This is a genomic window from Aliiroseovarius sp. PrR006, assembly GCF_010500215.1.
GTDB lineage: Bacteria > Pseudomonadota > Alphaproteobacteria > Rhodobacterales > Rhodobacteraceae > Aliiroseovarius.
Window position 1 is genome coordinate 165,061 of sequence record NZ_JAAGOY010000004.1, and the last position, 56,155, is coordinate 221,215.

General features: G+C 60.3%; 56 protein-coding genes (2 of these 56 running past the window's edge). 30 read left to right on the forward strand and 26 right to left on the reverse strand.

Annotation, left to right across the window (positions count from 1 at the left end):
* The 17 genes from mltG to G0Q00_RS00980 form a co-directional block, all read left to right on the forward strand.
* Positions 1-824, forward strand: the 3' portion of a protein-coding gene (gene mltG, locus G0Q00_RS00900; RefSeq protein WP_163035524.1) for an endolytic transglycosylase MltG. 337 nt of this gene lie to the left of the window's left edge; the window shows 824 of its 1,161 coding nt (coding positions 338-1,161); the start codon falls outside the window, past its left edge; the stop codon is at positions 822-824.
* Between the two features lie 542 nt (positions 825-1,366).
* Positions 1,367-2,632: a DNA-packaging protein gene (locus tag G0Q00_RS00905; RefSeq protein ID WP_239058354.1), complete on the forward strand. Its 1,266-nt coding sequence runs from the start codon at positions 1,367-1,369 to the stop codon at positions 2,630-2,632.
* A gap of 195 nt (positions 2,633-2,827) precedes the next feature.
* Entirely contained in the window at positions 2,828-4,018 is a 1,191-nt protein-coding gene (locus G0Q00_RS00910; RefSeq protein ID WP_163035526.1) for a phage portal protein, read from the forward strand.
* Between the two features lie 15 nt (positions 4,019-4,033).
* Positions 4,034-4,606 (forward strand): HK97 family phage prohead protease, encoded by a 573-nt coding sequence (locus G0Q00_RS00915; RefSeq protein ID WP_163035527.1) that lies wholly within the window; start codon positions 4,034-4,036, stop codon positions 4,604-4,606.
* Positions 4,607-4,640: 34 nt separating this feature from the next.
* Positions 4,641-5,858, forward strand: coding sequence for a phage major capsid protein (locus G0Q00_RS00920; RefSeq protein WP_163035528.1), 1,218 nt, complete (start codon positions 4,641-4,643; stop codon positions 5,856-5,858).
* Between the two features lie 163 nt (positions 5,859-6,021).
* On the forward strand, positions 6,022-6,627 hold the full coding sequence (locus tag G0Q00_RS00925; protein WP_163035529.1) for a head-tail connector protein: 606 nt from the start codon (positions 6,022-6,024) through the stop codon (positions 6,625-6,627).
* The gene (locus tag G0Q00_RS00930; protein WP_163035530.1) at positions 6,624-6,962 is read left to right on the forward strand and encodes a phage head closure protein; all 339 of its coding nucleotides are present in this window, start codon (positions 6,624-6,626) and stop codon (positions 6,960-6,962) included. The genes G0Q00_RS00925 and G0Q00_RS00930 overlap by 4 nt, the downstream gene beginning before the upstream one ends.
* Positions 6,959-7,369, forward strand: coding sequence for a DUF3168 domain-containing protein (locus G0Q00_RS00935; protein WP_133486520.1), 411 nt, complete (start codon positions 6,959-6,961; stop codon positions 7,367-7,369). The genes G0Q00_RS00930 and G0Q00_RS00935 overlap by 4 nt, the downstream gene beginning before the upstream one ends.
* A 23-nt stretch (positions 7,370-7,392) precedes the next feature.
* Positions 7,393-7,806, forward strand: a complete 414-nt coding sequence (locus tag G0Q00_RS00940; RefSeq protein WP_163035531.1) for a phage major tail protein, TP901-1 family — start codon at positions 7,393-7,395, stop codon at positions 7,804-7,806.
* 2 nt (positions 7,807-7,808) lie between these two features.
* Entirely contained in the window at positions 7,809-8,141 is a 333-nt protein-coding gene (locus tag G0Q00_RS00945; protein ID WP_163035532.1) for a gene transfer agent family protein, read from the forward strand.
* Positions 8,134-8,352 carry a rcc01693 family protein gene (locus G0Q00_RS00950; RefSeq protein ID WP_163035533.1) on the forward strand — a complete coding sequence of 73 codons (219 nt, stop codon included), beginning with the start codon at positions 8,134-8,136 and terminating at the stop codon, positions 8,350-8,352. Before G0Q00_RS00945 ends, G0Q00_RS00950 begins: the two co-directional genes overlap by 8 nt.
* Positions 8,352-9,014: a phage tail tape measure protein gene (locus G0Q00_RS00955; protein WP_163035534.1), complete on the forward strand. Its 663-nt coding sequence runs from the start codon at positions 8,352-8,354 to the stop codon at positions 9,012-9,014. Before G0Q00_RS00950 ends, G0Q00_RS00955 begins: the two co-directional genes overlap by 1 nt.
* 33 nt (positions 9,015-9,047) lie before the next feature.
* Positions 9,048-9,680, forward strand: coding sequence for a DUF2460 domain-containing protein (locus G0Q00_RS00960; protein ID WP_163035535.1), 633 nt, complete (start codon positions 9,048-9,050; stop codon positions 9,678-9,680).
* The gene (locus G0Q00_RS00965; protein ID WP_163035536.1) at positions 9,680-10,633 is read left to right on the forward strand and encodes a DUF2163 domain-containing protein; all 954 of its coding nucleotides are present in this window, start codon (positions 9,680-9,682) and stop codon (positions 10,631-10,633) included. Before G0Q00_RS00960 ends, G0Q00_RS00965 begins: the two co-directional genes overlap by 1 nt.
* Position 10,634: 1 nt before the next feature.
* The gene (locus G0Q00_RS00970) at positions 10,635-11,081 is read left to right on the forward strand and encodes an NlpC/P60 family protein (protein WP_163035537.1); all 447 of its coding nucleotides are present in this window, start codon (positions 10,635-10,637) and stop codon (positions 11,079-11,081) included.
* On the forward strand, positions 11,081-15,001 hold the full coding sequence (locus tag G0Q00_RS00975; RefSeq protein ID WP_163035538.1) for a glycoside hydrolase/phage tail family protein: 3,921 nt from the start codon (positions 11,081-11,083) through the stop codon (positions 14,999-15,001). Before G0Q00_RS00970 ends, G0Q00_RS00975 begins: the two co-directional genes overlap by 1 nt.
* A gap of 27 nt (positions 15,002-15,028) precedes the next feature.
* Positions 15,029-15,304, forward strand: coding sequence for a hypothetical protein (locus tag G0Q00_RS00980; protein WP_239058288.1), 276 nt, complete (start codon positions 15,029-15,031; stop codon positions 15,302-15,304).
* Here the strand turns inward: G0Q00_RS00980 and G0Q00_RS00985 are convergent.
* Positions 15,285-15,623: a TraR/DksA family transcriptional regulator gene (locus tag G0Q00_RS00985; protein WP_370458512.1), complete on the reverse strand. Its 339-nt coding sequence runs from the start codon at positions 15,621-15,623 to the stop codon at positions 15,285-15,287. The genes G0Q00_RS00980 and G0Q00_RS00985 overlap by 20 nt on opposite strands.
* A gap of 84 nt (positions 15,624-15,707) precedes the next feature.
* Here G0Q00_RS00985 and cysE point away from each other — a divergent pair, with 84 nt between their 5' ends.
* Positions 15,708-16,511, forward strand: coding sequence for a serine O-acetyltransferase (cysE, locus tag G0Q00_RS00990; protein ID WP_163035540.1), 804 nt, complete (start codon positions 15,708-15,710; stop codon positions 16,509-16,511).
* A gap of 330 nt (positions 16,512-16,841) precedes the next feature.
* Here the strand turns inward: cysE and G0Q00_RS00995 are convergent, their stop codons facing one another.
* The 9 genes from G0Q00_RS00995 to pgk form a co-directional block, all read right to left on the reverse strand.
* Positions 16,842-17,177 carry a carboxymuconolactone decarboxylase family protein gene (locus tag G0Q00_RS00995; RefSeq protein WP_163035541.1) on the reverse strand — a complete coding sequence of 112 codons (336 nt, stop codon included), beginning with the start codon at positions 17,175-17,177 and terminating at the stop codon, positions 16,842-16,844.
* A 95-nt stretch (positions 17,178-17,272) separates the two neighbouring features.
* Entirely contained in the window at positions 17,273-18,574 is a 1,302-nt protein-coding gene (locus G0Q00_RS01000) for a pyruvate dehydrogenase complex dihydrolipoamide acetyltransferase (RefSeq protein ID WP_163035543.1), read from the reverse strand.
* A gap of 12 nt (positions 18,575-18,586) precedes the next feature.
* On the reverse strand, positions 18,587-19,951 hold the full coding sequence (locus G0Q00_RS01005) for a pyruvate dehydrogenase complex E1 component subunit beta (RefSeq protein ID WP_163035545.1): 1,365 nt from the start codon (positions 19,949-19,951) through the stop codon (positions 18,587-18,589).
* Between the two features lie 21 nt (positions 19,952-19,972).
* Positions 19,973-20,974, reverse strand: coding sequence for a pyruvate dehydrogenase (acetyl-transferring) E1 component subunit alpha (pdhA, locus tag G0Q00_RS01010; RefSeq protein WP_163035547.1), 1,002 nt, complete (start codon positions 20,972-20,974; stop codon positions 19,973-19,975).
* A gap of 178 nt (positions 20,975-21,152) precedes the next feature.
* A complete protein-coding gene (locus G0Q00_RS01015; protein WP_163035549.1) occupies positions 21,153-21,455 on the reverse strand; it encodes a septum formation initiator family protein in 303 nt (100 codons plus the stop codon).
* A gap of 183 nt (positions 21,456-21,638) precedes the next feature.
* Positions 21,639-22,514, reverse strand: a complete 876-nt coding sequence (locus G0Q00_RS01020; protein WP_239058289.1) for a fructose bisphosphate aldolase — start codon at positions 22,512-22,514, stop codon at positions 21,639-21,641.
* A 240-nt stretch (positions 22,515-22,754) separates the two neighbouring features.
* Positions 22,755-22,925, reverse strand: a complete 171-nt coding sequence (gene hemP / locus G0Q00_RS01025) for a hemin uptake protein HemP (protein WP_163035553.1) — start codon at positions 22,923-22,925, stop codon at positions 22,755-22,757.
* Positions 22,922-23,047, reverse strand: a complete 126-nt coding sequence (locus G0Q00_RS15940) for a hypothetical protein (protein ID WP_255464703.1) — start codon at positions 23,045-23,047, stop codon at positions 22,922-22,924. The genes hemP and G0Q00_RS15940 overlap by 4 nt, the downstream gene beginning before the upstream one ends.
* 189 nt (positions 23,048-23,236) lie before the next feature.
* Positions 23,237-24,424 carry a phosphoglycerate kinase gene (pgk, locus tag G0Q00_RS01030; RefSeq protein WP_163035554.1) on the reverse strand — a complete coding sequence of 396 codons (1,188 nt, stop codon included), beginning with the start codon at positions 24,422-24,424 and terminating at the stop codon, positions 23,237-23,239.
* 151 nt (positions 24,425-24,575) lie between these two features.
* Between pgk and G0Q00_RS01035 the strand changes: the two genes are divergently transcribed.
* The 3 genes from G0Q00_RS01035 to G0Q00_RS01045 all read left to right on the forward strand — a co-directional run bounded on the left by G0Q00_RS01035 (position 24,576) and on the right by G0Q00_RS01045 (position 26,779).
* Complete coding sequence (locus tag G0Q00_RS01035; RefSeq protein WP_163035556.1) at positions 24,576-25,076, forward strand: peptidylprolyl isomerase; 501 nt, start codon at positions 24,576-24,578, stop codon at positions 25,074-25,076.
* Positions 25,069-25,710, forward strand: a complete 642-nt coding sequence (locus tag G0Q00_RS01040) for a peptidylprolyl isomerase (protein ID WP_163035558.1) — start codon at positions 25,069-25,071, stop codon at positions 25,708-25,710. The genes G0Q00_RS01035 and G0Q00_RS01040 overlap by 8 nt, the downstream gene beginning before the upstream one ends.
* 94 nt (positions 25,711-25,804) lie before the next feature.
* Positions 25,805-26,779, forward strand: coding sequence for a DUF3179 domain-containing protein (locus G0Q00_RS01045; RefSeq protein WP_163035560.1), 975 nt, complete (start codon positions 25,805-25,807; stop codon positions 26,777-26,779).
* Here the strand turns inward: G0Q00_RS01045 and G0Q00_RS01050 are convergent.
* From G0Q00_RS01050 to tyrS, 5 genes are all read right to left on the reverse strand, one after another.
* On the reverse strand, positions 26,776-27,570 hold the full coding sequence (locus tag G0Q00_RS01050; RefSeq protein ID WP_163035562.1) for a pyrroline-5-carboxylate reductase: 795 nt from the start codon (positions 27,568-27,570) through the stop codon (positions 26,776-26,778). The genes G0Q00_RS01045 and G0Q00_RS01050 overlap by 4 nt on opposite strands.
* A gap of 73 nt (positions 27,571-27,643) precedes the next feature.
* Complete coding sequence (gene trpE, locus G0Q00_RS01055; protein WP_163035564.1) at positions 27,644-29,155, reverse strand: anthranilate synthase component I; 1,512 nt, start codon at positions 29,153-29,155, stop codon at positions 27,644-27,646.
* Positions 29,156-29,176: 21 nt separating this feature from the next.
* Positions 29,177-31,018, reverse strand: coding sequence for a peptidyl-prolyl cis-trans isomerase (locus G0Q00_RS01060; RefSeq protein WP_163035566.1), 1,842 nt, complete (start codon positions 31,016-31,018; stop codon positions 29,177-29,179).
* A gap of 80 nt (positions 31,019-31,098) precedes the next feature.
* Positions 31,099-32,277 (reverse strand): aminotransferase, encoded by a 1,179-nt coding sequence (locus G0Q00_RS01065; RefSeq protein ID WP_163035568.1) that lies wholly within the window; start codon positions 32,275-32,277, stop codon positions 31,099-31,101.
* Between the two features lie 174 nt (positions 32,278-32,451).
* Positions 32,452-33,705, reverse strand: coding sequence for a tyrosine--tRNA ligase (tyrS, locus tag G0Q00_RS01070; RefSeq protein ID WP_163038210.1), 1,254 nt, complete (start codon positions 33,703-33,705; stop codon positions 32,452-32,454).
* A 77-nt stretch (positions 33,706-33,782) separates the two neighbouring features.
* On the opposite strand from tyrS, the gene G0Q00_RS01075 reads away from it, so the two are divergent.
* Entirely contained in the window at positions 33,783-34,910 is a 1,128-nt protein-coding gene (locus G0Q00_RS01075) for an anhydro-N-acetylmuramic acid kinase (RefSeq protein ID WP_163035570.1), read from the forward strand.
* Between the two features lie 9 nt (positions 34,911-34,919).
* On the opposite strand, the gene G0Q00_RS01080 is transcribed toward G0Q00_RS01075, so the two are convergent.
* The 5 genes from G0Q00_RS01080 to G0Q00_RS01100 all read right to left on the reverse strand — a co-directional run bounded on the left by G0Q00_RS01080 (position 34,920) and on the right by G0Q00_RS01100 (position 41,108).
* Entirely contained in the window at positions 34,920-35,261 is a 342-nt protein-coding gene (locus G0Q00_RS01080; RefSeq protein ID WP_163035571.1) for a DUF427 domain-containing protein, read from the reverse strand.
* A 61-nt stretch (positions 35,262-35,322) separates the two neighbouring features.
* A complete protein-coding gene (locus G0Q00_RS01085) occupies positions 35,323-37,119 on the reverse strand; it encodes an aminopeptidase P family protein (RefSeq protein ID WP_163035573.1) in 1,797 nt (598 codons plus the stop codon).
* A gap of 100 nt (positions 37,120-37,219) precedes the next feature.
* On the reverse strand, positions 37,220-39,094 hold the full coding sequence (gene cobT / locus G0Q00_RS01090; protein WP_163035575.1) for a cobaltochelatase subunit CobT: 1,875 nt from the start codon (positions 39,092-39,094) through the stop codon (positions 37,220-37,222).
* Between the two features lie 153 nt (positions 39,095-39,247).
* The gene (cobS, locus tag G0Q00_RS01095) at positions 39,248-40,234 is read right to left on the reverse strand and encodes a cobaltochelatase subunit CobS (RefSeq protein WP_163035577.1); all 987 of its coding nucleotides are present in this window, start codon (positions 40,232-40,234) and stop codon (positions 39,248-39,250) included.
* A gap of 247 nt (positions 40,235-40,481) precedes the next feature.
* On the reverse strand, positions 40,482-41,108 hold the full coding sequence (locus G0Q00_RS01100) for a DnaJ domain-containing protein (RefSeq protein ID WP_163035579.1): 627 nt from the start codon (positions 41,106-41,108) through the stop codon (positions 40,482-40,484).
* A 76-nt stretch (positions 41,109-41,184) separates the two neighbouring features.
* Here G0Q00_RS01100 and G0Q00_RS01105 point away from each other — a divergent pair, with 76 nt between their 5' ends.
* Complete coding sequence (locus tag G0Q00_RS01105) at positions 41,185-41,442, forward strand: BolA family transcriptional regulator (protein ID WP_163035581.1); 258 nt, start codon at positions 41,185-41,187, stop codon at positions 41,440-41,442.
* A 10-nt stretch (positions 41,443-41,452) separates the two neighbouring features.
* Here the strand turns inward: G0Q00_RS01105 and G0Q00_RS01110 are convergent, their stop codons facing one another.
* The 3 genes from G0Q00_RS01110 to gatB form a co-directional block, all read right to left on the reverse strand.
* Positions 41,453-41,851, reverse strand: coding sequence for a DUF4177 domain-containing protein (locus G0Q00_RS01110; protein WP_163035583.1), 399 nt, complete (start codon positions 41,849-41,851; stop codon positions 41,453-41,455).
* Positions 41,852-41,951: 100 nt separating this feature from the next.
* On the reverse strand, positions 41,952-43,631 hold the full coding sequence (locus G0Q00_RS01115) for a U32 family peptidase C-terminal domain-containing protein (protein ID WP_163035585.1): 1,680 nt from the start codon (positions 43,629-43,631) through the stop codon (positions 41,952-41,954).
* A gap of 88 nt (positions 43,632-43,719) precedes the next feature.
* Positions 43,720-45,234 (reverse strand): Asp-tRNA(Asn)/Glu-tRNA(Gln) amidotransferase subunit GatB, encoded by a 1,515-nt coding sequence (gene gatB, locus G0Q00_RS01120; RefSeq protein WP_163035587.1) that lies wholly within the window; start codon positions 45,232-45,234, stop codon positions 43,720-43,722.
* Between the two features lie 327 nt (positions 45,235-45,561).
* On the opposite strand from gatB, the gene G0Q00_RS01125 reads away from it, so the two are divergent.
* Positions 45,562-46,158: a transglycosylase SLT domain-containing protein gene (locus tag G0Q00_RS01125; RefSeq protein WP_239058290.1), complete on the forward strand. Its 597-nt coding sequence runs from the start codon at positions 45,562-45,564 to the stop codon at positions 46,156-46,158.
* 83 nt (positions 46,159-46,241) lie between these two features.
* Here G0Q00_RS01125 and pepN read toward each other — a convergent pair whose 3' ends face one another.
* Complete coding sequence (gene pepN, locus G0Q00_RS01130) at positions 46,242-48,794, reverse strand: aminopeptidase N (RefSeq protein ID WP_163035592.1); 2,553 nt, start codon at positions 48,792-48,794, stop codon at positions 46,242-46,244.
* 194 nt (positions 48,795-48,988) lie between these two features.
* Between pepN and G0Q00_RS01135 the strand changes: the two genes are divergently transcribed.
* Together G0Q00_RS01135 and G0Q00_RS01140 are read left to right on the forward strand one after the other, a co-directional pair.
* The gene (locus G0Q00_RS01135; protein ID WP_163035594.1) at positions 48,989-51,091 is read left to right on the forward strand and encodes a malate synthase G; all 2,103 of its coding nucleotides are present in this window, start codon (positions 48,989-48,991) and stop codon (positions 51,089-51,091) included.
* Positions 51,092-51,099: 8 nt separating this feature from the next.
* The gene (locus G0Q00_RS01140) at positions 51,100-51,528 is read left to right on the forward strand and encodes a heme-binding protein (protein ID WP_163035596.1); all 429 of its coding nucleotides are present in this window, start codon (positions 51,100-51,102) and stop codon (positions 51,526-51,528) included.
* 32 nt (positions 51,529-51,560) lie between these two features.
* Here the strand turns inward: G0Q00_RS01140 and G0Q00_RS01145 are convergent, their stop codons facing one another.
* Entirely contained in the window at positions 51,561-52,070 is a 510-nt protein-coding gene (locus G0Q00_RS01145) for a fasciclin domain-containing protein (protein ID WP_203564874.1), read from the reverse strand.
* 168 nt (positions 52,071-52,238) lie between these two features.
* Here G0Q00_RS01145 and G0Q00_RS01150 point away from each other — a divergent pair, with 168 nt between their 5' ends.
* The 3 genes from G0Q00_RS01150 to G0Q00_RS01160 all read left to right on the forward strand — a co-directional run bounded on the left by G0Q00_RS01150 (position 52,239) and on the right by G0Q00_RS01160 (position 54,210).
* Positions 52,239-52,841, forward strand: a complete 603-nt coding sequence (locus G0Q00_RS01150; RefSeq protein ID WP_203564875.1) for a helix-turn-helix domain-containing protein — start codon at positions 52,239-52,241, stop codon at positions 52,839-52,841.
* A gap of 53 nt (positions 52,842-52,894) precedes the next feature.
* Entirely contained in the window at positions 52,895-53,650 is a 756-nt protein-coding gene (locus tag G0Q00_RS01155; RefSeq protein ID WP_163035598.1) for a gamma-glutamyl-gamma-aminobutyrate hydrolase family protein, read from the forward strand.
* Positions 53,651-53,757: 107 nt separating this feature from the next.
* Positions 53,758-54,210, forward strand: coding sequence for a cytochrome c (locus tag G0Q00_RS01160; RefSeq protein ID WP_163035599.1), 453 nt, complete (start codon positions 53,758-53,760; stop codon positions 54,208-54,210).
* Between the two features lie 110 nt (positions 54,211-54,320).
* On the opposite strand, the gene G0Q00_RS01165 is transcribed toward G0Q00_RS01160, so the two are convergent.
* On the reverse strand, positions 54,321-55,460 hold the full coding sequence (locus G0Q00_RS01165) for a pyridoxal phosphate-dependent aminotransferase (RefSeq protein ID WP_163035601.1): 1,140 nt from the start codon (positions 55,458-55,460) through the stop codon (positions 54,321-54,323).
* A 297-nt stretch (positions 55,461-55,757) separates the two neighbouring features.
* Between G0Q00_RS01165 and G0Q00_RS01170 the strand changes: the two genes are divergently transcribed.
* A protein-coding gene (locus G0Q00_RS01170; protein WP_239058291.1) for a DsbA family protein crosses the window boundary here: on the forward strand, positions 55,758-56,155 show its 5' portion. Its footprint extends 325 nt past the window's final position; only the first 398 of its 723 coding nucleotides appear in the window; its start codon is at positions 55,758-55,760; its stop codon lies off the right edge, out of view.

The window sequence follows — 56,155 nt, forward strand, 5'->3', positions numbered from 1 at the left end:
CCGAGATCCTGTATCGTGTTGGCGTTCTGTCGGCTGTGATGCAGGTGCGTGAACTTGATCCGGCCTCGCAAGAATACCAGATCACGGCTGAGTTCAAGCCAGCCGAGCTGGAGGGGGATGCCCCCGCGTCCTATCTGGAAAAGCGCGATGAAAGCGATACCCGGTTCCGGATCGCCGTAGCTGAAGGTGTGACCAGCTGGCAGGTTGTGGATAGCCTTAATCGTGCCGACTTCATGACGGGCGAGGTTGCCAGCCTTCCTGCGGAAGGCAGCTTGGCCCCGGACAGCTACGAGGTGAAAGCGGGCGCGGATCGCGCGGCGCTGATCGCCTCGATGCAGGATGCGCAGGTCGAGATCTTGGCCGAGGCGTGGAACAACCGCGCGGCGGATCTTCCTTATGCGAATGCGGATGAAGCACTGGTGATGGCGTCCATCGTCGAGAAGGAAACCGGTCTGGCCGAGGAACGACGTCAGGTCGCCAGTGTCTTTGTGAACCGACTGAACCAAGGGATGCGTCTGCAGACGGACCCGACGGTCATCTATGGCATCACCAAGGGGCAGGGCAGCCTTGGACGCGGTCTGCGCCAAAGCGAGCTGCGCCGGCAAACGCCCTACAACACATATGTGATTGATGCGCTGCCACCGACCCCCATTGCCAACCCAGGACGTGCTGCCATTGAGGCGGCTTTGAACCCGGACAGCACACCCTATATCTTCTTTGTGGCAGATGGTACGGGCGGTCACGCGTTTGCGGAAACCTTGGCCGAACACAACGCCAACGTGGCGGAATGGCGCAAGATCGAAGCCGAGCGCGCCAACCAGTAGGTTTCCAGATCCTTACCGTAGCGCGCGGCATTCGCGCGTTGCATTTTGACCGAACGTACGGTCCCGTGTAGTCTCTGACATACGCTAGAAGACGTGAAAGTAACGGCCTTGGGCATCTGCCCCAGGGCCGTTTTTTCATGTCGCTTGTGCGGACAAGAGCATGAGAGGCAACAAAACAAGAATGACAATGATTACGCCTTTAGGGAAAGACGCAGCATCCGAAGATTACATGAAGATCGCGGACGCGTTTTTTCTACGTGTTTTGAAAGAGTTGGATCGCCAGTTGTCTACGGCGGAAACAGGTGGGTGCGAAACCACGCCGGAGCTGGCGAAAGCCGTAACCGATGTGCGTCGCGCGATGCAAACGGTATTTGAGGAAAGGAAACGTCTTGAACAAAGTGGTAAAGCCGGATTTGGCGGCGGACGAGCGGCAGAGCTGGACCTTGCTCAGGCCCGAGACGAAATCGGGCGCAGACTGGCTTGCCTGCGCGACGCAAGACGAACGCGAGAGCTTTCTGAACGATCTGAGTGACGGGGCGCTGATGGCGCTGCCCTATCTGTTCGGATTCTGGGCCCTGGATCACCAACTGCCGCCCGAGGGGGATTGGCGGACATGGGTGATCATGGGCGGGCGTGGCGCGGGGAAAACTCGCGCCGGGTCCGAATGGGTACGGGCCGAGGTCGAAGGGGCAGGGCCGCTGGATCCCGGCCGCTCGCGTCGTGTGGCGTTAGTGGGCGAGACCATCGATCAGGTGCGCGAGGTGATGGTGTTTGGCGAAAGCGGCATTCTCGCCTGCTCGCCCCCGGATCGGCGTCCAGTGTGGGAGGCCGGGCGGCGTAGGCTGGTTTGGCCCAATGGAGCGATTGCACAGGTATTCTCGGCGCATGAACCGGAAAGCTTGCGTGGCCCGCAGTTCGACGCGGCATGGGTAGATGAGCTGGCCAAGTGGAAAAAGGCCGAGGATACGTGGGACATGTTGCAGTTTGGGCTGCGCCTTGGGACGCATCCCCGGCAATGCGTCACCACCACACCGCGCAATGTGGGGGTGCTGAAGCAGATCTTGAAGAACCCCTCGACCGTGACGACGCACGCGCCGACCGAGGCTAACCGCGCCTATCTGGCGAAGAGTTTTCTGGATGAAGTGCGGACGCGCTACGCGGATACGCGGCTGGGGCGGCAGGAATTGGATGGCGTGCTTTTGGAAGACACCGAGGGCGCGTTGTGGACGATGGCGATGCTGGACAAGCATCGATTGGGGCCAGACACGCCTGTACTGGATCGGATCGTGATTGCGGTGGACCCACCAGTCACGGGCCACAAAGGATCCGACGAATGCGGGATCGTGGTGGCAGGCGTCTTTGCGAAGGGGCCTCCGGGTGAGTGGAAAGCTGTGGTGCTGGAAGATGCCAGCGTGACGGCGGCCAGTCCTTCGGAATGGGCCGAGGCGGCGCTGAACGCGATGGAGCGGCATCAGGCGGACCGGTTGGTCGCCGAGGTTAACCAAGGTGGCGACCTTGTGGAAAGCGTGATCCGTCAGATTGACGCCACCGTGCCCTATAAGGCTGTGCGCGCGACGCGGGGCAAGGTGACGCGGGCCGAGCCCGTGGCCGCTTTGTACGAACAGGGTCGAGTTTCTCATATGGGCAACATGGCCGCGCTCGAAGATCAGATGTGCCGTATGACCAGCCAAGGCTATGAGGGCAAAGGTAGCCCCGACCGTGTGGACGCGCTGGTCTGGGCCCTGCATGAATTGATCATTGAGCCTGTTGCGTCCTACCGCAGACCGCAGGTGCGCACGCTGGGTTAAAGAGTTTTTTAACCCTCACTGGCAAAGTGCCAAACATCGAAAGGCGGGGCGAATAGCCCGATGGGTCTGAAGCCCCGCCTGATCACGAAATGACAAAATATCCGCTGGGTGGCGCGACCGCGTTTTGCCCGGACAGGACAGGTTTGCCCGGGGGATGCCGGGGGACTGGAAACCGAAACCAAGGAGCCAAGGCGCATGGTATTTGATTTTCTCAAGCGAGGCACAGAGGGCGCGAAGGCCGAGATGCCGGGCGAGGCAAAGGCGTCGGCCACCGGGCCAGTCATCGCTTATGGAAATGCAGGCCGGGTGGCCTGGAGCCCACGCGACACGGTCAGCCTGACCCGTTCTGGTTTTTCGGCCAATCCGGTCGGATTTCGCTCGGTCAAGTTGATTGCGGAAGCGGCCAGTGCGTTGCCTTTGGTGCTGCAGGACGATCAGCAACGCTATGATGTTCATCCGGTGCTAGATCTTCTGGCGCGTCCCAACGCGGCGCAGGGTCGGGCCGAACTGTTTGAGGCGTTTTTTGGTCAGATGTTGCTGACCGGTAATGGCTATCTGGAAGCGGTTCTGGACGACGAGGGCCAACCGCGCGAGTTGCATGTGCTGCGCTCGGACCGGATGGCGCTGGTGCCCGGCGCGGATGGTTGGCCGGTGGCCTATGACTATACGGTCGGGGCGCGCAAACACCGCTTCCACGTGTCCGAGGGGGCCTCGCCCATCTGCCATGTGAAGGCCTTCCACCCACAGGACGACCACTACGGGCTGTCTCCGCTTCAGGCAGCGGCCACGGCGATCGACGTGCACAATGCGGCAAGCCGCTGGTCGAAAGCGCTTCTGGACAATGCAGCACGACCCTCGGGAGCCATTGTTTACAAGGGCGGCGAAGGTCAGGCGCAGTTGAGCGCGGATCAGTATGATCGGCTACTTTCTGAAATGGAAAGCCATCACGTGGGCGCGCGTAATGCCGGACGGCCGATGCTGCTGGAAGGTGGGCTGGACTGGAAGCCGATGGGGTTCAGCCCCTCGGACATGGAATTCCAAAAAACCAAAGAAGCCGCCGCACGCGAGATCGCGCAGGCCTTCGGGGTGCCGCCGATGCTGATCGGCATTCCGGGCGACGCGACATACGCCAATTACCAAGAGGCCAGTCGTGCCTTCTATCGCCTGACCGTGGTGCCCTTGGTGTCCCGCGTGGCGGCCAGCGTCGGCCATTGGCTGGCGGGATTCACAGGCGAAGGCGTGAAGCTGAAGCCGGATCTGGATCAGGTGCCCGCATTGGCCGCTGAACGTGACCAGCAGTGGAAGCGCGTGGCCGAGGCCGACTTCCTGACAGAATCCGAAAAACGCAGCCTGCTGGGCCTGCCGCCTCTGGCACAAGACCACTAAGAAAGGGCGCATTCCATGAGTGATTACCACACCGATTTCGGGCTTGAGCACAAGTTCGTCAAGCTGGGCGAAACCGTCCAGACCGCCGAGGGCATTCAGATCGACGGTTATGCCAGCTTCTTCGATGAAGTCGACAATGGCGGCGATGTCGTTGCCCGCGGGGCCTATGCCAAATCGCTGGACGAGCTGACGGCCAAGGGGCGCGGCGTGAAGATGCTGTGGCAGCACGACCCGGCCCAGCCCATCGGGATCTGGGATGAGGTGCGCGAGGATGCCAAGGGTCTCTATGTCAAAGGCCGCATCCTGAGTGATGTCGAGAAAGGCCGCGAGGCCGCCGCCTTGATCGAGGCCGGCGCCATTGACGGGCTGTCCATCGGCTATCGCACCAAAAAGTCGACCAAGACCCAGACGGGCGGACGTCGCCTGACGGAATTGGAGCTGTGGGAGGTGTCGCTTGTGACCTTCCCGATGCTTCCGACGGCGCGGGTGGGAGCAAAGGGCGATGCGCCTGATGCCGATGACACCACCTTGCGTGAACTGGCCGCGACCCTTGAGGACGCACGCCTGATGCTGGCCCGCAACGCCTGAGCCAGCGATCTGAACCCCTGAAAAGGACCCAAAGATGAGCAACAAAGAGACGAAGGCTCTGGGCCAGTCGGCTGTGCCTGCTGGCCAGGTTTCGGGCCCCACTCCGGCTGCCGAGGTGAAGACCGCGCTGGCTGGTTTCGTGAGCGATATCAATCAGTTTCACGAAGACATTTCCACTAAACTTCAACAACAGGAAGAGCGACTGACCATGCTGGATCGCAAATCTAACACCATCGCGGGCCGCCCGCATCTTGCCGCCGCCGCCGATCTGGAAGCGCCGCATCAGAAAGCCTTCGAGGCCTATGTCCGATCGGGCGACGATGACGCGCTGCGTGGCATCGATCTGGAGGGCAAAGCCATGTCCTCGGCCGTGGCGGCTGATGGCGGCTATCTGGTTGATCCGGTGACCGCGGACACCATCAAGGGCGTTCTGAACAACGCCGCATCGCTGCGTTCGGTCGCCAATGTGGTGAACGTGGAAGGCACCGCCTATGACGTGCTGATCGACCAGGGTGATCTGATCACCGGCTGGGCATCGGAAACTGGTTCTTCGACAGAAACCGGCACCCCGCAGATCGACCGCATCTCGATCCCGCTGCACGAGCTGTCGGCCCTGCCGAAAGTCTCGCAGCGCCTGCTGGATGACAGCGCGTTTGACATCGAAAACTGGCTGGCGGGTCGTATTGCGGACAAGTTCTCGCGTGCGGAAAGCGGTGCGTTCATCAACGGTGACGGTGTCGAAAAGCCCGTGGGCATCCTGAACCACACTGCAGTGGACAATGACAGCTGGAGCTGGGGCAATCTGGGTTACGTCGCCACCGGGGAAGCCGGCGATTTCAATGTCGCCAATCCGGGCGATGCGATCTTTGATCTGATCTATGCGCTGGGTGCAGATTATCGTGCGAATGCGGTCTTCGTGATGAATTCGAAAACCGTGGGTGCTGTGCGCAAGCTGAAAGACGCTGATGGCCGCTTCCTGTGGTCGGACGCGACTGTGGCTGGCGAACCGGCCCGTCTGATCGGCTATCCGGTTCTGATCGTCGAGGACATGCCCGACATTGGTGCCGATAGCCACGCGATCGCCTTTGGTGATTTTGGGGCCGGTTATACCATCGCCGAACGTCCTGACACGCGCATTCTGCGTGATCCGTTCTCGGCCAAGCCGCACGTCCTGTTCTATGCCACCAAGCGCGTAGGCGGTGATGTCAGCGACTTTGCTGCGATCAAGCTTCTGAAGTTCTCGCTCACCTAAGAGCCGGACCTGATCCCGTGATGGCTTTCGGGCTGTCACGGGGCAGGGCGCGCGCCGACCTCCCCCGTGTTGTCTAGCTGCTCCCCTCCGTCCGAGCAATACGGACGGTGCGCGCCCACCCTTTCCCACAAGACGTGAGGGGCCCGAATTTCGGAGATGATCCATGATGTTAGTCGAGCAGACCACAGTGCCGGGCACGGCCCTTCCGGTCGCCCAATTCAAGGACCACCTGCGGCTGGGGACCGGGTTTGCCGATGATGGGGTGCAGGATCAGGTGCTGGAAACCTACCTTCGGGCCGCCATGGCCGCGATCGAGGCCCGCACCGGCAAGATCCTTCTGTCGCGCGAATTTACCTGGACCCTGACCGCTTGGCGCGATCTGGCGTCGCAAGCCCTGCCGGTGGCACCCGTCATGCAGGTTCTGAGCCTTGAGATCCATGACCGTCTGGGCGGGACCGAGGTGATCGACCCCACCCGCTATGGGCTGGAGCCGGATATGCACCGCCCCCGCCTTGTGTCGACCGGGCTGTGCTTGCCTGCCATTCCCGTGGGCGGCCAAGCCGTGATTGGGTTCGAGGCTGGCTTTGGTGCCACCTGGGGCGATCTGCCAGCTGATCTGGCGCAGGCGGTGATGATGCTGGCCGCGAGTTATTACGAGAATCGTGCGGATGGTTCTATGACCGGGCAGGGTGAACTGCCCGCTGCGATTGCGGCGCTTTTGCAACGCTATCGCACCGTGCGACTGTTTGGCGGTGGAGGGGCGGTATGAAGCGCCCTGTCCTGAACCGCAAATTGTCGCTGGAAGAGCCAGTGCGCGCGCCGGATGGCGCGGGGGGCTTCACCCAAAGCTGGCAAGAGCTGGGCACCCTCTGGGCGGAGGTCAAACATGGCTCAGGGCGCGAGCGTGCCGCCGGTATGGCCACCGTGTCGTCGATCGCCTTTCGCATCACAGTGCGCGCAGCCCCCGACGGTGCGCCATCGCGCCCGAAGCCTGACCAGCGTTTTCGTGACGGATCCCGGATCTTCCGCATCCTCGCGGTGACCGAGGCTGATGCAGGCGCGCATTACCTGACCTGCTTTGCACAAGAGGAGGTTTCGGCATGAGTTATGGCGTTTCAGCGGCCTTGCAACAGGCCATATACCAGCGCCTTGCGGCGGACAGCACGCTGTCCACGTTGGTGCCCGGCGCGATCTATGACGCGGTGCCTGCGGGTATCATCACCGGCACCTATGTCAGCCTTGGGCCTGAAGATGTGCGCGAACGCTCGGACATGACCGGGCAGGGTGCGTTGCACGAGGTCACGATCAGCGTGGTCACGGATGCGGCGGGCTTTCAAGCCGCCAAAGAAGTTGCCGCAGCGGTCAGTGACACGCTGGTGGATGCCAGCCTGATCCTGGCACGTGGCCGGCTTGTGTATCTGAACTTTCATCGTGCGCGGGCGCGGCGGGTTGAAGACGCGGATGTACGTCGCATCGATCTGATCTTCCGCGCACGTGTCGAAGACAACTAAACCTTTCAAAACGGAGTGATCCTATGGCTGCGCAAAACGGCAAAGACCTTCTGATCAAGCTCGACATGACCGATACCGGCGTGTTCGAGACCATTGCAGGCCTTCGGGCCACGCGCCTGAGCTTCAACGCGGAAAGCGTGGATGTGACCAGCTTGGAAAGCACGGGCGGCTGGCGCGAGCTGCTGGGCGGCGCTGGCGTGAAATCGGCGTCGATCTCGGGCTCGGGTGTGTTCAAGGACGCCTCGACCGACGAGCGTGCCCGCCAGATCTTTTTCGACAATGAAGTGCCGAATTTTCAGGTGATTGTGCCCGATTTCGGCGTGGTCGAAGGCCCGTACATGATCACCTCGATCGAATATGCGGGTTCGCATAACGGCGAGGCGACCTATGAGCTGTCGATGGCCTCGGCTGGCGAACTGACCTTTACGGCGCTGTGATCATGACCAACCGGTGGACGGGCGAAGTGGCGCTGGTGATCGATGGCACATCCCATGTGCTGAAACTGACATTGGGGGCGTTGGCCGAGCTGGAAGAGCAGCTGGGCGAAGCATCCATCGTGTCCTTGGTCGAGCGGTTTGAACACGGGCAGTTCTCAAGCCGTGATGTGCTGGCGCTGATCGTGGCCGGGCTGCGCGGTGGAGGCTGGCAAGGCACGGCAACGGACCTGTTGGCTGCTGAAATCCAAGGTGGCCCGGTCGCGGCGGCGAAGGCTGCCGGTCAGCTTTTGACCCGTGCTTTTGCACTGACCCCGAACGAGGCCGCCGATGGCTGAGCCTGCCGGCTTCGACTGGCCGGGGTTGATGCGCCTTGGCCTTGGAAAACTGGGGTTGCGCCCGGATCAATTCTGGGCGCTGACCCCCATCGAATTGGCTGTGATGGCCGGGCTGGAAGGGCAACCTGCCACCTGCCTGCGATCCCGGCTGGAAGAGCTTGCACGCGCGTTCCCCGATGAGCCGCGTGAACCTACTGGAAAGGGCATGTGATGGCTGGATTGGACAGTATCGACAGCTTTGACGATCAGATCGACGCGCTGGAAGCCGCGCTTGGCGGCGCACAACAGATGACGACCGGGTTCATTTTTGAACTGAAGGGGATGCATTCGACGATCTCGGATCTGAGCACGGATGTGAGCAAGCTGTCGTCGGGCATCTCGTCCGGATTGCGGCGTGCGTTCGAGGGGTTGGCCTTCGATGGCATGAAGCTGTCGGATGCGTTGAAAACTGTCGCAAAGTCGATGACTGATGCGGCGTTCAACGCGGCGATCACCCCTGTCACCAACCATTTTGGCAGTATCCTTGGGCAAGGGGTTGGGGCGCTCACCAACGCCTTTCTGCCTTTTGCCGATGGTGGTGCGTTCACCCAAGGGCGTGTGATGCCCTTTGCCAAGGGTGGCGTCGTTTCGCAGGCGACAGCATTTCCGATGCGCGGTGGGACGGGCCTGATGGGTGAGGCGGGGCCAGAGGCCATTATGCCCTTAAGTCGCGGGGCGGATGGCCGTCTGGGTGTGCGCGCGGCGGGCGGTGGAGCGCCGATCAACATCACCATGAATATCTCGACCCCGGATGTGGAAAGCTTCCGCCGGTCGCAAAGCCAGATCGCGGCGAATGTCCAGCGCGCGCTTGCGCGTGGACAACGTCACCGCTGATCCCCTGATTTTACGACCTGAGGAGGGTTCGCCATGTCATTTCACGAAATTCGCTTCCCGGCCAATCTGAGCTTCGGCTCGGTTGGTGGACCTGAACGGCGCACTGAAGTGGTGACGCTGGCCAACGGGTTTGAAGAACGCAACACCCCGTGGGAGCATTCCCGCAGACGCTATGATGCCGGGATCGGCATGCGGTCGCTGGACGATGTCGAGACTCTGATCGCCTTCTTTGAAGCGCGGCGCGGGCAGTTGCACGCGTTTCGCTGGAAGGATTGGTCGGACCACAAAAGCGGGCTGCCTTCGGCGGATCCGGCGTTCACCGATCAGATCCTGGGTTGGGGCGATGGCGTGCGGACCGTGTTTCAGCTGATCAAGACCTATCGGTCGGGTGTGGATACCTACGAGCGCCCGATCCAGAAGCCTGTCGAGGGCACCGTGAGGCTGGGGCTGAAGGGTGATCCTCAAATTGAAGGCACGCAGTACAGCGTGGATCTGACGACGGGGAAGGTTACGTTCGCGACGGCGCCGGAGGAGGGTGAAGAGGTCACAGCAGGGTTCGAGTTTGATGTGCCGGTCCGGTTTGACACCGATCGGATACACACCTCGGTTGCGTCCTTTCAGGCAGGCGATGCCCCCAATGTGCCCGTCGTCGAGGTGCGTGTCTAATGGCGATTTCAACGGAATTTCAAACCCATCTGGACGAAGGGGTTACAACCGTTGCACGGCTGTGGAAGGTCACGCGACGCGATGGTGTGGTGTACGGCTTCACCGACCATGATCTGGACGTGCAGATGGATGGCATCACCTACAAGGCCGATACCGGCATGACGGCGCATGCGCTAAGCCAGACCACTGGCCTGTCGGTCGACAACACCGAGGCGTTGGGCGTCCTGTCCACGGACGCGATCAGTGAAAAGGACATTCGGGCTGGCCGCTATGATGGGGCCGAGGTCGAAGCTTGGTTGGTCAACTGGCGCGATGTCTCGCAACGCTACCTGCGCTTTCGCGGAACGGTCGGAGAGCTTGCCCGCGAGGCAGGTGGCTTCCGCGCCGAGCTGAACGGGTTGAGCGAGGCGATGAACCAGCCACAGGGGCGGGCATATCAGTCTCCGTGCTCGGCGGTGCTGGGTGATGGAAACTGCCGGTTCGATCTGGAGCAGACCGGATACTCGATCGAGCTGGACCTAGTCAGCAATGATCAGGAGACCACGTTCCAATTCGTAGACATGTCGCTTTACCCGGAAGACTGGTTCGTGCGTGGGCGCTTCACGGTGCTTAGCGGCGACGCGGAGGGACTAAGCGGGATCATCAAGAACGACGCAAAGGGCGACGACGGCGCGCGGTCCATCGAGCTGTGGGAAGCGCTGCGTGCCGAGATGCGGCCGGGGGATCGGGTGCGACTTGAGGCGGGCTGTGACAAGCTGCCCAGAACCTGCCGCAAGAAGTTCAACAACTTCCTGAACTTTCGTGGGTTTCCTGACATTCCAGGAGAGGATTGGCTGATGTCCTATCCGATCCCGTCTGGCTTGAATGACGGCGGCGACGGGCGCGAGACGTTGGACCTTGATGGTCTGATGTCGGGCGACGTCAGCCTGTTCTCGCCGATCTCCGGGGGCTGAAATGGGACAGAGACAGGCAGAGATCCTGCAGGAGTTGCAGGAATGGTTGGGGACGCCCTATGTGCATCAAGCCTCGCAAAAAGGGGCAGGGTGCGACTGTCTTGGGTTGGTGCGCGGCGTCTGGCGGGCCGTGTTGGGTCAGGAACCTGTGACGGTGCCGCCTTATACCGCGGACTGGTCCGAGACCGACCGGCAAGAAACCCTGTGGCAGGCAGCGCAGGCGCATCTGGTGCCAAAACCATGTGAAGACCGGCAACCGGGTGACATCCTATTGTTCCGTATGCGCTCGGACGCGGTGGCGAAGCATCTTGGCTTTGTCAGCCACATCGGGCCGGCCCCGTCATTTATCCACGCCTATTCCGGGCATGGGGTCGTCGAAAGTCCGCTTTCGACCCCTTGGGCGCGCCGCATCGTGGCGTGTTTTGAATTTCCTGAAAGGACAAGCTGATGGCGACGATACTTCTTTCTGCCGTAGGTGCTGCGGCTGGTGCCTCGATTGGTGGGGGCATTCTGGGACTGTCTTCGGTGGTCATCGGCAAGGCCATCGGGGCCACGATCGGCCAGACCATCGACAATCGTATTCTAGGCGCGGGGTCCGACCCGATCGAGACGGGGCGCGTGGACCGGTTGCGTATGAGCGGTGCTTCAGAAGGTACCCCAATCCCGATGATCTACGGGCGCGCGCGTCTGGGTGGGCAAGTGATCTGGTCGACCCGCTTCAAGGAAAACACCACCACAACCGGGGGCGGCAAGGGGCTGGTTAAACCGCCAGAGCCCGAGGTCACGACCTATAGCTATTCGATCAGCTTAGCCGTTGCGCTGTGCGAGGGTGAAATCACGCGCGTTGGCCGAATTTGGGCCGATGGCAACGAGATCGAGAAAAGTGATCTGACCATCCGTGTCTACAAAGGCACCGAGGACCAACTGCCCGATCCCAAGATCGAAGCCGTCAAAGGGGCGGGGAAGGCGCCGGCCTATCGCGGGGTCGCCTATGTAGTGATCGAGGACCTGGATGTCACCCCGTTTGGCAACCGTGTGCCGCAGTTCAGTTTCGAGGTCTTCCGCCCCGAGCAGCCCGCTCAGGACCAAGAGGTCGCGCGCGGCACGCAGGCGGTGGCGTTAATCCCGGGGACGGGGGAATACGCGATGGCGACCACGAAAGTGCAATACGATGCAGGCCCGGGCGTTAGCGGAGGGTCGAACCTGAACAACCCGTCTGGCAAAACGGATTTCGTGACCTCGTTTGAGCAACTGCAAGATGAGATGCCGAACTGTAAGAACACGGCGCTTGTGGTGTCGTGGTTTGGCAATGATCTGCGCTGTGGATCGTGCCAGATCCAGCCGCGGGTTGAGCAACACGAGATGGATGGAAAATCTATGCCGTGGACCGTCAGCGGTCTGGGGCGTGCTGAAGCGGGACTGGTGCCACGGGACGAGGATGACCGTCCGGTCTATGGGGGAACGCCCTCGGATCAAGCCGTGAAAGAGGCCATTGCTTACGCATCGCAAAACGATCGCAAGACCACCTTCTATCCCTTCATCCTGATGGAGCAGATGGAGGGCAACACTCTGTTCGACCCCTGGACGGCCCAGATCGGTCAGCCCGCCCTGCCGTGGCGCGGGCGGATCACCACCGTGCTTGCGCCGCATCACCCCGGGTCGCCGGATGGCTCATCGGGGGCTGTGTCTCAGGTGGATACGTTCTTTGGCACCGCGCAGCCCAGTGATTTCACCGTGACCGACACGGGCGTGGACTATTCCGGTCCGAACGAGTTTTCGTATCGCCGTTTCATCCTGCACTATGCGCACCTCTGTGCCGCTGCTGGGGGCGTAGACGCGTTCCTGATCGGGTCCGAGCTGCGCAGCCTGACCCAGATCCGGGGTCCGGGGAACAGCTTCCCCGTGGTCGAGCAGCTGATGCAACTGGCCCAAGACGTGCGCGGTATTCTTGGGGCTGAGACAAAGATATCGTATGCCGCCGATTGGTCGGAATACTTCGGCTATCAGCCGCAGGATGGGACGGGGGACGTGTTCTTCCACCTCGATCCCCTGTGGAGCCATGGTGAGATCGACTTTATCGGCATCGACAACTATATGCCCCTGTCCGATTGGCGCGACGGGGTGGACCACGCGGATGCCGCGTATGAGGCAATCTACAACCTCGACTACCTCAAGGCCAATATCGAAGGCGGTGAGGGGTTTGATTGGTATTATAAAACCCCCGAAGCGCGCGACTTGCAGATCCGGACGCCCATCACCGATGGCGCCCATGGCGAGGACTGGGTCTATCGCTACAAGGACCTGCGCGGCTGGTGGGAACACTCGCACCGCAACCGCGTCGATGGCGTGCGCGATGTGACGCCAACCGATTGGCTGCCCGGGTCAAAGCCGTTCTGGTTCACGGAAATCGGATGTGCGGCGATCGACAAGGGCACCAATCAGCCCAACAAGTTTCTGGACCCCAAAAGTTCGGAAAGCTCTCTGCCGCGCTATTCCAGCGGTCGGCGCGATGACCTGATGCAGGCGCAATACCTGCGGGCCATGTATGACTATTGGGGGGACAGCGCCAACAACCCGCATCACAGCGCCACGGGTGTGCAGATGCTGGATATGAGCCGCGCCCATGTCTGGGCCTGGGATACGCGCCCCTTCCCGCAATTCCCCAACCGCAAAGGGTTGTGGAGCGACGGGGCGAACTATGAGCGTGGCCATTGGCTCAACGGGCGTGCTTCGGCGCGGTCGTTGGCGTCTGTGGTTAGCGAGGTCTGCGAGCGTTCTGGCGTGACGCGATATGACGTGTCCAAGCTATATGGTCTGGTGCGTGGCTACGTGGTGGATCAGATAAGCGGGGCACGGGCCGCCCTACAACCGCTGATGCTGGCCTACGGGTTCGAGGTGTCGGAACGCGAAGGCGTTCTGATCTTTGCCTCGCGCACGGGACGGCCCGATCACATTCTGAACCCCGAGAAGATGGCGCTGTCGCCCGAACGCGATACGACGCTTGAACGCATTCGCGCGCCCGAGGCTGAGATCGCTGGACGTGTCCGGTTGAACTATATCGAAAGCGGCGGAGACTATGACATCCGTGCGGTCGAGGCGATTTTCCCGGATGAAACTAGCTATACAGTTTCGACATCGGAAATCCCGCTGATCCTGACGCGCGCCGAAGCCCGCGCGATCACCGAACGCTGGCTATCTGAGGCCCGCGTGGCGCGGGACAGTGCAAGCTTCGCCCTGCCGCCGTCCGAGCTGTCCAAGGGGGCAGGGGATGTGCTGATGCTTGAAACCGACGCCGGGACCGAGCATTTCCGTGTGGATCATGTAGAACATGCCGGTGTGCAGAACATCCGCGCTGTGCGGGTCGAGCCGGGCTTGTTCCTACCGTCAGATAGCGTGGAGCCGGCGCCTGCCGTGAAACCCTATGTTGCGGCAGGTCCAATCTTCCCGATCTTCATGGATCTACCCTTGCTGACCGGAGAGGAAGTACCCCATGCGCCGCATGTGGCGGTCATGGCCGAGCCTTGGCCAGGTGCCGTTGCGATCTATCGCTCGGCCAGTGACAATGGGTATCGCCGGATTGATAGGGTGACAGCACGGTCGATCATCGGTGTCACGGAAACCGAACTGCTTTCGGCACCCGTTGGCATGCTGGATCGGGGTCCTGCTTTGCGCGTGAAGCTGCCCAAGCCCGACACGCTGTTCTCGGTCTCTACCGATGATCTGTTGAACGGGGCCAATGTGCTGGCCATCGGAGATGGTAGCCCTGAAAACTGGGAAATCCTGCAGTTCGCCACAGCGGAGCTTGTGGGTGAACATACCTATGACCTAAGCTTGCGTCTGCGGGGGCAGCTGGGCACGGACGCCACCATGCCTTCATCGTGGCCGGTTGGCAGCTTTGTTGTCGTGCTGGATGGTGCGCAGGAACAGATCCCGCTTGCCTCTTCTGCGCGTGGGTTGAACCGGCACTATCGCATTGGACCGGCGCGTAAATCCTATACGGATGAAAGCTATGTGCATGTGGTGTACGGCTTCAACGGCATCGGTCTGCGCCCCTATGCGCCTGTGCATCTATCCGCGCACGATGACGGCGGGGATCACCAGTTCAGCTGGATCCGCCGGACCCGGATCGACGGGGACCCGTGGAGCGAGACCGAAGTGCCGCTGGGCGAGGTGGACGAACGCTATCGTCTGCGGATCCGTAACGGTGCCACTGTGCTGCGCGAGGTTGATGTCACCAGCCCCAGTTGGAGCTATATCTCTGTGTTGCGCAGTGCTGATATGGTGCCGGGCATCTACACGGTCGAGGTCGCGCAAGTGTCAGAGCTTTTTGGGCCGGGGCCGTATACGCAGCTTCAGGTGACGCTCTAAATGCGACCGGTTTTGCCCGGTGATGCCATGGCTGCGGCCTGCGCGCTTCTGGCGCTTGGGCCGCACAGACGGCCCGGCGCAATGCTGGCGATGCTTCAACGTGCCGATGCGGCGGATCGCTATCGTCGGGCGCTGGGCCGGGTGCATCCGCGTTGGGGGAATGGAAGTCTGGGATCTGTCGCCATGTCTCTGCCACGACAGGCCGAACCCTTCCACGATGATCCGGAGTATCTGGATTGCCTTTTGACGGTGTATGCGGCGCTAAAAGCGCGCCATACACGTCTTACCCGGCGGCGCAGCTGACGCATTTTGGGGCGGTTGGGTCCAGATCCAGCCGCCCCATTGCGATCTCTTCTCCGCAATCTTCGCAATACCCGAACTCGTCTTCGTCAATCCGGGCCAAGGCCGCTAGGGTCCTTTGGCGCTGGGCGGTGCGGCGGGTCTGGGTGGCCTTGGCCATCGCCTGATTTTGCAGCGCATCCATCCGCGTCAGCCGCCCAACCGCCTGTTGATCCAGCGTCACCACCTTCTGCCCTTCTGCTCCACGTGCATCATCACGGTCCAGCTCGGCCAATTCGGCCAGCAGTCGCGCTTTGAATTTGGCAAGGTCATCTGGGGTCACGATAATTTCAGGCGCTTTCTGGCTTTGCTTTTTTGAAATTCAAGCCTATCTGGTGTATCCTAAGCGTGCAACGCAGGAGACATCATGGCCGAGAAACGCGCAGTCCTCACCCGGATTGATCCGGTTTGGGATCGGATCACCGACGAAGCCAAGCAAGCCGTCGCCGAAGAACCGCTTCTGGGCGGTCTGATCGGTGCCTGTGTTCTGCATCATAAAACGCTGGAAAAGGCGCTGTCCTATCGCTTTGCCGCCAAGCTCAGCTCGAACGAGATGAGCATGGTATTGCTGCGCGAGATCGCGGATGAAGCCTATGACAGCTGCGCCGAACTGGCCGAGGCGGCTCGAGCCGATATCACGGCCGTTCTGGATCGTGACCCGGCCTGCCACCGCATGTTGCAGCCGGTGCTGTACTTCAAAGGCTTTCAGGCGATGCAAGCCTATCGCTTGGCACATTACCTGTGGAAGGAAGGGCGCAAGGATTTGTCCTATTTCATCCAGATGCGCTGTTCCGAGGTCTACGGCATCGACATTCACCCCGGCGCACGCATCGGGCGTGGCATCATGATTGACCACGCGCACTCCATCGTGATCGGTGAAACGGCTGTTGTGGGCGACAATGTCTCAATGCTGCACTCGGTGACGCTGGGGGGGACCGGCAAGGAAGACGAGGATCGTCACCCCAAAATCGGCGACGGTGTCCTGATCGGGGCTGGGGCCAAGGTTCTAGGCAACATCAAGGTTGGGGATTGCTCGCGCATCGCAGCGGGCTCGGTCGTGTTGGAGGAAATTCCCTGCAACGTTACCGTCGCTGGCGTGCCCGCAAAGATCGTGGGCGAGGCCGGATGCGATTGCCCTTCGGTTGAAATGGACCAGACAATCATCCAGTAAATAGATTGCCGCCGGTTGCACTGCAGGTGATCGGCGGATTTCCGCAAATTTGCGCTAAATCAATGTAAAGCTTCAGAAGTTTCATCTATAGGAGCCGGGTGACAACCTGGGAGACCCCGAAAATGAAACAGATCTGGCTTGCCACCGTGGTGGCGTTTTCTGCAGTATTTCTTGTAGCAGTGGCCGGTTAATCGTTGTGAGCATGACCTGAACCACGGGTCCGATCAAGACAACGTACAATAGCAGTACCGATAGACCGCTCAGCCGGTCAAAATACACAAACGGGCGACGCATCAGCGCCGCCCTTTTTGTGTTTCAGAGACGCAGATATCAGGCCGTCAGCTGGTCGTAGGCTTCTAGCGCACGCGCTCCATACATATAGCCGGGACCACCGCCCATCAGGATCGCGACGGCGACGGTTTCGGCCATTTCTTCGCGGGTAACACCAGCTTTGATGGCCGCGCGGACGTGGAAGCCGATGCAGTCGTTGCACTGTTTGGCGATGCCGATGGCGATGCACTGCAGTTCTTTGTCTTTGACCGACAACGCACCGTCGACCAACGCGGCCCTGTGAATGGCGCGGAAGCCATTGGCGCCGTCCGGGTGCGCCGCTGCAAAGGATTTGGTGTTTTTGGTGGTGTCGTCCAGCAGGGCTTTAAAGTCCATTGAGTCTCTCCGAATTTGACTGTTCGGAAAAGCAAATGGCCCAAGGCAGAACGCGCCGCCTTGAGCCATGTCAATAAATTCGCGATTGCGAATATTTATGCCAGCATTGTCAGCGGGTTTTCCAGATTGTCGACAATAGCTTTCAGAAGGTTCGCACCCACAGCGCCGTCAATCACGCGGTGATCGACCGACATTGTGACGCTCATGACTGTGGCAGTGGTCAGTTCACCATCCGCACCAACGACAGGTTTTTTGACGCCCGCGCCGACCGCCAGAATGCCTGCATGCGGCGGGTTCACGATGGCGTCGAAATTGTCGATGCCAAACATGCCCAAATTCGAGATCGCAAAGCTGCCGCCCTGATACTCGGTCGGGGCCAGTTTGCGCTCACGGGCTCGCGACGCCAGATCTTTCATCTGGGTCGAGAGGCTGGACAGCGATTTTTGATCGGCATCCTGCAGAACAGGCGTAAACAACCCGCCCTCGATCGCAACAGCGACCGCGACGTCCGAGGCCTTCATCTGTAACACGCGACCATCTGCCCAAACAGCATTGGCTTCCGGCACGGCTTGCAGCGCGTTGGCAACAGCCTTGATGATGAAATCATTCACCGACAGTTTCACGCCACGTGCTTCCAGCTGTTTGTTCAACTGGCTGCGGAACGCCAGAAGGGCGTCCAGCTTGATGTCGCGACGCAGATAGAAATGCGGGATGGTCTGTTTCGCTTCGGACAGACGCGCCGCAATGGTCTTGCGCATCCCGTCGAGGCTGATTTCCTCGTACTCGCGGTCCTGATACATCGCAGCCACCATATCGGCCGAGGGGCCGGTGGGCGCAGCGGCCGCAGCAGGTGCAGCCGCCGGAGCTGCCGCAGCAGGCGCCGCGTTCGGAGCCGCCGTAGCATTTTCCACATCCGCTTTCACGATCCGGCCTTTCGGGCCCGAGCCGGTGATCTGCGTCAGGTCCAGACCCTTGTCAGCCGCGATGCGACGGGCAAGGGGCGAGGCGAAAATGCGCGTGCCATCAGCAGCTTGCGGGGCAGGGGCCGCAGGTGCAGCAGTAGGTGCCGCCGCCTCTGCCGCTGCAGGAGCGGCCTCGGCTTCGGCAGCAGCAGGCGCTGCGGGTGCGCTTGCGGCGATGTCATCCGCGCTTTCGCCCTCTTCCAGCAACACAGCGATGGCAGTGTTCACTTTCACCGCTTCGGTGCCTTCAGCCACAAGGATCTTGCCGATGATACCTTCATCAACGGCTTCGAACTCCATCGTCGCCTTGTCGGTCTCGATCTCAGCGAGCAGATCACCCGAAGCGACCTCGTCACCTTCTTTGACCAGCCATTTGGCCAGCGTGCCTTCCTCCATCGTGGGGGACAGGGCGGGCATGAGAATTTCGGTTGCCATATCTCGGTCTCCTTAACGATAGGTCACAGCTTTGGCGGCTTCGACCACCTCGGCGGTGGTCACAAGCGCCAGCTTTTCAAGGTTGGCTGCGTAGGGCATCGGAACATCCTTGCCCGTCATGTTGATCACCGGCGCGTCCAGATAATCGAACGCGCGTTCCATGATCTGGGCGGTGATGTGGTTGCCGATCGAGGCAACCGGCCAGCCTTCTTCCACCGTGATGCAGCGGTTGGTCTTCTGGACCGAGCGGATCACCGTGTCATAGTCGATCGGGCGCAGGGTACGCAGGTCGATCACCTCGGCCGAGATACCTTCTTTGGCAAGCTCATCCGCGGCTTCCAGCGCGTATTTCATGCCAATGCCGAAGCTGACGATGGTCACATCCGAGCCTTCACGCCAGATACGCGCCTTGCCGAACGGGATGGCGTAGTCGTCCATCACCGGCACTTCGAAGCTTTGACCGTAAAGCAGCTCGTTTTCCAGAAACACAACGGGGGTCTCTTCGCGGATTGCGGTTTTCATCAGACCTTTTGCATCCGCTGCCGAATACGGCATCGCCACATAAAGGCCGGGGATCTGCGCATACCATGCTGCGTAATCCTGGCTGTGCTGTGCACCGACGCGGGCTGCAGCACCGTTTGGACCACGGAAAACGATCGGGCAGGTCATTTGACCGCCCGACATATAGCGGGTCTTGGCGGCAGTGTTGATGATGTGGTCAATCGCCTGCATGGCGAAGTTGAAGGTCATGAACTCGACAATCGGTTTCAGACCGCCCATCGCGGCACCCGTGGCCAGACCGGCAAAGCCGTGCTCGGTGATCGGCGTGTCGATCACGCGCTTGGCGCCGAATTCGTCCAGCAGACCTTGGCTGACCTTGTAGGCGCCTTGGTATTCCGCGACTTCTTCCCCCATCAGGAAAACGGTGTCGTCCGAGCGCATTTCCTCGGCCATCGCGTCGCGCAATGCTTCGCGAACCGTGGTAGAGCGCATCTCGGTGCCTTCCGGGATCTCCGGATCAGACAGATCTTCCGAGGTGATCGGCTGTGCCGCAACCGGGGCGGCTGCAGGCGCGGCCGCAGCAGGGGCTTCCGCTGCCGGGGCAGGGGCCGACGCGACGTCGTCTGCGCTTTCGCCTTCTTCGATCAGCACGGCGATCGGGGTGTTCACCTTCACGCCTTCGGTGCCTTCTGCGATCAGGATCTTGCCGATGATGCCTTCATCAACGGCCTCGAATTCCATCGTCGCCTTGTCGGTTTCGATCTCGGCAAGGATGTCGCCCGATGCGACCTCGTCACCTTCTTTGACCAGCCATTTGGCCAGCGTGCCTTCCTCCATCGTCGGGGACAGGGCGGGCATCAATACTTCAGTAGCCATATCTTCTCTCCTCTGTCCGGATCAGGCGTAAATATCGGTCCACAGCTCCTCGAGCGCGGGCTCGGGGCTGGTTTTCGAGAATTCGGCGGCGTCATTCACGACGGCCTTGATCTCTTTATCGATGGCCTTCAGGTCATCCTCAGAGGCATGTTTGCCCTGCAACAGAAGCTCGCGCACATGTTCGATGGCGTCGCGCTCTTCACGGACTTTCTGAACCTCTTCGCGGGTGCGGTACTTGGCCGGATCCGACATCGAGTGGCCGCGGTAGCGATAAGTTTTCATTTCCAGAATGTAGGGGCCTTTGCCCGAACGGCAGTGTTCGGTTGCGCGTTCGCCAGCTTCTTTCACGGCCATAACATCCATGCCGTCCACGGCCTCGCCGGGAATGCCGAACGATGCACCACGGGTATAGATGTCGGGGGTCGAACTGGCACGCTGCAGCGAGGTGCCCATGGCATATTGGTTGTTTTCGATCACGTAGATGACCGGAAGTTCCCACAGCGATGCCATGTTGAAGCTTTCGTAGACCTGACCTTGGTTGGCCGCACCGTCACCGAAATAGGCAAAGGTTACGCCGCCATTGTTTAGATACTTGTCGGCGAAGGCCAAGCCGGTCCCGATCGGAACCTGCGCACCAACGATGCCGTGGCCGCCGTAGAAGTGCTTCTCTTTCGAGAACATGTGCATCGAACCGCCTTTGCCGCGTGAATATCCGCCTTCGCGGCCCGTCAGCTCGGCCATGACGCCTTTCGGGTCCATACCGCAGGCCAACATGTGGCCGTGGTCGCGATAGGATGTCAGGCGTTTGTCACCTTCTTTCGCGGCGGCTTCCAGCCCAACGACTACGGCTTCTTGACCGATGTACAGGTGGCAGAACCCGCCGATCAGGCCCATGCCGTACAGCTGGCCTGACTTTTCTTCGAATCGACGGATCAAAAGCATCTCGCGGTAGTATTCGAGAAGCTCTTCTTTGGATGTGTTTGATTTAGCGGTCTTTTTCGGAGCGCTTTTCCGGGCGGCCATGTGGCGTCCTCCTCCTGGCGTCATTTGGCTTTAGGTAATAGTTTAGTGTTAAACTATCTTATACAGCCTTCACCCTCACCGGTCGACAAAAACTTGCAGAACCTTGCGCGGGGCAGGGTTGCGCCAGACGCAAGGCTAGCGTTGTGATGTGATTTCAAAGGGGAACTTGCGCGAAAACTTAGCGCAGAACGACCTCGTCCGCGCGGACAACACCCAACACATTGCGGGCTTGTTCGTCCAGAAGGTCCAGATCAAGGTAATCGTCTGACAGGCGTTTGGTGCGATTGCGTAGATCAGCGATCTGAGCCGAGAGCGCATCACGCTCTTTCAAAAGCGCTTGCGTCTCGGCCTCGATCTGTACGCGCCGGAATAATCCATAGTCGCCCTGCACACTGGCAAACGTGAAGTATAAGCCAAGACCAACGGCCCCGACAAAGTAGACCACTCCACCAATTCCAGTTTGTGCGCGAGGTGCGCCCATAGGTTTCCCGCCTGTATGTACTGCCTCTTGCCCACCTCTTTTTGGGTGGTGCAAGAGAACTATGCCATAGGTGATTCGGCTTGTGAATCCCAAAAACGAATCGGTTGGAAAGTTTTTTCGGGCGTCAAAGAAAAACGGCCCGCAAAACTGCGAGCCGTTTCAAATTGCAATCAAAGCAGGGGCTTATCCAGCGATGGAGGCCTGATAAATGCTGTCGATCGTGTCTGCGATGGTGCCGTTGAACACGTCGTCCGATTGGCTCGCCGACAGGCCTTCGGTCAGCGCACGCGAGAAGCTGGCGATCATGCCGGTGTTCTGCGACAGGCGGGTGTTGGCTTCCTCGCGCGAGTAACCACCCGACAGGGCCACAACCGATGCCACACGCGGGTGATCCACCAGCGATTTATAGTGGTTGGCGGCTTCCGGCAGGGTCAGCTTCAGCATAACGGTTTGGCCATCCGACAGCGCGTCCAGCTGAGCGGTCAGTTCGGCCAGCAGAATGTCTTCGGCGGCAGCCTTGTCCGAGATCGAGATCGTCACCTCGGGCTCGATGATCGGCACAAGGCCGTGACCGATGATCTGTTTGCCCACTTCGAACTGCTGCGCGACGATGGCTTTGATACCTTCAACGTTGGCCGCATTGATGACCGAACGCATCTTGGTGCCGAAAACGCCAGCTTTCACAGCGCGTTCGCACAGGGCGTCAAGTTCCGGCATCGGCTTCATCACCTGCACGCCGTTCTCTTCATCGGCGAGGCCCTTGTCGACTTTCAGGAATGGCACGACGCCGCGCTCGTCCCACATGTAAGTGGCGGTCGGCTTGCCGTCGATCTGACGGTCCATGGTCATTTCGAACAGAATCGCGCCGATGACTTTTTCGCCGGTGAAGGCGGGGGCCTGCGCAATACGCGAGCGCATGGCGTGGATCAGGTCATACATCTCGGCATCGCCCGAGTATGCGTCTTCTTCGATGCCATAAAGGCGCAAAGCTTTCGGGGTCGATCCGCCCGACTGGTCCAGTGCTGCGATGAAGCCCTGACCGGCTTTGATCTTGTCCATTTGTGCTTGGTTCGGCATGTCGATCCCACGTGTGAATAAAGGTCTGAATTACCCCGTTCATAGGCGAGGGCGCGCGGGCATGCAATTCTGCTGGCGCTAACAAATGCGCGTAGGAAGGGGTGAGGGGCAAGGTTGGATGAAACGGATATGGGCCTTGCCCCTCGGCAACGGGCGGGAAGGGAACTTGGACGGCGCAGGGGAACTGTCGCCGTCACGCGCCGGTGCGTTCGCAATTGCGGTTTACTTGGTCAGGATCAGCTTCCCGGCGCGGGTGATGGTCAGCGTATAAACCATGTCGTTCAACACGATGCGGGCGGTCTTGCCGCTTTGTGTCAGATCCAACGCATCATGTTCGGGCGGAGCGGTCCGCAGGGCGGTTTCAAATACAGCGCTGGTGATGGGGGCGGTCATGTGCGGTCTCCTTCAAAGGTGGCCTCGATCCACGCGGCCAAGGCTTTCAGGCCGGGGATGAAAGGAACGGGGTTTGGAATGTCGGTGCGGGCGGTTAGGCGCCCGCTGTCAAAGTCAGTCATGTGTCGCGCTCCTGATGATACGGGGCGGGTGCCCCTCAGGTCTCCGGCTGATCGCAGATGGGTGCGACTGGCTGATACATAATACCTATAAAAATAGTCAGGTATTAGTCAAGCGGGAATCTTGAAAACAAAAACGCCCCACGCACTTCTGCGCAGGGCGTTGATATAATGTGATTATCGCGCCTCGGCTCAGCCCAGAGCAGCGACGCCCGGCAGGGTTTTGCCTTCCATCCATTCAAGGAATGCACCGCCCGCGGTCGAGATGTAGGTGAAGCGTTCGGCGGCTCCCGCTTTGTTAAGCGCTGCGACGGTGTCACCACCGCCAGCGACCGAGGTCAGGTTGCCCGCATCCGACAGTTCTGCGGCTTTCAGGGCGGCTGCGTTGGTGGCGGCATCAAACGGCTCGATCTCGAACGCGCCAAGAGGGCCGTTCCAAATCAGCGTGTTGGCTTGCTCGAACACGTCCGAGATCTTCGCGACGGATGCGGGGCCAGCGTCCAAGATCATCGCATCCGAGGGGCAGGCGTCGGCGGCAACAGTTTCATTGGCGGCATTGGCGGCAAATTCGCGGGCTACAACCACGTCCGATGGTAGGATGATCTCGCAGCCTGCTTCCTGCGCTTTGATCAGGATTTCGGATGCCGTATCGGTCATGTCATGCTCGGCCAGCGATTTGCCCACGTCGATGCCTTGAGCTGCAAGGAAGGTGTTGGCCATACCGCCACCGATCACCAGATGGTCCACCTTGGCGACCAGATTGCCCAGCAAGTCAAGTTTCGTGGACACCTTGGCCCCACCCACAACGGCGACAACCGGGCGAACTGGCTCGCCTAGGGCTGCTTCCAGTGCGGACAGCTCGGCCTGCATTAGGCGACCAGCGCAAGAAGGCAGAAGGCGCGCAACGCCCTCGGTCGAGCCATGCGCACGGTGTGCGGCCGAAAACGCATCGTTGCAGTACACATCGCCCAATGCAGCCAGCGCGGCGGCAAAAGCCGGATCGTTCTTGGGTTCAGCCGCGTGATAGCGGGTATTTTCCAGAAGCAGAACCTCGCCGGCCTCCAGATCGGCCACGGCCTGTTTGGCAGGCAGACCAATGCAGTCATCGGCGAATTTCACCGGGCTGCCGAGCGCGGCTTCAAGGGCAGGGCGCACGACCGACAGGCTCATCTCAGCCACACGTTCGCCCTTGGGGCGACCAAAGTGGGCCAGCAGAACCGGTTTGCCGCCAGCGGCCAGAATATCGCGGATAGTAGGCAGGATGCGCTGGATGCGCGTGTCATCGGTGACCACGCCGTCTTTCACCGGCACGTTGATGTCTACGCGGGTCAGAACGGTTTTGCCGCTCAGGTCCATCTCGTCGAGTGTTTTCCAGGCCATCGGTCCCTCCTAAAGGTGTTGGGCGTGTTGCACACCAAAAGCGTGCGCGGGTCAACAGGCGCGGCGAAAAGAAGCCCGTGTGCCCTTCCATCTTTTCGCCCGCGTGCTTAGTTTGGCGCCAACGAAACACATAAATCTGAAGGAGGCCCCGATGGCCGAATACAAAGATCCCGAAAACACCATCCTGATGGAGCTGAAAGACGGTACCGTCGTGATCGAACTGCTGCCCGACGTCGCCCCCAAACATACCGAGCGTATGAAAGAACTGGCTCGCTCGGGCGAGTATGATGGCGTGGTCTTCCACCGCGTGATCGACGGCTTCATGGCGCAGACTGGCGACGTGGCCAACGGCAAAGACCCGATGAGCCTGCGCCGCGCTGGCACCGGCGGGTCGTCGCTGCCGGATCTGCCTGCTGAGTTCTCGAAGCTGCCCCACGATCGTGGCACGCTGGGTGCTGCCCGTTCGCAGAACCCGAACTCGGCCAACAGCCAGTTCTTCATCAACTTCAGCGACAACCACTTCCTGAACGGTCAGTACACGGTTTATGGCCGCGTAACCTCGGGCATGGAGCATGTCGACGCCATCACCCGCGGCGAGCCGCCTGCAAGCCCGGACATGATGGTATCGGTCAAGGTTGCTGCAGATGTCTGACGGCAACTACACATCTCGGGACAGACGCACGTTTATCGTGGCGTTTCTGGCCGGGGTGGCCTTGGTTGTGGGCTATGGGATCTACACGCTCTGGCCCTCGGCCCCGCCCGAACTTGATCCGGTTGTGGTCGGCGACGCGCCGAAGGTTGAAATCACTGTCGCAGGCGAAGCCAACGGCGTGATCGAAATCACTCTGCGTCCCGATCTGGCCCCGGGCCATGTGGAGCGCATCATCACGCTGGCCAATGAAGGCACTTATGACAATGTGGTCTTCCACCGTGTCATTGACGGCTTCATGGCGCAGACCGGTGATGTCGAGTTCGGCAAGGCCGACGGCAATGGTGGTCGTGCTGGCATGGGCGGATCGTCCTATCCGGACCTGAAGGCCGAGTTCACGGACGAGCCCTATCTGACCGGAACCGTAGGCATGGCGCGATCACAAAGCCCGAACTCGGCCAACAGCCAGTTCTTCATCATGTTCGCCCCCGGCGATTTCCTGAACGGGAAATACACGGTCGTCGGTCATGTGACGGGCGGCTTTGACGTGGTTCAGGCGATCAAGCGCGGTGAAGGCCCGAACGGGTCGGTGCTGGGCAAACCGGACGTCATGACCTCGATGCGCGTGGTGGAATAACTCCGCGCACGATTGCTCAAACCCTCGTGAGGGGGGCTATGGGGCCGCTTCTTTCTCTGTCAGGCTGGGTCTGTCCGAGAAAAGGAGCGGCCCTATGCGTATTCTGATGACCATGCTTGCGATCGTCGTTGGGCTTTGGGCGCAGGAAGTGCGCGCCAACCCGACCCAGTGGGAGCGTGAGTTCCCGAAAACCGATTTCGCACAAACCAATATTGGCAGCTGGAACGAGATTCTGTCGGGCGGCCCTGGCCGCGATGGCATTCCGGCGCTGTCTGACCCCGCCTTTCGCAAAGCAGGGGATGAAACCCGTATCGGCCCCCGCGAACCGGTCCTGACGGTCGAGATCAAAGGCGCCACCCCGCGTGCCTATCCGCTACGCTATCTGACCTGGCATGAAATCGTGAACGACACGGTGGGTGGCGTGCCCGTCGCCGTCACCTTCTGCCCGCTCTGCAATTCCGGCATGGTGTTTGACCGTCGTGTGGACGGGCAAGAGCTGACATTTGGTGTGACAGGTAAGCTGCGAGCCTCGGACATGGTCATGTATGACCACCAGACGGAAAGCTGGTGGCAACAGGCGCTGGGGCAGGGGATCGTCGGCGCGCATACCGGCACGCAGCTGACACAGCTGCCCGCGTGGATGGAAAGCTGGGCCGAGTTCATGCGGCGAAACCCCGACGGGCTGGTCATGGAACAACCCCGTGCCAACCGATCCTATGGCCGCAACCCCTATGCGGGCTATGACAGCCGCAACCGCCCCTATGGCTTCTTTACCGGAGAACAGCCGCCTCATGGCGTCCCCGCGCTGGCCCGCGTCGTCCGTGTGGGGAACCGCGCGTGGCCGGTCGCGCGCCTGTCGAAAGAAGGCGAGATTACCGAGGCGGGCGTGACCATCAGTTGGACCGCTGGGCAGGCCTCAGCTTTAGATACATCACAGATTTCAAAAGGGCGCGACGTGGGCACGATCCGCGTCCGCGATGCACAGGGCAGGGACGTCCCACACGACGTACTCTTCGCTTTTGCCTTCCACGCCTTCTGGCCGGATGGAGAGTGGATGTTAGGGGGCTAGGTGTCGTTCGCAATGCGCCGTGTTTTCTCAACAGCCGCGGTCAGCCCTTCGCGCACCACACGCTCGATCCCAGCCGCCTTCATGGCCTCAAGCCCCGCGGCCGTGGTGCCGGCATAGTCGATCATCCATTGAACCTGCTCAGCCGGTGATGGCCCCCCGGCGCCCATCTCATGCCCCGCCGCCAAGAAAAGCTGCCGCACTGCGCGCTCAGCCACCTCTGCATCAACACCCTGTTCTTGGGCAAATTCGACCATCGTATCGGCAAACAGGGCGACGAAACCGGGTACGGGACCGGTAATTGCGGTGAACACATCCAGCTGCGCTTCTTCACTTAAAGCATCCGTCTGCCCAATCGCACTGAACAGGTCTTCGGCCACCGCACCATCGTCCTGCGCGCCTGCGCCCAACATGTAGGGAGAGTAGGCCAGCCGCCCCGCCGCCGCCGGGCTCGACATGGCCCGGATTACGCGGTCATGACCTGCAATCTCTGCCATTTGCACCAACGTCACCCCAGCCATAACGGACAGAACCAGCTTGCCGTCGGCCTGAAGTCGTAGCGCAGTCGCATTGGCGGGCGGAACCGACAGAAGGATGACATTACAGGCCGCAACCATCTCGTCGATGTCAGAAACCAATCGCACCGCGTCCGGCAGATCACCCCGATCTCCGCTTCTGTTCGAGACAAGGATCTGCTCAGCCGGAAGCGCCTCCGCCGAGATCAAACCCTGAATGATCGCGCAGCCCAACTGCCCGCTGCCCCCAATCACGCCCAGAATAATGCCGTCAAACATCGCAGCCCCCATTTTCTTGCCAAAAACATCCTGGGGTGAGGCCGTCAGGCCGAGGGGCAAGGCCCCTGACCCCTTAGCGGTTTCCGCGCCGGGTAAACATGGCCGCATCTTCCGCAGCACGCCGGATGGCTTTCGACTTGTTCACTGTCTCTTCATATTCGGCTTCGGCGTCGCTGTCGTAAACAACTCCACCACCAGCTTGAATATACAGCTTCTCGTCCTTCACGACTGCCGTACGCAGCGCGATACACATGTCCATGTCGCCGCCCGCGCTGAAATAGCCCAAGCCGCCTCCATAGACGCCGCGCTTTTCTGGCTCCAGCTCGTCGATGATCTCCATCGCGCGCACTTTCGGCGCACCGGACACCGTTCCGGCAGGCATCCCCGCCATAAAGGCCGACAGCGCGTCCTGATCATCTGCCAGCTCACCCACCACGTTTGACACGATATGCATCACGTGGCTGTAGCGCTCAATGATGAACTCCTCGGTCGGGCGGACGGTGCCGATTTTCGAGACTTTGCCCGTGTCGTTGCGCCCCAGATCCAGCAGCATCAGATGCTCGGCCAGCTCTTTCTGGTCGGCCAGCAGATCGGCCTCAAGCGCCTTGTCTTCCTCGGGGGTCTTGCCTCGGGGACGGGTGCCTGCGATGGGGCGGATCGTGACCTCTCCATCAAAGACGCGCACCAGAATTTCCGGGCTCGCGCCCACCACCTGAAAGCCACCGAAGTTGAAATAGAACATGAAGGGCGAGGGGTTGGTGCGCCGCAAGCTACGATAGAGCGCAAAGGGCGGCAGTGGGAAGTTTTGGGTCCAGCGCTGGCTGGGCACCACTTGGAAGATGTCGCCCGCGCGGATGTATTCCTTGGCTTTTTCGACGGCTGCCAGATAGTCGGGCTTGGCGAAGTTGGACACAAGCGGGCCAAGCTCTTGCGCTTCGCCCAGATCGCGTGTTTCGCCTGCCGTGCCGCGATCCAGATCGCGCAACGCGTCCATCACCCGTTCGGCAGCCTGCGCATAAGCGGCCTTGGCTGTCAGGCCCGAGCTGACAAAAGAAGGAGAAACCAGCGTCACATCACCCTTAACCCCGTCCAGAACTGCCACGACAGACGGGCGCATCATCACCGCATCGGGCACGCCCAGCGGATCGGGGTTCACATCCGGCAAATGCTCGACCAGACGGATCATGTCATAGCCCAGATAGCCAAACAGCCCGGCCGAGGCCTGTGGCAAGTCGTCGGGAAGATCAATCGCGCTTTCGGCCAAGACCGCGCGGAAAGCGTCCAGCGGGTTACCCGGCATGTCCTCGTAAGCGTCCCCATCAAAGCGGGCCATGCGGTTCACGCGCGCGCTCTCGCCACGGCATTCCCAGATCAGATCCGGCTTCATGCCGACGATCGAATAGCGACCACGCACTTCGCCACCGGTGACACTTTCCAGCATGAAGCTGTCACGGCGTGCCTCGGTCAGTTTCAGCATCAGGCTGACCGGCGTGTCCAGATCAGCAGCCAGCCGCGTATAGACCACCTGGTTTTTGCCAGCATTCCAGCCGGCTTCGAACTCTTCAAACGAGGGCGTAAGGGCCATGGATGTCTTCCCGGTCGGAGGTTACTGGAATTGCGCGTTCACGGCGTTGATCATCGGGCGGTTCAGCTCGATCCCCGCCTTGGTCTGAACAGCGCGCGCAAAGGCGTTTTCAATGTCGATGGCAATCTCCTGCGCGGTTTGCGCGCCGAAGTTGGCCTTGATGGCGGTGGCCTCATTGCTGTTCTGGTCGACGGATACGACCGCATCCAGACGCACAAGGATCACTCCATCAGCCGAGGGCACAACCTGCCAGTCACCGGCTTCCATCTGGAACACTTCGGTCAGGAAAGCGGGCGGGGTGCCTTCGACAAAGGCGTCACGTTCCTGACCTTCTTCAACCACTTCGGTCAGCCCCAAGGAAGCAAGGCTTTCGCCACCTTCCAACGACGGGATCATGCCACGCGCTTCCTCGGCCAGCAGCTCCAGACGTTTTTCAGCCTGCCATCCGGCCAACACGGCCTCGGCCACCTCGGCTTGGTCCTGTACGCGCGACGGTTCCACTGCGTCGACACGCAGGGCAAAGACGCCCCCATCCGACATGAGCGTGATTTCCGGGAAATCCCCGTCGACGGCTGCGGCAGCGGCCTCGCGGAAGATCTCGTAAGCAGCGATGCCGTCCGAGGTCTCGGCGGTCCAGTCGATCTGTTCCATCACCATGTTGTGGCTTTCGGTAATCTCTTCCAGCGTCGCGCCACCGGCCATCAGGTCGTCCAGTTCGGCCACCATGTCGCCCACACGACGGCGAGCTGCGTCAGCAGCCAGCTCGGCGTTCAGGTCGACGCGTACGTCCTCGAACGAGGTGTTCTGCGCCAACAGGATGGCGTTGACGCGGAACAAGGCCGGGCCAAGATCGCTGGGCGCAGGGCCTGCGATGCCGGTTTCGGCCAGTGCAAAGACCGCATCCCCGGCTGCACCCAGTTGGGCTTTGGATTGATCACCCAGATCGACGTCCGACAGGGTCAGATCGCGCGCGGTCACCAGATCTTCGAAGCTGGTCTCGCCCGCAGCAATCGCGTCAGCGGCGGCTTGTGCGTCGGCCTCAGTGCCAAACACCAGACGTTCGACCAAGCGGCGCTCGGGCTGGTTGTACTGATCGTTCCGTTCATCATACAGCGCCTTGATCTGCGCCTCGTCCACTTCGATCTCGCTGACCAGTGACTGTGGGTCCAACCACGCATAGGTGATCTTCTTTGTCTCGGGCAGGGTGAAGTCGGCCGGGTTCGCGTCGTAATACGCCGTCAGCTCGGCCTCGGTCGGTTCGGGCAGGGCGGTGGTCAGGCGCGACACGGGCAGTTCGGCCCATGTAAAGTTCCGGGCCTCGCGGGCGAAGGCATACAGAGTGTCGACATAGGTGTCGTCTGCGACGATGCCATTGGTCACAGCGGCTTGCAGGATCTGGCGGCTCACTTCGGCGCGCAGGGTTTGCTCAAAACCCGCAGCGGTCAGACCCGACTGCTCCAAGGCAAAGCGATAGCTTTCGCGGTCAAACTGTCCGTCCACACCGGCGAAGGCGGGGATATCGACAATGCGCGCGCGCAGGTGATCGTCTCCCACCGAAATGCCAAGACGTGCGGTCTCGTCTTCCAGCGCCACGGCAGCGATCACGCGGGCCAGCACCTGTTGATCCACGCCGAAAGCCTGCGCCTGCTGCATGGTCAGACGTTGACCGGTCTGGGCCTCAAACGCGTTCAATTCGGACTGAAGCTCGCGCGAATAGCGGCGTGCGTCGATCTCGGTATCGCCCACCGTGCCAATCGACCGGCCTGAGCCTCCGAAATTCGTTGATCCGAACCCTACGAGTCCCACCATCACCAGACCCATCAGGATCCAACCGAAAGTACGAGAAGCCTTGCCAGTCGCCATGGACGCTTTCCTTTTCATCAGACTGTTATCGGGTTTGTAGGCGGTTCATGACGGAATGCCAAGCCGCCCTGCACAGGTGATTAGGGTTGAAATGCTGCCAGTCGGTTCAGAGCGGTCTGAATGCCCGCGGCATCGATGTTGGCAAAGGCCACCCGCATCTGCTGTGCCCCGCTTTTGTCGCCTTTTGGAGTGAACATTGTGCCGGGCAAGGCCAACAAGCTAGCTTGATCGACCAAAGCCTGTGCCAGCTTGTCCGAGGGCATGTCGAACGGGTGCTGCAGATAGGCAAAATACGCCCCGCAACCCATCAATTTCCACCCGCGCGCGGCCAAGGGTGCGAACCCGTCGCGCATGGCTTGGGTACGGGATAGAATTTCGATCCGCTCGCCCGCCAACCATTCGTCCAGATTGCGCAATCCCCAGAGCGCCGCGTGCTGTCCTAGTTGCGCGGGACAGATGGTGACGGTGTCTAAGAATTTCTCGATCTCGGCCAAACGAGCGGGCGAGGTCAAAACCGACCCAACCCGGTGGCCGGTTAGGCGATAGGATTTCGAGAACGAGTACAGCTGAATGACCGTGTCGTCCCAATCGGGATCAGACAGAAGGTCATGCGGTGTGCCCTCCTTGCTGTGAAAATCGCGATAGGTTTCGTCTATGATCAGGGCAATCCCGCGGGCGCGTGCAAGATCGCGGAAGGCGGCAATCAGCTCGGCGGGGTATTCCACCCCGGTCGGATTGTTGGGCGTCACCAGTGCAATCGCGCGTGTGCGTGGCGTGATCAGCGTGGCTGCCTTGTCCGGGGCCGGCAACAGATCCGCGCCAGTTGCCAGCGGCACCGCGGTAATCCCACCCATATCGAGCCACATTTTATGGTTGAAATACCAAGGGGTTGGCAGAATGACCTCATCCCCCGGTGCGGCCAGAGTGGCAATCGTCGCCGCAAAGGCCTGATTGCAGCCCGAGGTGATTGCCACGTTCTGCGACGAGACATCCGCGCCATAGTGCCGGTTGATGTTAAACGCCAGCTCGTCACGCAGGGCCGGAAGCCCCAAAACCGGCCCGTAAAGGTGGGTTTCCGGCAGGCGGAGAACCGCATCCGCCATCGCCTCGCGCATCGCTTCGGGGGGCGGATCCACGGGGGCGGCTTGGCTGACATTGATCAGGGGCTGTTCGGGCGAAAAGCTCTTGCCCTCCAACCAGCGCCGCGCCTCCATCACCGGGGGCGAGAACGTGTTGCCAAGATTGGGGTTCAAAAGCATCTCAAGCCTCTTTCGCGAAATTTCAGGCCGACCCTAGCAACGAAAAAAGGGCGCGACAATCCATGTCTACGCCCCTCATTTTCTTGCGATAAATATCCCGGGGTGAATGCGCAAAGCGCAGAGGGGCAGAGCCCCTCAGGCTCACATCGTGAGCCCCCGTCAGCACCCACGGGATCAGCCTTCCAGAACCACCAGCGCGTGACGCTTCTTGCCCGCCGACAGCTTCATAGGCTCGGCCAACTCATCCGCGCCAATCATCCGAACGTCGGTCAAGGCTTCATCATTCACCTTGGCACCGTTTTCAGCGATCAAGCGCTTGGCTTCCTTGCCCGATTTCACCAGACCTGCCTTCACGAACAGCTGAATGATCGAGATCCCATCCGCCAGATCCGCCGCAGACAGCGCCACGGTCGGCAGGTCGTCGCCCGTGCCACCCTTCTCGAACACTTCACGTGCAGTGGCCTCGGCAGCGGCGGCCGCCTCGCCCCCATGGGCCAGCGTGGTTACTTCGTTGGCCAGAATGATCTTGGCGTCGTTGATCGCCTGACCTTCCAGTGCACCCAGACGTTCGCATTCCTCGATCGGAAGCTCGGTGTAGAGCTTCAGGAACCGGCCAACATCTGCATCCGTTGTGTTGCGCCAGAACTGCCAGAACTCGTAGGGTGACAGCATGTCTGCGTTCAGCCAGATCGCGCCGTTCAGCGACTTGCCCATCTTCTTGCCGTCCGAAGTGGTCAGCAGCGGCGAGGTCAGGCCGAAAATCTGGCTGTCCAGCACGCGGCGGGTCAGGTCGATCCCGTTCACGATATTGCCCCACTGGTCCGAGCCGCCCATCTGCAGAAGGCAGCCATAGCGGCGGTTCAGCTCGAGGAAGTCATAGGCCTGCAGGATCATGTAGTTGAACTCAAGAAAGCTCAGGCTCTGCTCGCGATCCAGACGCGATTTCACGCTTTCAAACGACAGCATCCGGTTGACCGAGAAATGCCGCCCGATGTCGCGCAGGAAATCGAGGTAGTTCAGATCGTCCAGCCACTCGGCGTTATTCAGCATCAGCGCCTTGGTCGGGCCTTCGCTGTCATAGTCGATATAGCTGGCAAACACCTTCTTGATGCCCGCGATGTTGTCGTCGATCTGGTCCGGCGTCAGCAGCGGACGCTCATCTGCGCGGAAGGACGGGTCGCCCACCTTGGTCGTGCCGCCGCCCATCAGGGTGATCGGCTGGTGGCCGGTCTTCTGAAGCCAGCGCAGCATCATGATCTGGATCAGCGACCCCACATGCAGCGATTTTGCGGTGGCGTCAAAGCCGATATAGGCCGGAACGACACCTTCAACCAAAGCTTCGTCCAGCGCCTGATAATCGGTGCAATCGGCCAGAAAGCCGCGCTCGATCATCACACGCATGAAGTCGGATTTCGGGTGGTAGGTCATCGTATTTCGGTCCATCCTATCTTTCGTTGGGTTTCCGTATAGACGGGGGCTGCGAAAAGGGAAAGAGCGTGTTGGCGATGGCGGATGTGATTGGGTCTAAGGCAGGGGCAATCTGGGCCTTGGGGATGATGTCCGGCACCTCGCTGGACGGGGTGGACGCCGCACTGGTTCAGACCGACGGCATCCGCATTCAGGCCTTCGGTCCAAGCACCTATGCGGACTATTCCGATGACCAGAGAACCGACCTGCGCGCGGCTCTCGGGCAATGGCCGGACGGGCCGGGCGTGACACCCGCCGCACAGGTAAGCGAGGCGGCGCATATCGCCTTGGCGCGCACGCTGCTGGCCGGTCACGATGCGGATCTGCTGGGTTATCACGGACAAACACTGGCCCATGATCCAGAGGGTGGACGTACGCATCAAGCCGGCGATGGGCAGGTGCTGGCCGATGCTCTAAACGTGCCGGTGGTCTGGGATTTCCGCAGCGAAGACGTGTCCCAAGGGGGCGAAGGTGCTCCGCTGGCCCCCTTTTTCCACCACGCCTGCGCGCGGTTCATCGGGGCGGATGCGCCGATTGCCTTCTTAAACCTCGGGGGCGTGGGCAATGTCACCTGGGTGGAGCCGCGCATTGAAACACCCGAGGCCTCCAATACCTGTCTTGCCTTTGATACCGGTCCCGCGAATGCGCCGATCAACGATCTGATGCTGGCGCGGCGCGGCAAGGCCTTGGATCAGGGCGGCGCGCTGGCGCTTTCTGGCACCGCGGACGAGGGCATCGTGCAGGCCTTTTTGGAGCATCCCTATTTCACGCGCCAACCGCCCAAGTCGCTCGACCGTGACCAGTTTCCGGAATTGCTGCCCGCAGTGTCCGATCTGAGTGACGCCGACGCGGCCCGCACGCTGGCCGCCTGTGCTGCCGAAGTTGTGGCGCAAGGTATGACCCATTGCCCCAGTCCGCCAACACGCTTGTTGGTCACCGGCGGAGGCCGTAAGAACGCAGCCATCATGCAGGAACTTTCCGCGCGTCTGTCCGTTCCGGTGCAGGATATCGACGACACCGGACTGGACGGAGATATGCTGGAAGCACAGGCCTTCGCCTATCTGGCCGTACGTGTCGCGCGCGGCCTTCCGACCTCGGGTCCCAGCACCACAGGCGTTGCCGCCCCGGTTGGGGGCGGCAAGCTCTCTTACCCTGAAAAAGACTGAAAAGCGGGCTTAGGTACGCGCCACGGTGGCCTTATCGCCATAGAACGCCACATGGCCCTTGATCTGCTCAAGATCCTCGATCGGTGCGTCATATGACCAGGCTGCATCCTCGATCACGGTCGATTTTGTCTGGATCGAGAAGTGCTTCGCCTCGCCCTTGTAGGGGCAGGTCGTGACAGTGGCGCTATCATCCAGAAACGCCATCGCAATATCTCCGCGCGGGAAATAGATCACCGGCGGCAGATCGCCTTCCTTCACCTCAAGCGCGTCACGGCTTTCCCCGATTACGGCGCCTCCGGCACGTACGGTCCATTTGCCTTCAGCGGCGCGAATGATGATGTTATCGGTCATTGTCTTACTTTCCCCGTACGATTTTGCGGCACCCTAACAGATCCTGTGTAAAAAGCGCGTGTCAAATTGGCGCGCAAGCGCGTTTCAACCATTGCAACGCAGCGTCAGACACCTGAGTGCTCAGCAAATCCAGTGTCTTGGCGTGATAGGCGTTCAGCCATGCGCGCTCTTCCCCCGACAACATGTCGAGCACGACCAGCGAGGTGTCGAGGGGCACATAGGTCAGGGTTTCGAGGTTCAACATCTCGCGTTCGCGGTCTCCACCCGGCGGCGTCGGCGCTTTCTGCACCACGACTAGGTTTTCCAAGCGAATGCCGAAGGCACCGTTGCGATAATATCCGGGCTCGTTAGACAGGATCATACCGGGCAGAAGCTCGGTGTCTGAGATGGGCGAGAACCGCTGCGGCCCCTCATGCACGGACAGATAGGCACCAACGCCATGCCCTGTTCCGTGGTTGAAATCCTGATGCGCGGCCCACAGCGGGTAGCGGGCAATCGGGTCAAGGTCACGGCCCGTACGGCCTTTCGGAAAATAGGTGCGCGACAGGGCAATCATACCTTGCAACACGCGGGTAAAGCAGCGTCTTTCGTCCTGACCTACGTCGCCCACGCTCAGAGTGCGGGTGATGTCAGTGGTGCCGTCGCGATACTGCCCGCCGCTGTCCAGAACCACCAGATTGCCATCTTCCAATGTGCGGTTCGTATCCTCGGTCACGCGGTAGTGCATGATCGCGCCATTGGAACCAGCGCCTGCGATGGTCTCGAACGAGATGTCCATCAACGCATTGGTGGCCCGGCGCTTTTCTTCCAGTTGTTTGACCAGATCAATCTCGGTCAGGCTGGTTTTCTCGGACGCCTCAAACCATGCCAGAAACTCGACCACAGCAGCCGCATCTCGCAGCTGCGCGGCACGGGCACCTTTCAGCTCGGTCGGGTTTTTCTGTGCTTTGGGCAGGATTGCGGGATCTTCGGCCCAGTCGATCTGGATTCCGGCATCCGTCAGGATCTGCCACACCGCATAGGGGGCCGAGGCGCGGTCGACGCGCACCGGGCCATCTAGACGTTTCAGCGCAGTTTGGAAATCACGGATCGGATGCAACGAGACGTCTGCATCAAAGCGGATCTCAACCGTCCGTCCTTCCGTGGCGAAGAACTGCACCGAGGCATCATCACCCAAGATCGCAAAACCCTGCACGACCGGAATGCAGGGGATGTCATCACCGCGGATGTTCAGAAGCCACGCGATGCTGTCAGACAGCGTGATGGCGCATGCTTTCTGCCCCTTTGCCAACAGCTCGTCCGCCAGCTCGCCACGTTTTGCCGCGCTGGATTGCCCTGCGAATTCAAGGGGCTGTTCAATGATCTTGCCGGACGGAGGGGCAGGGCGCTCGTCCCAGATTTGATCAACCAGATTGTCGGTGGGAACCAGCGTGACGCCGGTGCCATCTAGCGCTTTCTCAATCTTTTCGATTTCAGATTTCGTGTGCAGCCACGGATCAAACCCAATCCGTGCCTTGCCTGAGATTTGCTCTTTCAGCCAATTACCCGGTTGCACTTCGGGCCAATCGACAGGTGTAAACGCGGCCATATCGGCCTGTTCTCGTACTTGCACGCGATAGCGTCCATCGACGAAAATCCCAGCCACGTCCTTCAAAGCGATGCAGAACCCGGCCGAGCCCGTGAACCCGGTCAGCCACGCAAGCCGCGCATCGCAGTCAGCAACATATTCGCCCTGATGGGCATCCGCGCGGGGGACAAAGAACCCGTCCAATCCTTTCATCCCCATCGCACGGCGCAGGCGCTCCAAACGGGCGGCCCCTTTGCTTGGATCGGCGGTGGTGGTGAAGGTCTGGAACATCTCTGTCTCCGAAATCGGGTGGCACTAAAAAAACACGCCCGCGAAGGGCGGGCGCGTGTGGGGCGCAACATGCCGCGAAACGACCGCGGTGAAAAGGGGGTCAGATGGCTTTCTTGATCCCCATCACACGGGCGCGGGCGCGTGGGTCGCTGTCGAAGAGCGCGGCCAGCTGTTCGGTGATCGCACCGGCCAGTTGTTCCGCATCGGTGATCGTGACAGCGCGTTCATAGTACCGCGTCACGTCATGCCCGATCCCGATGGCCAGCAGCTCGACCTGTTTGCGTTTCTCGACCATCTCGATCACGTCGCGCAGGTGTTTTTCCAGATAATTCGCGGGGTTAACGGACAGGGTTGAATCGTCCACCGGCGCCCCATCCGAAATCACCATCAGGATTTTGCGCTGTTCAGGCCGCGCTGTGATCCGGCGGTGCGCCCATTCCAGCGCCTCGCCGTCGATGTTTTCCTTCAGAAGACCCTCTTTCATCATCAGGCCCAGATTGTCCCGGGTGCGGCGCATCGGGGCGTCGGCCTTCTTATAGATGATGTGGCGCAGATCGTTCAGGCGACCCGGCTGTTGCGGGCGGCCATCGGCCAGCCATTTCTCGCGTGCCAGCCCGCCTTTCCAGGCGCGCGTGGTGAAGCCCAGAACCTCGACCTTAACCTGACAACGCTCCAGCGTGCGCGACAGAACATCGGCACAGATCGCCGCGATCGAGATCGGACGCCCACGCATCGAGCCCGAGTTATCCAGAAGCAGCGTCACGACGGTGTCACGGAACTCGGTGTCTTTTTCCTGTTTGAAGGACAGCGGCGTGGTCGGGTTTGCGACCACACGGGCCAGACGACCGGCATCCAGAATGCCTTCTTCAAGGTCGAAGAGCCACGAGCGGTTCTGCTGGGCCTGCAGACGGCGTTGCAACTTGTTGGCCAGACGCGAAACCGCGCCCTTCAAGGGCTCCAACTGCTGGTCCAAATAGGCGCGCAGACGTTCCAACTCGGCTGGTTCCGCCAAGTCCTCGGCCATGACCTCTTCGTCATGCTCGTTGTGGAAGACCAGATAGTCCGGGTCCGCATCCGATGCGGGCTGAGGCGTAGGCGGTTCGGGCGGGGCGTCCGCGTCGGGCATTTCGGCCTCGTCGCCCACCTCATCCTCGGCCATGTCATCAATGGTGACCTGCGCCTCGGACGGATCCATCTGTTCTTCTTGTGCACGTTCGGGATCGGCTTCGGCCTCGTCTTCCTCGGGCGACTGTTCCGAGTTCGGATCGTCCTGCGCTTCGTCGTCTTCGGGCTGCGCCTCGTCCTCGTTCTCGTCGTCTTCGGCATCTGGGTCATCGCCCAGCTGGTCGCCATAACCCAGATCCTCGATGATCTGGCGGGCAAAGCGCGAGAACTGCTGCTGATCCGTCAAAGCGCCGGTCAGGTCGTCCAGATGCTCGCCACATTGCGCTTCGATAAAGTCGCGCCACAGGCCCATCACGTTGTCAGCGCCCGGGGGAAGATCGCGGCCCGTCGCCAGATGGCGCATCAGGTATCCGGCAGCTACAGGCAGGGGGGCGTCAGCAGCGGCGGTGATCTGGTCATAGCCCGCGCGGTCAGCTTCGTGCCCGATTTTGGCATCGATATTGCCCGCCGTACCCGGCATGTCGCGCGCACCAAGTGCCTCGCACCGCGCTGTTTCCATCGCTTCGTAAATGTCACGCGCCATGTTGCCCGCCGGGGCGTATTTCGCGTGCATCGCCTCGTCGTGATAGCGCAGCTTCATGGCATAGGCATCCGCCGTGCCGCGCGCCAACAACACCTCGTCCTTGGTCATCCGCCGCGTGACCTGAGGCAGGCGCATCGCATCGCGGCTGACGCCCGAGGGGTCCACCGTAAAGCTGACCGACAGCTCTGGCTCGTCGGCAAGCGTCTTCGTCGCCTCAGCCAGCGCTTTCTTGAACGGATCAGCGGGGTTGTCGGTGGGTTTTTTCATTCTATTGGCCTATCGATCCACGGTTCAACGCGTCATCGCGATGAGGGCGGTGAAGACCCGCGGGGTGGCGCATAAGCGCCGCCCCATGGGGGCGGGTCGGCGCTGCCCGGTCTGGCGACCGGGCGGCGCAAGCTGATATCAAACGCTTGGAAATCACCCCAAGCTCATGCTCACCGCGCTCTCCGGCAGTTCCTCGTCGAAGCAGCGCTGATAGAACTCGGCCACGATCTGGCGCTCCAACTCGTCACATTTGTTCAGGAAGGACAGGCGGAAGGCATAGCCGACCGAGCGGAAGATGGATGCGTTTTGCGCCCAGTTGATCACGGTCCGCGGGCTCATGACGGTCGACAGATCGCCGTTCATGAAGGCCGTACGGGTCAGGTCCGCAACTGTCACCATCTGGCTGACGGTCTGGCGGCCTTGCTCGGTGTTCAGGAACGGGTTTTTCGCCAGCACGATGTTGGTTTCCGCGTCATGCGACAGATAGTTCAGCGTGGCGACCAGCGACCAACGGTCCATCTGGGCTTGGTTGATCTGTTGCACGCCGTGATACAGCCCGGTCGTGTCGCCCAGACCCACAGTGTTCGCGGTGGCGAACAGGCGGAAGGACGGGTGGGGGGTGATGACCTCGTTCTGGTCCAGAAGGGTCAGCTTACCGTCATGCTCCAGCACACGCTGGATGACGAACATCACGTCCGCGCGGCCTGCATCGTATTCGTCGAACACGATGGCGGTCGGGTTGCGCAGCGCCCAAGGCAGAATGCCTTCTTGGAACTCGGTGACCTGCATCCCGTCTTTCAGCTTGATGGCGTCCTTACCGATCAGGTCGATCCGGCTGATGTGGCTGTCGAGGTTCACACGCACGGCAGGCCAGTTCAGACGGGCTGCAACCTGTTCGATATGGGTCGATTTGCCCGTGCCGTGATAGCCCTGAACCATCACGCGGCGGTTGTGCGAGAAACCCGCCAGAATGGCCAGCGTGGTGTCCGGGTCGAACTTATAGGTGCTGTCGATCTCGGGCACGCGGCTGGTGCGCTCGGCAAAGCCTTTGACCATCATGTCGCTGTCGATGCCGAAAACCTCGCGTACCGAGATGTCCTCGGTCGGTTTCGCGTTCATATCCAGGGTGCCGTCTGCCATGTCGGTGATCCTTCTGTCGCGCGCCGCATTGCGCGCTTATTGCACGTTGTTGCGCAAGTGATGCCCGATGACGATCACGCGTGCAAGGGGAAGCGGGGGGAAAAGGTGACGCGGGGCAAAGCTGGCCCTAATGACGTAGCGTGTCTGGTCTGACCAAAAGGTCAAAAAAACAAGAAACGCGAAGGGACTGGTTGGGCCACTTCGCGCTGCGTGTATGCATGTATTTGGATCGTTACGCGCGTAGGCGTTACTTGAAGCTGCGGCTTTCTTTGATCTGATCCCAAGCCCAGCGAACTTCCTGCAACTGGTCTTCCTGAGACCGGTCGCCGCCGTTCATATCCGGGTGCAGCACCTTGATCAGCTTCTTATAGGACTTGCGGATCTCGGCTTTGGTCCAGTGATCCTTGGCTTCCAGAATGTCGATGGCGCGGCGCTCTGTGGGCGGCAGTTTGCGGGTGCCGGTGATCGACTTGCCGGGGTTCTGCGTGGCGTTTGCGCCCAGAACCTGATGCGGGTCGTCCACGCCCAAACGGGCCCAGGCGCGTTGCTCGTCCTTGGTGCCCATCGGCTTGGTTTCACGTTCCCATACGCGATCCTTGTCGGCCTGCGCGTTCATCTCGTCTTCGGTGGCCCCGTCAAAGAAATTCCACTTCAGATTATATTCGCGCACGTGGTCCTTACAGAACCACTTGAACTCGTCCAGATGATCGGGCGAGCGGGGCGCACGGTATTTTCCGGCCTCGGTGCAGCCGTCATGTTCACACACACGTTTCGAGGTCTCGAACGCGCCCGACATCCCGCGTTTGCCGCGCGGGTTGCGTTTCTTGGCCGCTGAGACCGACATGTCAAAACCAAAAGGATCGTCGTTGGGCATCTTAATCTTCTCTTTTCGACTCGGACCCGAGAGTTTACTGCTTTTTCACCGGGATTGAAGAGGGAACTGCCAAGAAATGAACAGGACGGAACGAATTCATCAGGCGCTGAGCGAAGCGTTTGTCCCGGAACATCTTGAAGTCATTGATGAAAGCGAACAGCATCGCGGTCATGCTGGATATCAGGATGGCGGTGAAAGCCATTTTCGCGTGATCATCCGTGCGCCAAGTTTCGCCGACATGTCCCGCATCGCACGCCATCGTGCCGTGCACAAAGCGCTAGGCGCGGATCTGGTGTCCGAGATTCACGCCTTGGCGCTTGAGATTTCAGGCTAAGACTTTCGGCTTAACGTTCATCGCGTTCGATGCTGGGAGCCGCGTCGCTGGCTTCATTCGCTGCCGTGGCGGACGGCAAGCTTGGCGCGTTGTTCCCCTCGGCCTCGGTATCCTCATCTGCCAGCGCTGTCACAGCGGCGAAATCTGCATCTGCTGCCTGTTCGTCTGTCCGATCCTCGATCGCGCGGCGGAACACCAGCATGTTCTGATACACCGTCGCGCGCCCGGTCAGGCCCGAGCGTTCCTCGCTGGGCAGCGTATCCGTGCGCAGATACTCCCAACCATCCGCGCTGGCCTCGTTCAGCACATCCTGAATGGCGAGGGCAAAACGGGCCTCGGACCCTTTTACGCCACGGGCCTTCTTGCCTTTGCGCGGGGCGGGGATCACTTGGTATTCGTACTGAGTCATGGACTGACCTTTTCAATTTCTCCGGCTTTAGGCCGTATAGATGGTTTTCGGCATAAGCGCCAAGAGGGGATGGCGCGGGTGGCGGATTGCCCCGGTCCGCTTACCCCACCAGACGTGGCGGCGTGTCCTGCTTCAAGGCAGCCGCTTCGGCGCGGGACAGTTGTTCGCCTTGCTTGCGCTTCAACAGCACCTCGCGGGCGCGGGCATACTCATCACCCTGCCAGAAGATCAGGCAGCCATTGCAGCCCTTACCACAGCAGCCATCCGTGCCAACGCGGTTGGTTTTCAGACGGGTTTCACGCCCATCTTCGGCAATCGCGTCCGCTAGATCATCACGGCGCTTTTCATACGCCTTGGTGTTCTCTTTCCCCGACATTTCAAGCCCTTGCGTCAGCTTGTCAAAGCGGATGCGCTTCCATTGCTCATCGGTCAGTGCCTTTTCCTTGCGCAACACAGTAAAGGCCGGGAAGCGGGCTTTCAGATCGTCCAGATCCTCGTGATCGAACAGCGCAAATGGCACGCGGATGGTGGTCTTGGTGCTGCCATGGACGACCTCTTTGATGTCGCCCTTGTGGTGGTCTTCGAACTCGTACATGCGCAGCAATACGGTGTCGCGCGCGATGGGCGAGATGAACTCCAGCACCTCACCGGCTTCCAGTTTGTTCTTCACTTCGACGAGGAACGCGTCCTCGGTCACATCTGTCACGACGCCCGCATATTCCCATTGGGCGAGCGACGCGGTGTGCTCATAATCATGGGCATAATTGGTCAGACGTCCCTCGTGGAAAGCCAGCGTGTAGCCACGGTTTCCAACGGCCTCAAGCTCGCGCATGTAAGGTTTCGGATCCCAGTTTTCCGGGTCCGCATAGTAGTCATCAATCGCCATGCGATAGGCGCGGGCGACGATGGCGCAGTAGTATTCCGACTTGCCGCGTCCTTCGACCTTCAGGCTGTCGACGCCGATTTTCAGATACTCATCCAGCTTCGGCATGATGCACAGATCGCGCGAGTTCAGGATGTAGGATCCACGCCCGTCTTCTTCGATCGGCATGAATTCACCGGGGCGGCAGCCTTCTTCCAGTAGGAACTCGAACATATCGGCGTTGTCTTCGGTGATGTTCAGGTCTTCGATTGTGCCGTCCTTCAGACGCATCCGCACGCCATAGTTCCAACGACACGAGTTCGCACAGTTGCCTTGGTTTGCGCCGCGTTCGGCCATGAAGTTGGACAGCAGGCAGCGACCGGAATAGGTCATGCACATCGCGCCATGCACGAAGGCCTCAAGCTTAACATCCGGGCATTCTTCACGAATTTCGACCAGCTCGGGGTAGGACACTTCGCGGGCCAGAACGACTAGCTCGGCACCCTGATCTTCCCAGAATTTCACCGACAACCACGAGCACACGTTGGCCTGAGTCGAGATGTGCAGCGGCAGTTCTGGCGCGCGGGTGCGCACATATTGGAACACGCCGGGATCTGCGATGATCAACCCGTCGGGCTTCACTTTGCGGACCGTATCGATGTACTCGTCCAGTTTCGGGATGTCTTTGTTATGGCTGAACAGGTTCAGCGTCAGATAGGCGCGCCGACCATGGGCATGGCAGAACTCGACCCCCTCGATCACCTCTTCCAGCGAGAATTGAGACTTGGTGCGCAGCGACATATCCGGCGTGCCCAGATAGACCGCGTCCGCGCCATATAGCACCGCCATTTTCAGCTTTCGCAAGTTGCCCGCAGGCATCAAAAGCTCAGAGCGGCGTTCCGTTTTCAGTTCCGTCATCTTATCACCCGTGTGTTCGCGCAATCGCGGGTTAGAGAAATGGCAAAGGCCCCAGAGAGGGGCCTTCATCATAAATTGTCGTTTGAAATCAGAGGCCCAGCTTGGCCGTCACGATTTCGTTCACCGCCTTCGGGTTGGCCTTGCCGCCGGTGGCTTTCATCACCTGCCCGACGAAGAAACCAACCAGTTTCGGGTTCTGTTTGGCTTTCTCGACCTGAGCGGGGTTGGCGGCGATCACCTCGTCCACGGCGGTTTCGATGGCGCCGGTGTCAGTCACCTGCTTCATGCCGCGGGCTTCTACGATCTCGGCCGGGTCGCCGCCTTCGGTATAGACGATTTCGAACAGATCCTTGGCGATCTTGCCCGAGATGTCCCCCTTGGAGATCAGTTTGATGATGCCACCCAACTGCGCCGGGCTGACCGGGCTTTCGGTGATCGAGTGATCTTCTTTCTTCAAACGGCCAAACAGCTCGTTGATCACCCAGTTTGCGGCCAGCTTACCGTCATTGCCTTCGGCGACTGCCTCGAAGAAGGCGGCGTTTTCGGCTTCGGCGGTCAGAACGTCGGCGTCATATTCCGACAGACCGAATTCGGTCACGAAACGGGCTTTCTTTTCGTCCGGCAGCTCGGGCAGGGTCTTGGCGATGTCGTCGACCCAGTCCTGCTCAATTTCCAGCGGCAACAGATCGGGGCAGGGGAAGTAGCGATAGTCGTGTGCTTCTTCCTTCGAACGCATCGAGCGGGTTTCGTTCTTGTCCGCGTCATAGAGACGGGTTTCCTGAACGACCTCACCACCATCTTCCAGAATTGCGATCTGGCGACGGGCCTCGAAGTCAATCGCGGCCTGAATGAAGCGCATCGAGTTCATGTTCTTGATCTCGCACCGCGTGCCCAGATGGTCGAAGTCCTGCGTTTCCATGTATTTCTCGTATTGGCCCGGACGACAGACCGAGACGTTCACGTCCGCGCGCATATTGCCGTTCTGCATGTTGCCATCACAAGTGCCCAGATAGCGGAGCAACTGGCGCATCTTAGTGACATAGGCGGCGGCCTCTTCAGGACCGCGAATGTCGGGGCGCGACACGATTTCCATCAGCGCGACGCCGGTGCGGTTCAGGTCGACGAAGGACATGTTCGGGTCCATGTCGTGCACGGATTTACCGGCGTCCTGTTCAAGGTGAATACGCTCGATACGGACCTTGCGGGCGACACCGGGGCCCATATCCACGATCACTTCGCCTTCGCCCACGATGGGGTGATACAGCTGCGAAATCTGATAGCCCTGCGGCAGATCCGGATAGAAATAGTTCTTGCGGTCAAAGGCCGAGAACAGGTTGATCTCGGCTTTCAGGCCCAGTCCTGTACGCACGGCCTGTTCCACACAATATTCGTTGATCACGGGCAGCATGCCGGGCATGGCCGCATCCACGAAAGCCACGTTCGAGTTCGGCTCGGCCCCGAACTTGGTCGATGCGCCCGAAAACAGCTTCGCGTTCGAGCTGACCTGAGCGTGGATTTCCATCCCGATGACCAGTTCCCAGTCTTCCTTCGCCCCTGCAATCACTTTCGGCTGCGGGCTTTCATAGGCGAGATGATCAAGCATGTGTGTTTTCCCAAGTGTCAAAACCTGTCCGGGTTCTAGTTGAGGTGACCAGAAGGGGCAAGAGGGCAGTCGCGTCGGCCAGATAGGGGATTGGATGGTGAGTGTGGATATGCTGCGGTGCGGAAAATATGCTAACATACCTATAGTATTCGATTTATTACACGTGTGAACTAGAATGCATACCAGCCTTGCAAATAAGGCATATCGGCAAGTCATGGCGCATTGCTGCGGTGCAGCGAAAAAAGTGTTGCAATACGCAACCAACGGTCTTATTTGCTTCTGATCAGACACCGGGGGGAACGTCTGTACCAAATGTAGGTGGGAAAAATGAAACGGATTATGATGGGCCTTGTGGCGACAGTGATGCTGTCGGACGCTGCTCTGGCCGAAGATTTTTTTGGCACGCGCGCAGCGCGTCAGCCAGTACTGACTATGCAGTGGGATGAGAAGCCGCAGGCAAAAGCCTGGACCGACGCGACCATCGCTGCATTGGAAAATCACGGAACTGTGCTGGCGGAAATCGTGCCAGCAGATATCGCCGAGTGGTGCCCGGATTACGAAAATCAGGACACCGCGGGGCGCAACGCGTTCTGGGCGGGCCTTCTGTCCACGCTATCCTTCTATGAAAGCACATGGCGCCAGACGGCTGTCGGTGGCGGCGGCAAGTGGTACGGTCTGGTTCAGATCCTGCCCGCGACCGCACGCGGCTATGGCTGCGAAGCACGCTCGGGTGAGGCGCTGAAAAACGGTGAAATGAACCTCAGCTGTGCTGTGCGCATCATGGCCGTGACCGTGCCGCGGGATAACGTGGTGTCGCGCGGGATGAAAGGCGTGGCCGCCGATTGGGGCCCGTTCCATTCCAAACGCAAGCGCGAGCATATGCGCGAATGGGTGCGCGAGCAGAACTACTGCACCACCGGCTAAGCCCGGATCGAATACTCCATAGACAGACTTTTGGGCTGTCGAAATAGAAAAGGGCGGGATTGATCCCGCCCTTTTCTTTTGGCTTACCCGTTCAGGATCCGGCCAAGCATTTCCTGACTGTCACGGCTGAGCCCTTCGGTGGCCAGCACCCGCTCGATCTGCTCTTTCATCATCGCCTGACGATCCGCGTCATAGCGGCGCCATGTCTCGAACCCCGAGGACATGCGCGCGGTGATTTGCGGGTTCACCGGATCCAGCTTGATCAGCCAATCGGCAAACAGCTTGTACCCTTCGCCCGAGGCGTTGTGGAAGCCCGCCGGGTTCATGATGAAGGCGCCAAAGACCGCGCGGAAACGGTTCGGGTTCTTCCAGTTGAAGGCGCTGTCTTCGGTCAGTTTTGCAACGATATCAGCCGTGTCTTCGGGCGCGGAATGGGTCACCTGCATGGCGAACCATTTGTCCATCACCAGTTCATCGGCCTCGAAGCGTGTCCGGAAGTCGGCCAGCGCTGCGTCGCCTTTTTGGGCTTGTAGCAAGAAGCCAAGCGCGCCCAGTCGCAAAGTCATATTGTCGGCCCGGTCATACAGCGCTTGCGCCGCCGAACCACCGTCCAGACGGTTCAGCAGGTTCATCAGGCCCAGACCCAGCGCGCGTTTGCCCGCTTGCTCGGCATTGGGTTGGAACGGTTCGGTTACCTCCATCTCGGCCATCAGGCGGGGCAAAAGGTCCTGCAGATGCTCGGCCATTGCCTGCCAAAGCGTTTGCTTGGCGCGATAGATCTTCATCGGGTCGGGGGTGACGCCCGCGTCAAACAGGGTCTGCGCCAGATCGTCCTGACCGGGCAGGCCAAGGGTCAGCGCGCGGAAGGCGGGATCAAGGCTTTCGTCGCGCAGCATGACGGCGATGGCATGCAGATAGTCATCCAGCGGGGCGTCTTCCCCGGTGATCAGGGCGATCAACACGTCCTTTGCCAGCGTCCGGCCCGCTTCCCATTTGTTGAACGGGTCGGTGTCATGGGCCAGCAGGAAGGCGCGTTCCTGGGCCGAGGTTTCGCGTTCCAAAATCACAGGGGCCGAGAAGTGGCGCAGGATCGAGGGCACGGGCTTCGCCGCCAGCCCCTCGAAGGTGAAGCTTTGCTCCGCCTCGGTCATCTCAAGGATTTGCGTGGGCTGTACCTCGTCACCATTAGGGCCCAGAAGACCAACGGCCAGCGGAATATGCTGCGGCAGTTTCTCGTCCTGTCCCGGGGTAGGCGGCGTCGATTGTTTGAAGGTCAGCGTATAGGTGCCGTCGACCCAGTCTTCCGATACAGCAACGCGCGGCGTGCCGGCCTGTTTGTACCAGTGGCGGAACTGCGTCAGGTCGCGTCCGGTGCTGTCTTCAAAGACTTTGACCCAATCTTCGATCGTTGCGGCTTCGCCATCGTGACGATCAAAATACAGATCGAGCGCTTTGTCATAGGCGTCATCACCCACCAACACCTTCATCATGCGGATCAGCTCGGCCCCTTTTTCATAGATCGTGGCCGTGTAGAAATTGTTGATCTCGACAAAGCTGTCGGGCTGCACTTGGTGTGCCAACGGGCCGTTGTCTTCGCGGAATTGCCGCCCGCGCAGGGCGGATACGTCGTTGATCCGGCACACCGCTTCGGACCGCATATCGCCCGAGAACTGCTGATCGCGGAACACGGTCAGCCCTTCTTTTAGGCTTAACTGGAACCAGTCGCGACAGGTGATGCGGTTGCCGGTCCAGTTGTGGAAATACTCGTGGGCGATGATGGCCTCGATCCGTTCGAAATTCGGGTCCGTGGACGTTTCGGGTGAGGCCAGAACCGCCGAGGTGTTGAAGATGTTCAACCCCTTGTTCTCCATCGCGCCCATGTTGAAGTCGGACACGGCGACGATCTGGAAGATGTCGAGATCGTATTCGCGCCCGTAAACCTCTTCATCCCATTTCATCGAGTCCTTCAGCGCCTGCATCCCGAATGCGGTCTTGCCCTCGTCACCCGGGCGGACCCACAGTTTCAAGTCCACATCCTTGCCGGACATGGTGGTGAAGCTGTCATCGCGTGCGACCAGCTCGCCTGCGACCAACGCGAACAGATAGGCGGGCTTGGGCCATGGGTCGTCCCATTCCGCCCAGCCATCGCCCGAAGCGACGGGGTTGCCGTTGGACAGCATCACCGGGTCACGGCCTTCAATGCGCACCTTGAAGGGGGCCATGACGTCGGGGCGGTCGGGGTAATAGGTGATGCGACGGAAGCCCTCAGCCTCGCACTGGGTGCAATACATGCCGTTCGACATGTAAAGCCCTTCCAAGGCGGTGTTGGTTTCAGGGCTGATTTCGACCTCGGTTTCCCAAACGAAAGGCGCGCCAGGCACGTCTGCTTTCAGCCCGCCGTCGACCAGTTCGGGCGTGATCCCCGTACCATCAATCGCGGCGCGGATCAGGGTAAGGCCTTCTCCATGCAGGAAAAACTCCTTGGATGCGGCGTTCGGGTTCGGCGTAAAGCGGATCTTCGATATCACCCGCGTCGCGGTGGGGTGCAGGTGAAAGACCAGCTCAACCCCGTCGACCAGGTAAGCGGGGGGCGTATAGTCGGCCAGATAGATCGGTTGGGGGGCTGCGTCTTTCATCAGAAATCCTTCAGGCTTGAGTCCAGACCCGAAACCTATTCGTGCAGGGGCAGGGCTGCAAGCCCGCCATACAGTCCTTTGTGGGGGGGGTCAGATAAGTGATCCTTAACCGAGGTCAAAATAAACACACTTGCGCATCTGTTTCGCATCGGAAACTCTATGGATGCATGCAGAGGTATACGAAGGGTTTCGACATGAGCGACTATATTGAACGGGCAGGGCTTCAGGTTCATCGCGAACTGAGCCAGTTTTTGGAAACACGAGCACTGGTCGATACTGGGCTGGATCAAGACACGTTCTGGACCGGTTTCGCGCAGATCCTGACCGATCTGGCCCCGAAGAACCGCGCTCTGCTTGAAAAGCGCGCAGAGCTCCAGCGCCAGTTGGATGACTGGCATAAGGCCCGCGCGGGTCAGCCCCACGACGCCGCTGCATACCGCGCCTTTTTGGAACAGATCGGATATCTGGTGCCGGAAGGGCCGGACTTCGCCATCGAGACCGAAAACACCGATCCCGAAATCGCGTCGATCCCCGGTCCGCAGCTTGTGGTGCCGATCATGAATGCACGCTACGCGCTGAACGCGGCGAATGCGCGTTGGGGAAGCCTCTATGATGCGCTTTATGGCACGGATGCTTTGGGCGATCTGCCCGAGGGAAAGGGCTATAACCCGGCCCGCGGTGCCCGTGTGATCGCAGCCGCCAAAAGTTTTCTGGACGGTGTTCTGCCGCTGGCCGATGGCAGCTGGGCCGAAGCCATGCGGATCGGAAACACGCCGCCTGCCTTGGCCAACCCCGGCCAGTTCTTGGGGGGGCGTGATCAACTCTTCTTTTATGAAAACAATGGCTTGAAGATCGTCCTTGAATTCGACGACACGACCGAAATCGGTGCATCGGACCCGTTGGGGCTGTCGGATGTTCGACTGGAAAGCGCCATGTCCGCGATCATGGATTGCGAAGACAGTGTGGCTGCGGTGGATGCCGATGACAAGGTGCTGGCCTATTCGAACTGGCTGGGTCTGATGGACGGAACTCTGTCAGAAGAGGTCTCGAAGGGCGGCAAAACGTTCGAGCGGAAACTGAATGACGACCTGACGTTCGATGGCCCCGATGGCGAGGTCACGCTGAAGGGCCGCGCCCTGATGCTGGTGCGCAACGTGGGTCACTTGATGACCAACCCGGCGATCTTGCTGCCTGATGGTGCGGAAGTGCCCGAGGGGATGATGGATGCTGTGGTCACCACGCTCTGCGCCATGCATGATCTGAAGCGGGATGGCGGAAACTCGGTCACCGGATCGGTCTACGTCGTGAAACCCAAGATGCACGGTCCGCAAGAGGTCGCCTTTGCGGACGAAATCTTTGATCGGGTCGAGACGCTGTTGGGCCTGCCGCGTCACACTGTGAAGCTGGGCATCATGGACGAAGAACGTCGTACCTCGGCGAACCTGAAGGAATGCATCCGCGCCGCGAAACACCGCGTGGCCTTCATCAATACAGGTTTCCTTGACCGCACCGGGGATGAAATTCACACTTCGATGGAAGCGGGTCCGATGATCCGCAAGGGCGACATGAAGAATGCTGCGTGGATTGCCTCTTACGAGGATCGCAACGTGGATATCGGTCTGGCTTGCGGCCTGAAGGGGCGGGCGCAGATCGGCAAAGGCATGTGGGCCGCGCCGGATCGGATGGCGGATATGCTGGACCAGAAGATTGGTCACCCGATGTCGGGCGCGAACTGTGCTTGGGTGCCCAGCCCGACGGCTGCAACCCTGCATGCCACGCATTACCACCAAGTGGATGTGCTGGCCCGTCAGGAGGAGCTTCTGGACGGCGGTGCGCGTGGCACGCTGGAAGATCTGCTGACGATCCCTGTGGCCGCGGGTGTGAACTGGTCCGAAACCGAGATCAGCGAAGAAATCGAAAACAACGCTCAAGGTATTCTGGGCTATGTGGTGCGCTGGGTGGATGCAGGTGTTGGTTGCTCGAAAGTGCCGGACATTCACGACGTGGGCCTGATGGAAGACCGTGCGACCTGCCGGATCTCCAGCCAAGCGCTGGCGAACTGGCTGCATCACGGTGTTGTCTCGGAAGACGAGGTGATGGCCGCTCTGCGCAAGATGGCTGTGAAGGTCGATGAACAGAATGCGGGTGATCCCAGCTATCAACCGATGGCACCCGGCTTTGATGGTGTGGCATTTCATGCCGCCTGCGACCTTGTGTTCAAGGGCCGTGTGCAGCCGTCGGGTTATACTGAGCCCGTGCTGCATGCACGTCGCTTGGAAAAGAAAGCAGAGGCTTGAGGGAAGATATGGATCGTATCACACAAGACGCCGCACGCGTCATTATTCACGACACGATGGCCTATGGCCGCGAAAAGGGCATGAAGCCGCTGTCGGTGGTCGTCGTTGACGCCGGCGGGCATGTGCTGGCGTTTGAGCGTGCTGACGGGGCGCCTCCCGGTCGGTTCGATATTGCACGCGGCAAGGCCTATGGCTCGGTCATGCTGGGCATCGGCGGCACCGCGCAACGCGACCGCGCCGAGGCGCAGGCTTACTTCATCGCGGCAGCCGGCGCGGCCTATGAGGGCAAGCTGGTGCCGGTGCCGGGTGGTATTCTGGTGCGCAATGACTCGGGTGATGTGATCGGGGCCGTGGGTGTCACTGGCGACACGTCAGAGAATGACCTCGAGGCCGGATCGGTCGGGATTAAAAACGTGGGGCTTACCCCTGACGGATAAGCCCCTCGCAATGGTATCCATAGCCTGACGCGTTACATCGCGTCGGGCAACAATACTGCGTCGATGACATGGATGACGCCGTTCGAGGCCGCGACATCGGCGGCGACAACTTTTGCACCGTTGATCATCACAGCATCGCCGTCGACCTTCACGGTCACATCCGCACCGTTTACTGTCGTGGCCGCATCAATCCCCATGACATCCTTTGCCATGACCGCGCCGGGGACGACGTGATAGGTCAGGATCGCGGTCAGCTTGTCCTTATTTTCGGGCTGAAGCAGCATCTCGACCGTGCCATCGGGCAGGGCGGCAAAGGCGTCGTCCGTAGGGGCGAAGACTGTGAACGGGCCGTCACCTTTCAGCGTTTCAACGAGGCCCGCCGCGCCCAAAGCGGCCGCAAGGGTCGAGAAGCTGCCGGCTGACACAGCGGTATCAACAATATCGGCGCCGCCATTGGCGAAGGCAGGTGCGGCGGTCATCGGGGTGATGGCTACAGCTATGGCGAGGGTGATCTGTTTCAGACTGGGACGTTTCGAGAACATGGTGAGCTCCTTTAGGGTTGTGAGTCCGATTTGCCGGACGTGATAGAAATTTTATCCATTGGCAAAATGGCTGGCGCCAACCCACGTTTTCGTGATATGAATGTTTCTTGCGTATGGGGAAAATACCCCTGCAATGCTTAACCCAGATGCAACGTTCAAAGGTGACCAATGTTGTCAGAAACCCTAAGCGACCAGATCGAGGCCTATCGAATCGGCCCTAAATTGCAGCGCTTGCGGCGTGAAAAGGGCTTGGGGCTGGCGCAGTTGGGCGAACATACGGGGCTATCTGCGGGCATGTTGTCCAAATTGGAGCGTGGGATTCTGGTGCCAACGTTGCCCACTCTGGTGCGGATTTCTCTGGTCTTCGGCGTGGGGCTGGACCACTTCTTTGCCCCTGAAGATGCGCAGCCCGTATGTGAATTCATCCCCGCTTCTGACCGATTGCGGTTGCCAGTGAATGGCCCCGATGGCGTGGCCTATCTGTTCGAAAGCCTCGACTACCCGGTGAAAGGGCGCCCCTTGGAAGCATACGTTGCTGAATTCCCCGAAGGGGCGATACCAGCACCCGCCCATGCGCATGCTGGGGTCGAGCTGATCTATGTGCTGGAGGGGCAAGTCAGCGTCCGGGTACATGGCCGCCGATATGACATCGCAACGGAGGATGCGTTCTATTTCGATGCGGGATTTGACCACAGCTATGAAAATACCGGCGAAGGGGATGCGCGCGCGTTGATCGCGCTCACAGCGGAACGTGAACAATACGGGGTTTGAACTTCCGCGCACGCTCCTTTAATCACATTCAGTAGGTTGAAAGCGGAGCACACATGAAACGCCCCACCGTCGGCATCATCGGCAATTCCTATCTGTTGAATGACAGCTATCCGACCCATGCGGGCGGCACGATGAATTCCGAGGCCGTGTCTCAGGTCGCGGGCTGTCTGCCCCTGATCGTTCCCACTGATCCGCGCTTTGTCACCGTTGATGAACTGCTCGAAACCTGTGACGGTTTCCTGTTCACCGGCGGGCGTCCGAATGTCCACCCCGAGGAATATGGCGAGGATGAAACCGAGGCGCATGGCGAATTTGACCGCTGCCGTGATGCGATCACGCTGCCTCTGATCCGCGCCTGCGTTGATCGCGGCCAGCCGTTCTTCGGGATATGCCGGGGCTTTCAAGAGGTCAACGTGGCGATGGGCGGCTCGCTTTATCCAGAAATCCGCGAGCTTCCGGGGCGGATGAACCACCGGATGCCGCCAGATGGAACGCTGGACGAGAAATTCGCGATCCGTCACGACGTGCATTTCGACAAGGGTGGGGTGTTTTGCGATCTGCTGGGCGAAACTGTGCGCACCAACACGCTGCACGGGCAAGGGATCAAGACCTCGGGCCCACGCGTGATTATTGAAGGCCACGCCGATGACGGCACGCCCGAGGCGATCGTGATCAAGGACGCGCCCGGCTTTACGCTGTCGGTGCAGTGGCACCCGGAATACCGCGCTGCGGATGACCCGGTCTCGCGCGTGTTGTTTACCGCGTTCGGGGATGCGGTGCGGGCGTGGGCTGCGGGTAAGACCGCCTGATCACATCCCCGTGACTAGGCCGGTTTGCACCGGTTCACCGTTGACCTTCCCCCTGCTGGAACCCGTATCGCTGGGTCAAATACCATTTGGACAAGGACGGGATCTAGATGAAATCAGCGTACTTCTATGGCGCTATGGCAGTTGCCGGAATTGCAGTGGCGGGGTGGATCGGGTTTGGCACGTCCCCTGATGCGCCTGTGGTCAAACAGTCTGACAGTACGTCCCAATCTGATGCGGCCCCGGTTGAGATGGTGCAAGTGGCACTGCCTGAACTGGGCAATGACTTTGCGATTGGTGCCCGCGCGTTCTCAGCGAAATGTGTGGCCTGTCATGGGCCATCGGCCGGCGGGGTAGAGGGGGCAGGTCCGCCGCTGATCCACAAGATTTATGAACCGTCGCATCACGGGGACGCCGCGTTTTTCCGCGCTGCCGAACTGGGTGTCCGCGCGCATCACTGGCCATTTGGCAACATGCCCCCGGTCGAGGGCATCACCCGTGCCGAAATCGCTGAGATCGTGAAATATCTGCGCGCGGTTCAACGCGCCAACGGGATCCTCTGAACGCGAGAAGAGCCCCAGCAATCTGGGGCTCTTCTGACGATCATTTAGCGACGCTTAACGTGCCAGGTCCAAGACACGGGTATTGGCGGCGTATGGTGTTTAAAGCGATGTCAGCGCTGTTCCATGAACCGCTTCAGACGCGTCAGCCCCTCGCGAATATCTTCGGTCGAGCGGGCATAGGAAAAGCGCAGGGTTTGGTGGCCGCGAATGGGATCGAAATCTATGCCCGGGGTGACGGCGATGTCGGTTTTCTCGAGGATCTCAGCGGCGAAGGCGCGGCTGTCATCCGTGTGGTCGCTGACATCGGCATAGATATAGAACGCCCCGTCCGGCGGAGCGATCTTGTCGAAGCCTGCTTTGGGCAGCTCATCAAGCATAAGCTGTCGGTTGGTCCGGTAGGTGGCTAGATTGGCGTCCAGCTCGTCTCGGGCATTTAGGGCGCCGAGGGCTGCGATCTGGCTGGCATGGGGCGGACAGATGAACATGTTCTGGGCCAATCGCTCGACCGTGCGGATGTGATCCTCGGGGACCACCATCCAACCCACACGCCACCCGGTCATCGAGAAATACTTCGAGAAGCTGTTGATCACGTAGATGTCATCGGACACTTCCAGCGCCGAAATGGCGCGGTCTTCATATTGCAGACCGTGATAGATCTCGTCAGCAATGAAGCTGGTGTTCTTGGCGCGACACGTGTCGATTAGCCCTTCCAGCGCGGCGTGGTCCAGCATGGTGCCTGACGGGTTCGCGGGCGAGGCGGTGATCAGCCCGGCAAGCCCGTCGGGAATGTCGGACGGCACCGGTTGCAGGCGGTTTTCAGGCTTGGTGGGCAGCCCAACCGGGGTTAAGTCCAGCGCCTTCAGAATTTGCCGATACGACGGGTAGCCCGGCTCGCCCAGACCGACCTTGTCGCCCGCATCGAACAGCGCGGTGAAGGCCAGAATGAAGGCGCCCGAGCTGCCGGGGGTGACCACCACGCGTTCGGGGTTCAGATCAATATTATACCAGTCTTTATAAAGCTTTGCGATACCTTCGCGCAGGGCAGGCAGACCCAGTGTGACAGTATATCCCAGTGCGTCGCGTTCCATTGCGTCGACCAAAGCTGTGCGCGCCGCGGTGGGGGCGGGCGTCGACGGCTGTCCGACCTCCATATGAATGATGGGTCGGCCCTCGGCCTCGGCGGCGCGGGCGGCTTCCATGACGTCCATGACAATAAAGGGGTCAACGTTACCACGGGTCGAGTTTCTCATCTGGTCCTCATTGCGGTCTCGGCAGAATTGGGCGGCGCAGGGCGGTGCCCAAGCGTGTCGTCTGCCTGCCTGTCTCCTCCGGTGAAGTCAAGCGGCTGTGGGGGCGTTGCGAAGGCTTTTCCATGCGCAGAATGGCTCCGTTCCGTGCGCAGACGTGACGCAATGGTTGGCAGCACGCGCGCCATAGATTACATCCAAGTTAACTTTGAATATAAAAGCCCCTGTGGGGCACCCAGACAGGATCCTGATCGCATGCCCTTTTCCTTTTCCCTGCGCAAAGTTGCCTTGACCGCAACCATGATCGCAGCAACGACCCTGCCGGCCAGCGCGCTGGATATGACCAACCTGTCGGATGACGAACGCAACGCCTTGCGCGACGAAATCCGCGCCTATCTTCTGGAAAACCCCGAAGTGATGATCGAGGTCTTCGCCGTGTTGGAGCAGCGTCAGGCGCAAGAGCAGGTCGAGCAGGACAAGACCTTGGTCCAGGTCAATGCCGAGGCGATCTTCAACGATGGGTTCTCGCATGTGATGGGCAACCCGGAGGGCGACTATACGATTGTCGAGTTTGTCGATTACCAATGCGGCTTTTGCCGCAAGGCCCATACCGTGCTGCAAGATCTGCTGGCCGCCGACGGCAACATTCGTCTGATCCTGAAAGAGTTCCCAATCCTCAGCGAAGCCAGCCTGATGTC

Bases quoted from the DNA above. Each gene is read 5' to 3' on its own strand.
- G0Q00_RS00905 (WP_239058354.1), top strand. From the start codon at position 1,367: ATGGCGCTGCCCTATCTGTTCGGATTCTGGGCCCTGGATCACCAACTG.
- G0Q00_RS00910 (WP_163035526.1), top strand. From the start codon at position 2,828: ATGGTATTTGATTTTCTCAAGCGAGGCACAGAGGGCGCGAAGGCCGAG.
- G0Q00_RS00915 (WP_163035527.1), top strand. From the start codon at position 4,034: ATGAGTGATTACCACACCGATTTCGGGCTTGAGCACAAGTTCGTCAAG.
- G0Q00_RS00920 (WP_163035528.1), top strand. From the start codon at position 4,641: ATGAGCAACAAAGAGACGAAGGCTCTGGGCCAGTCGGCTGTGCCTGCT.
- G0Q00_RS00925 (WP_163035529.1), top strand. From the start codon at position 6,022: ATGATGTTAGTCGAGCAGACCACAGTGCCGGGCACGGCCCTTCCGGTC.
- G0Q00_RS00930 (WP_163035530.1), top strand. From the start codon at position 6,624: ATGAAGCGCCCTGTCCTGAACCGCAAATTGTCGCTGGAAGAGCCAGTG.
- G0Q00_RS00935 (WP_133486520.1), top strand. From the start codon at position 6,959: ATGAGTTATGGCGTTTCAGCGGCCTTGCAACAGGCCATATACCAGCGC.
- G0Q00_RS00940 (WP_163035531.1), top strand. From the start codon at position 7,393: ATGGCTGCGCAAAACGGCAAAGACCTTCTGATCAAGCTCGACATGACC.
- G0Q00_RS00945 (WP_163035532.1), top strand. From the start codon at position 7,809: ATGACCAACCGGTGGACGGGCGAAGTGGCGCTGGTGATCGATGGCACA.
- G0Q00_RS00950 (WP_163035533.1), top strand. From the start codon at position 8,134: ATGGCTGAGCCTGCCGGCTTCGACTGGCCGGGGTTGATGCGCCTTGGC.
- G0Q00_RS00955 (WP_163035534.1), top strand. From the start codon at position 8,352: ATGGCTGGATTGGACAGTATCGACAGCTTTGACGATCAGATCGACGCG.
- G0Q00_RS00960 (WP_163035535.1), top strand. From the start codon at position 9,048: ATGTCATTTCACGAAATTCGCTTCCCGGCCAATCTGAGCTTCGGCTCG.
- G0Q00_RS00965 (WP_163035536.1), top strand. From the start codon at position 9,680: ATGGCGATTTCAACGGAATTTCAAACCCATCTGGACGAAGGGGTTACA.
- G0Q00_RS00970 (WP_163035537.1), top strand. From the start codon at position 10,635: ATGGGACAGAGACAGGCAGAGATCCTGCAGGAGTTGCAGGAATGGTTG.
- G0Q00_RS00975 (WP_163035538.1), top strand. From the start codon at position 11,081: ATGGCGACGATACTTCTTTCTGCCGTAGGTGCTGCGGCTGGTGCCTCG.
- G0Q00_RS00980 (WP_239058288.1), top strand. From the start codon at position 15,029: ATGGCTGCGGCCTGCGCGCTTCTGGCGCTTGGGCCGCACAGACGGCCC.
- cysE (WP_163035540.1), top strand. From the start codon at position 15,708: ATGGCCGAGAAACGCGCAGTCCTCACCCGGATTGATCCGGTTTGGGAT.
- G0Q00_RS00995 (WP_163035541.1), bottom strand. From the start codon at position 17,177: ATGGACTTTAAAGCCCTGCTGGACGACACCACCAAAAACACCAAATCC.
- G0Q00_RS01000 (WP_163035543.1), bottom strand. From the start codon at position 18,574: ATGGCAACCGAAATTCTCATGCCCGCCCTGTCCCCCACGATGGAGGAA.
- G0Q00_RS01005 (WP_163035545.1), bottom strand. From the start codon at position 19,951: ATGGCTACTGAAGTATTGATGCCCGCCCTGTCCCCGACGATGGAGGAA.
- pdhA (WP_163035547.1), bottom strand. From the start codon at position 20,974: ATGGCCGCCCGGAAAAGCGCTCCGAAAAAGACCGCTAAATCAAACACA.
- G0Q00_RS01015 (WP_163035549.1), bottom strand. From the start codon at position 21,455: ATGGGCGCACCTCGCGCACAAACTGGAATTGGTGGAGTGGTCTACTTT.
- G0Q00_RS01020 (WP_239058289.1), bottom strand. From the start codon at position 22,514: ATGGACAAGATCAAAGCCGGTCAGGGCTTCATCGCAGCACTGGACCAG.
- hemP (WP_163035553.1), bottom strand. From the start codon at position 22,925: ATGACCGCCCCCATCACCAGCGCTGTATTTGAAACCGCCCTGCGGACC.
- G0Q00_RS15940 (WP_255464703.1), bottom strand. From the start codon at position 23,047: ATGACTGACTTTGACAGCGGGCGCCTAACCGCCCGCACCGACATTCCA.
- pgk (WP_163035554.1), bottom strand. From the start codon at position 24,424: ATGGCCTGGAAAACACTCGACGAGATGGACCTGAGCGGCAAAACCGTT.
- G0Q00_RS01035 (WP_163035556.1), top strand. From the start codon at position 24,576: ATGGCCGAATACAAAGATCCCGAAAACACCATCCTGATGGAGCTGAAA.
- G0Q00_RS01040 (WP_163035558.1), top strand. From the start codon at position 25,069: ATGTCTGACGGCAACTACACATCTCGGGACAGACGCACGTTTATCGTG.
- G0Q00_RS01045 (WP_163035560.1), top strand. From the start codon at position 25,805: ATGCGTATTCTGATGACCATGCTTGCGATCGTCGTTGGGCTTTGGGCG.
- G0Q00_RS01050 (WP_163035562.1), bottom strand. From the start codon at position 27,570: ATGTTTGACGGCATTATTCTGGGCGTGATTGGGGGCAGCGGGCAGTTG.
- trpE (WP_163035564.1), bottom strand. From the start codon at position 29,155: ATGGCCCTTACGCCCTCGTTTGAAGAGTTCGAAGCCGGCTGGAATGCT.
- G0Q00_RS01060 (WP_163035566.1), bottom strand. From the start codon at position 31,018: ATGGCGACTGGCAAGGCTTCTCGTACTTTCGGTTGGATCCTGATGGGT.
- G0Q00_RS01065 (WP_163035568.1), bottom strand. From the start codon at position 32,277: ATGCTTTTGAACCCCAATCTTGGCAACACGTTCTCGCCCCCGGTGATG.
- tyrS (WP_163038210.1), bottom strand. From the start codon at position 33,705: ATGACCTACCACCCGAAATCCGACTTCATGCGTGTGATGATCGAGCGC.
- G0Q00_RS01075 (WP_163035570.1), top strand. From the start codon at position 33,783: ATGGCGGATGTGATTGGGTCTAAGGCAGGGGCAATCTGGGCCTTGGGG.
- G0Q00_RS01080 (WP_163035571.1), bottom strand. From the start codon at position 35,261: ATGACCGATAACATCATCATTCGCGCCGCTGAAGGCAAATGGACCGTA.
- G0Q00_RS01085 (WP_163035573.1), bottom strand. From the start codon at position 37,119: ATGTTCCAGACCTTCACCACCACCGCCGATCCAAGCAAAGGGGCCGCC.
- cobT (WP_163035575.1), bottom strand. From the start codon at position 39,094: ATGAAAAAACCCACCGACAACCCCGCTGATCCGTTCAAGAAAGCGCTG.
- cobS (WP_163035577.1), bottom strand. From the start codon at position 40,234: ATGGCAGACGGCACCCTGGATATGAACGCGAAACCGACCGAGGACATC.
- G0Q00_RS01100 (WP_163035579.1), bottom strand. From the start codon at position 41,108: ATGCCCAACGACGATCCTTTTGGTTTTGACATGTCGGTCTCAGCGGCC.
- G0Q00_RS01105 (WP_163035581.1), top strand. From the start codon at position 41,185: ATGAACAGGACGGAACGAATTCATCAGGCGCTGAGCGAAGCGTTTGTC.
- G0Q00_RS01110 (WP_163035583.1), bottom strand. From the start codon at position 41,851: ATGACTCAGTACGAATACCAAGTGATCCCCGCCCCGCGCAAAGGCAAG.
- G0Q00_RS01115 (WP_163035585.1), bottom strand. From the start codon at position 43,631: ATGACGGAACTGAAAACGGAACGCCGCTCTGAGCTTTTGATGCCTGCG.
- gatB (WP_163035587.1), bottom strand. From the start codon at position 45,234: ATGCTTGATCATCTCGCCTATGAAAGCCCGCAGCCGAAAGTGATTGCA.
- G0Q00_RS01125 (WP_239058290.1), top strand. From the start codon at position 45,562: ATGAAACGGATTATGATGGGCCTTGTGGCGACAGTGATGCTGTCGGAC.
- pepN (WP_163035592.1), bottom strand. From the start codon at position 48,794: ATGAAAGACGCAGCCCCCCAACCGATCTATCTGGCCGACTATACGCCC.
- G0Q00_RS01135 (WP_163035594.1), top strand. From the start codon at position 48,989: ATGAGCGACTATATTGAACGGGCAGGGCTTCAGGTTCATCGCGAACTG.
- G0Q00_RS01140 (WP_163035596.1), top strand. From the start codon at position 51,100: ATGGATCGTATCACACAAGACGCCGCACGCGTCATTATTCACGACACG.
- G0Q00_RS01145 (WP_203564874.1), bottom strand. From the start codon at position 52,070: ATGTTCTCGAAACGTCCCAGTCTGAAACAGATCACCCTCGCCATAGCT.
- G0Q00_RS01150 (WP_203564875.1), top strand. From the start codon at position 52,239: ATGTTGTCAGAAACCCTAAGCGACCAGATCGAGGCCTATCGAATCGGC.
- G0Q00_RS01155 (WP_163035598.1), top strand. From the start codon at position 52,895: ATGAAACGCCCCACCGTCGGCATCATCGGCAATTCCTATCTGTTGAAT.
- G0Q00_RS01160 (WP_163035599.1), top strand. From the start codon at position 53,758: ATGAAATCAGCGTACTTCTATGGCGCTATGGCAGTTGCCGGAATTGCA.
- G0Q00_RS01165 (WP_163035601.1), bottom strand. From the start codon at position 55,460: ATGAGAAACTCGACCCGTGGTAACGTTGACCCCTTTATTGTCATGGAC.